Source organism: Sphingomonas sp. PEI4 (assembly GCF_056679955.1).
In genome coordinates, this window is record NZ_JBWXPI010000002.1 from 402312 (window position 1) to 452957 (window position 50646).

The window sequence follows — 50646 nt, forward strand, 5'->3', positions numbered from 1 at the left end:
CGATACCGCCCTTAACGAGCTTTTGCGCCGTCGCAGGGGGGGAGGGCGATCGCAAGCATCCCAAGGATTGCGAGTGTCCGATTTATGTGTCTTCCCCTTGTTCAGTTGAGCGGTTTTGGGTTGGTAAAGTTGATGCTGGTGTGGAGGTTGCCGGCCGGCGACCGATGCAAGTCGATCGTCCGACTGGTTCGCTGTGTGAAGACCATCGGCCGCACCACAGTCTCATAGGTGGTCGATGTACCGAACCACTTCGTCAGACCGTGCCATTTGTCCCCCTCGATGATTTTCATCCGGTAAGTGCCGGGTGGCACCGGTACGGATACATCCTCGTTACGGTTCACATAGACGGAGATGACGTGCACGTCGGTTTTTCGATCAAACAGCTGTACGACAACATTTGCATCTGCCGCTGTCACCCCAATTTTCGACGTCGCCGTCTTTGGATCGACGCTATTATTGACCGTGACGGTTCCGGACGCTGGGAAGGGCAGTTCCGCCACGCGATCGGGAAACCAGCCGGAGCGTTTTGCCTCACGGTAGGCGGGGATCAAGATAGGCATCGCGCATAGCAGGAATATCCATTTCTGCGCTGGGTGCGTCTGAGCATGTCGTTTAGGACGATGTCGGTTCTTCTGATAGTAGAACCCACGACTGGCTGTATCGAACCAGCCAGGGCCAACTCCGCTGCCGTTGCCACCGCCTCCGATCCAACGCGCGCTGCCAAGCGGTACCGCTTTTCCGTGTTTGTCGTGCGGCTGCTCTACCCTCGCTTTGCGATCGTTCCAGATTGTTGTGCCGGAGGCCTTTCTCTGACGGTCCCGATAGCGCTCGCGCATATAGTCTCGGTCATCAAAGCCCATGACCAGCCCCCGCAATTTCCTTTGCCCGCCGGTTGACGGCGCGGCGGTGGAAAACACCGAGTTGCTGAGCGAAATCGACGATGACGAACGAAAACTCGTCAGCGACGTCTTGCTCGGCCGCGCAGGTGGGCGCTATCGAAGCTGCAGCCAGTACCAGATGCGCAGCGGCGATGGGATGCGCTTGCATCAGGTGGAATGACTGAGTCCGGAAGCTGTCCGCCAAGTCCGTGTCGGACAGTGCATCGGGTGTCAGCAACTCGGCCGAGGACGGTTCACTTTCAGCGTGCTGCATGATTACTCCCCCCGGTACGTGAATCGCTTTGCGTCGTGTGCGGCGTGAAGATGGCCCTCTGGCCGTGCCATTGGGCTCCGATCATCGCGCAGGCGATCGCCCACAGGGCCGTGAAGACGGCAGTCCCGCCGACGATCCATAATGTCAGCGCAATCAGCCGGCGATGGCGGTGTCGCGGTGTGGCTTCAGGCGAGGGATCGACCGTCGCCTCCCAGATGACACCGTCGGTCGGCGCGGCATCGAGGCGGGTTGTACGACCACGTTGCCTGGGTGGCGCTCGCATATAGTCGCGTTCAGCCAACCCCATGACTTACCTCCCGCTGTTCCCGATGTGTCGTGATAACGGCGTCTCGGATGATTGGAGCTTTGCTCGCATCGCTCAGCCAGTTGCGATAGCGCGGGTTCCACCGGGCCAGGCCCTCGCAAGCCAGCTTCAGACAAACACCCGCTGCTTCATCCCTACCGGCGAGGAAGGCGACGCTGCCGTCAGGCAGTACGCGCTCGTATATACCAAGCACGATCTCAATCTTGTCCGATGCCTTGCCCTCAGCGGCTATGGTGCTCAGCGCGGTATCGCTCGTGACCACGGTTGCCTTAGGCTCGCTTGAGGCGACGACAGGGGAGGCCTCCTCTGCGCTAGCCACGGCCTGGATGCCGCCCTGCTGCGTGACGTCAGGCTTTGTCTCGTCGTCGGCTCCGTCTTCCTCGTTGTCGACAACCACAGCCGGCTTGATCTTTGACGATCGCAAGCCGATCATTTCTTCGAGGCCGCGGGGATCAGGCTGGTGGTCTCCTGCGAGCTGCCCGCTGATCGCCAAGAGCGTCTTGGCTGACACGCCGGTTGAGAACAGCCGGCCCATAGGAGATATTCCGCCGAATTCCGTCCATGCTGCAATGAAGTTGTCTCCCTTGTAGATCCGCACGTCGGCGCCGACCTTCGAGCGGTCGATCGAGCCTTCCGGAGGGATGATGACGAACGCGCCGATCGTCTCGAACGCGACGTCATGCCGACGCGCTTTCAGCCAGGCCCTGAGAACCTCCCCTTGGCGTCGGGCCTGTTCCAATGGGTTGGGGATGTCGATCGGCCGTCGCCGTCCCTCATACCAGACGTGCCATTCATTATGCTCGTTCTTGGAGATCCGGCCACGATAGTTCTTCACCTCGACTACGGCCGCTGTGCGCGACAGACGTGACAGAATGACATGATCGAACTGGGCGAACCCTCCGATACCGTCGGGAAGCCGTAGATCGTGCAAGAGAGCGTGGTTTGGCGCGTCATGGAAGTGACGATCGAGGATATGCGCGGTCGATCGCTCACCGTTGAGCCCGCGCTGGCGGTTCATCGTCTCCTTGCGCGCCCGCTCTGGAAGGCGGTCGAAGTCTGGGTTTGCCATAAATGCGGCAATCGCCGCGCATTCGTCAGCTTTGGTCGACGGTTTTACAATCATGTACTAATTCCCCCTCTAGAACTTCGATCTTCAGCAACGGCCTTCGGTCCGGGCCTGCCAAGGCACCGACGGCGGTGACACGTCTCGCAACAACGTGCCGGAGGCGCTCGCGGAATGGATTTGCACGATTTGAACCTCCCGCCCGGCGTTCACCTCCAGGCGTGCGACGCAGTCGATGGCAGCCTGGACGGAGCGACAGGCACCATCGTTGACCCCGGCTCCCGCTGTTAGAAACAGCACCGATCGAGGGCTTGTGGTCAGCCAGCGGCGAATGGACGTTGTCGTAGACGACGTCCCAGCCGCAAACCGTCCGGCATCTTCCTGGAGGCGTGCCAATGCCATCCAGCCTGCCCGCGTGTCGGCTGCGAGGTCGATATTTAGGCGCATCGCGTCGGCCATAGATTCATACCCGAAAGCACGAACCCTCTCCGAAACGTCCCGCAGCCTGGCACCGGGTTTCGCCGCTAGTTCCGAAAGCATCTCTGCAAGCACGCAACTGACAGCGTTGTAGATTCCCGGCGCTACTGCGTCTGATCGAAGGATCGCCTCGCCTGCGCATGCGATTTCATGCTGTGTTAGGTGATCGGCAAAGAAGTCCCAGTTGCCGATGGCCGGGTCGAGCAGGAAATCCGTATCCTGGGCGGCGTGAAGACGTGCAAGTTGGCTACCTTCGTCGACGACCATCAAACGTCCGAAACCCCTCCGCGCTTGCGTCAAAAGGAGGTCGAGGATGTCGGATGGAATGGTTTCGTTCGTGCCGCATAGGATCACCGTCGTGGGCGAGTTATTCATTGTCACATATCCAGGCTGAGGTTTTTTTCAGGAAGGCCGCGGATCTGTTCGCCAGACTTGAGCATCGCGGGCAGGGCGCTGAGGTCGTCCATGTCGAGTGGAGGCATGCCAAGCTCGTCGTCCTTGCGATCGGCCTGAACATCGCGCCGATCGGCGTCCTGACCGTCCGTGATCGACGGCATCTCCCCATCGAGGTTTTTGATGTCGGAATAGTCAGTGGTCGACGCGCCCATTGGCGGCAGGTCCGTCATGTCGAGGCTGGCAGGGTCGATCAGGATCTTCTCGCTGCTCACCTCGTCGAGGCTCTCCATTGCTTTGGTGAGCGCATCGTCAGCCGCTTTGGTCTGTACAGCAGCACCATCGATATCGAGGCGGCCGAGGCTTTCCAGCGATGAGGTTTTGTCGCCGGGGTTCTTATCCAGCTGCAGCTCGAGCTTCTGCTGGTTGTCGACGACCATGGTCAGGTCGAGGCGAATACGGGTGACACCGACGTTGAAGAGCCGCTGGTTCGACAGATTACGCTCGAAGCTCTGCATCACCGTAATAGCTTTGTTGACGGTGATGCCCTGCGCCATGTGCATGTTGAGCGCGTAGGCGAGGTTCATCCGCTGCATCATCGGATCGTTCTGCTCGAGCGTGACCTGGTCCTTGTTGGCAAGCTCGACCGTGACCTTACCGTTCTCGATGCCCGCGATCGTGGCCAGCGAGGCATTGTAGATGCCGCGCTCCTTGTCGTTATCAGTCCACCGGATCCGGTCGCCTTCGTGAATCTGGATCGTCTCGATCGTCGCGAGCGACATACGATCCTTGTCGATCATCGGATCGATCTTCTGAGGACTGAACTTAATCGACTTACCGTTTTTTACGATCTCGACCTTGCCGTTGGCAAAGGTTCGCCGGACCTCGGCTACACCGCGTTCGAGTTTAAGCTCCGGCACCGAGCCCTTGATCTCCAGCCGCTGCCCTTTCTCGTAGGTCTTGGCGTAGCGCAGGTCCTCACGCTCGATGTTCACGTTCTGGATGACGGCAATGGACAGCCCGTCACCTTTGAGCGTGCCCTCGTCCTTCAGGCCTTTTTGCACCGCCTGATTGATCGCTGCACGGGTCTCGCGGCCCGACGCGAAAATGGCCGTGTTGGCACGTTCATCCGGCGACAGGGCCAGCCACAGGTCGGACGCGTGCGCCGATGGATCCTCATGCTCGACGACTTTGTCGCCAAGCACCTTCATGGCCTGCCCCGCCTTGCCGATGTTGGCCAGCGCCGCGACCGTGCGCAGCTGGTCAGTCTGCTGGCGAAGGTTGTCATCCATGCGAGCCATGCCGATCTTGTCGGCTTGCATCATGGCAAAGGCCTTGCCGGCATCGATCGGGAGGAGCTGCTGGCGATCGCCGATCAGTGCGACTTTCTCGATGCCGAGCGATTCTGCGATCGTCAGCATCTTGAGCATGTCACGGTTCGACACCATCGACGTCTCGTCGACGACGATGATTGTATTCTTCAGCTCGTCACGACGCGCCTGAGCCTCCGGCGTGTTCTGGTTGGTGACGTGCTTTTCGTTATGCCAGATAAAGTGAGCGATCGTCTCGGCTTTGACCCCAGAATCCTGCATCTGATCGACCGACATCTCGCGAGTGGGAATGGCGTCCGGCCGCGCCATGCCTTCCTTCATGTCCGCGACCATCTTGTTCTGGAATGCCAGGCCCATCACCGATTTGCCCTCGGACTCAACGACGCGGGCAACCGCCTGCAGCATGGTCGACTTACCGGCGCCGGCGATGCCCTGGACCGCGACGATGCGATCCGAGGTCGAGACGATCAGCGTAGCGGCTGCGAGCTGTCCTTCGTTCAGGGGGTGAGGGGAGGCGGCCTGCAGCCGGTCTGGCGCTTCCGAGGGTGCCACGATCGGAGCACCCGCGTCTTTACCCGCCTGGACCCGCGCAAGGATGCTCTCCTCGGTCCGAAGCGCTTCCGGTGTCGTGACAGCCTCGACCTTCTGACCCTGGTGGGTAATCTCCCCGGATAGGAGTTTGCCCTTCTCGGTGAGCTGCTCGACCCTCGCCTCGACATGATCGATGGTGACGCCCTTGAGGCCGAAGTCGAGGGCCTTCTTGGCGACCTTGTCTTTATCGAACGCCGCTTCGCGTTGACTGAGACTGCGGATCGCGGAGGCGACAGCAAGCTGCGCATTAGCCTGGCCGGTGGACGGCGCCAGACGAACCAAACCGCGGTCGACCAGTGGGTCCGGTGACCGGAGCAAGCCCGACACCGTATCCATCGCGACTTTCACGGCGTCCGCGATTACGGTGTAGCTGCGCCCTATCGGGCCAGCGTTCTCTCGTTGCTCCGCCTTGGCGGCGTTCTCTAACGCTCCCTCGAGCAGTTTCTTGCCGTCAAAGCCTTGCTCCGCTGCTTTCGCCATCCAGTCGAGAACGAGCCCGTCGCGGTCTTCGACATTCAGCTTTGGATCGCGCGTGTTGACGGTTACGCCATCACGACCCTTTGGCGAGACGATGCCTAGCTCGGCCGCCTTTTCCATGATCTGTTCGCGTCGTTGGCTGAAGACTTCCAGAACCGCTTTTGGGACGCCGACAATCTCGAACGTGCCATGCTTACCGTCCATCCGGGTCTGATAGCCAAGCTTCTCCAACTCGTTGCGGAGGAAGCTATGGTAGATCGAGCCGATGACGGTGTTGCTGGCCCATAGCTTTTGGGCGTCCAGGGCCTGCCATTTGCCGTCGGGCATCTGCGTCATGTTGGCAACGATCGCGTGGATATGCGCTTGAGGATCGAGCGCCCGGCTCGTGTCGTGCTGAAACAGTGCATAGACCAGATTCCCGGTCTTTACCGTTTCGGTCTTACCGTCCTTGGTGATACGACCGGCCGCGATATTCTTCTCGACCCAGGCCATGGTCTGCTGAACCGCCTTAGTCTGGGCGCCATCGGGGCCGAGGATCCGCTTATCCCCAGCGATATAGGCCATTACCGACACCGACTTCGGTGCGGAAAAGGTCAGGTCGAAACCGGGACGCCGACCGTCCCTGACCTCGACCTTCTCACCAGATGGCAGCTCACCGCTCAGCGCCTTTGCAAATGCCTCCTGCGAAACGGTGCCGGTAAGGCCAGCTGCGGTAGCGCCTTCACCGCCCCACATGCTGACGTCACCGGCCTTCTCGTCGGTGTAATATTCGCCGCTGACGAAGTCGTCCTTGGTGAAATATTTTGCGGCGCCGGATGCCGATTTAACGGATGCGATCGAGTGCATCGTTACATCCCGTATCCGTCATCAGGGAAGGCATCGCGCGCCTCCCGGATCGACAGGTCCTCCGGCCGTTCTCCGGTCGGCGTAGGATCGTCTTTCTGGCGCTGCTGGTCCTCACTGCGCGCCTGGACGGACTTACCCTCCAGAGACCGTTCGCGGTCCTTGCGATCGTCATCGCCGGAACGCTCACGCATGTCTTGGACGAGCACCGGCGGTTCGGTTCTGGCGGTGGCTTCAACCGGTGTAGCGTCGCGCGAATTGTCGACCTCGTTCTCAGTCGGCTGCGACAGGATATTAGTGGCGAAGGTGTTGGCCACGTTTGCCGGCTCAACCTCTTCTTCTGTCAAACCGGGCACATCGCCACGTCCAACATCGTCGTCGCCACTCTGCGGCTTGCCACCACCTCCGCGAACCACCCTTCCAGGCTCGTCCGGCTTAGCCGGTTTCCGCTCGATGAAGCCCTCGGCGACGGTCGAGTAATGTTCCCATTCCAGGCGGATGCGTGCAGCAGGGAAGCCATCGGGAAACTTCACGAAGCCGTGCAGGCTGGGCAAATTCATGATGTCATCGGGGATGACCAGCGGCTCGATCTGTTTACGGGGGGTCAGGGTCGAGGCGTCGCGGGTGTTGTTGTAACCATAGCTGTACCCCTCATCCATCTGCCGGATCTCGCGGTTGCCAATGTAGCGCGCACCCTGTTCAGCAGTGTCGAGGTCGGCTGCGGCGAGGATCAGTTTGGTGCGTGCGAGCGACGACAGGTTGCGGGCATTTTCCTCGCCGTAGACCTGCGTAAGCTTGTCGAACGAGTGCAACCCGAGCACCATCGCACCACCGAAGTTACGGGCGGTCTGGAGGCCGTCCTCGATAGCCGGAAGGCGGTGGAGTGCGCCCAGTTCGTCGAACACGAACCAGGTGCGCAGGTTGCGGGTTTTCTTCATCGTCATCAGCGCGTGGATGGCGAGGTTCGACCAGAGCGTGAGCAGTGCCCGGTTCATCTCGAGGTCGGTGTAGTTGGAGGTTATGAATAGGATCGAGCCAGGCTTCTTCTCGGACGTCATCCAGTCCTTGATCGAGTATTGTGGACCGTCGTCGGGCAGGAAGCGCAGGACCTGCGCATTCGTATTGAAAACCGCGCGGATCGACTCTGCCATCTTGGCCGCTTCGGGGGCCGTAATGGGGTCGGCGATGGTGTTGGCAAGATGCTTGTGAACCAGCTTCAGGTCAGCGGTCATGAGGTTGTCGGCAAGCGCCTGGTTGGACGTCAGTCCCTTCTCGATGAGCTTCATGCACATCTCGATGAAAAGGGTACGTGCAGCGAGTGCCCAGAACGGATCGGCCGCCCCGCCGTCCGAGGGGATCAGGGCTCCAGCGGCTGCGGTAAACTCGCTATAGGTTCGGCAGTCATTGAAGATCGTCCAGGCCGGGCACCGTGCGTCGGCCGGGTTGAGAATGGTGTCACGTGTCGGGTCGTAGAACGCTTCGACATAGGCCCCGGTCAGGTCGAACACGACGGCGGTATCTTCGCGTTCGCGCATCTCACGAAGGAGCTTACGGAACACGGTCGTTTTACCGGAACCGGTGGTGCCGAGCGTCATGAAATGTGACTGTTCGAGACGGTGTGGAAACGGGATGCCGGCAACGGTGTAGGGGTGGTGGATCCCGCCCATCTTGCGGGCCTTGAACTTCAGCTTCAGGACCTGTTCCGGCGTCTTGTCCGGAAAGAGTTTTGCGGCCTCCTTCACGAACTCGATTCTGTTGTGTTGGGCGATCTCGGAATAGAGCAGATCGCGCTCGACCAGCATGGCGCCGCGCTCATGGCGTTCCTGGATCATCGCCTTGCCGCGACGGGCCGAGAAGTCGACGTACCAGATCGACAGCGGGATGGTGATGCACGAGGCAATCGCGACCGAGCCCATGAACCCCTTCACGGCCTTGTGCCATGCAAGGATGACCTCCGGGACGTAAGGCACGTAGCCCATGTAGGTGTGGCGCACGCTGTCGTCGGGCAGACGGAGGTTGATGCGCTTCATCTCGTCGAACGAGATCCAGTCCCACAGCCCGGACAGGATGCGCATCGAAATGAGCTGAATGTTGTTCTCGTCGAGGGTGAGCGAGAGGATCGTGGAGTAGGCGATGACGAAAGTGCCAAGCCACATGTAGATCGGCATTTTGGCACCCTGTAGCCACATCAGGACCTGGGTATTGAGAAGCTGGCTGCCACGGGTGAAGTTGCCCGAATTGCGAGGCGCTTCGCCACGTGCGCTATGGTGCTTTTGGGGGATCGGACGCCGATCGTTGCGGATGTCCTCGCGGGGCGCTTTTGGGTCGTCACGCGCCATGATGAAGCTTCATGCGACGGTCGGCTTCGAGGACGAGCGTCTCGCGCAATTCCGGGTGGTTTTCCCGGATGATCGCATCGAGCGCGACCTGCATATATTCGGTCACGCGCAAGTGGCGTCGCTCGCTGCCTTCAAGCAGCTTTCGGCCATCAAGATGTTGTTCGATCGCCCGACGAATTAGGTCCGACGGCGAGCACTCCAGTTTGGCTGCTTCTGCCTCTATACGGGCACGCAGATCACCGGCTACCCGAAGGGTATAAGGGCGTGAGGTACTCAAGTAACCAGCCTCCTAGCAGAGAGGCTGATGGGTCCTTAGGAGGACGTTCCTTATAGCTGTGGAACGCGGCTACAACAAGCTCGATATCGTGGTTTGGGCATAAGCCGTATTACGGTGTCTTACGCGGGAAACGGCGGAAATCTGCGCTTTTGAGGCGTAATACGTTGTAAGACAAACTGTAAGACATTGTATACACTATCATGGTCCTTTTAAGGTCCTGATATTCAACGGGAAAAGCAAGCAAAGCTTGCAAGGGTGTGCTGTCAATACCCGATCAATCCGTATTAATTCGAGAACCGCAACGAACGGCAAATTTGGCTTTTTTTTCAATCTTCTAACGGCGCCATCCGCGCGTAAGCGCGGGTGGAACAGCTTCCGCAAACGGAGAGTGTTCCTGCTTTGATCTGAATGTGGGACCAAATAGCCATCATGTCCCCACCTGGCGGCGAACTGTTTAACTACGTCTGCGGTTGGGTGGCCGTATGCGACTGAGCATCGTCGTCAAAACGGCAGTTTGGCTACCCCGAATAGAAGAACCAGCGATTGAAAATCGCGTTCGTTAAAGGCGGATCGGCGGCGATGGTTGGCGAGGCTGCGGCGCTCACCGCGTATCCGCTACCCGTGCAACGATCGCATGAAAACGGCGTCGCCAGATTTATAGCGGAGCGCCAAAACTGCCATTTAAAATGGAGCATTGATGGAAGCACGTGGACACACGTGAACGAAGTTTCTGCTCGTCCATGATTGGACAATTAGAATTGCGAACGGCTACCGTTTTCTAGTGGTTTCGCGAACATTGATCGCCGATACAGGGCGCGTTTAGCTTGAGGAGTTGGGAGAAAGATGGCGGACCCGACGCCGGTTGAAGAGGTACTGATGTTCGCGCAGGAGGCGATGCGTCTTGCGCCCGTCATTATCCTTGGGAGCGGCGCGTCGGCAGCGCACGCGATACCCGGTATGTGGCCGCTCGCGGAACACCTTAATACGCTCGTGGGGATTGCAGATCCGGACAGCGAGGAAGAGGCTGAATGGGCGGCGTTCAAGAAGAAGCTTGCCGACGGCGTTGACCTCGAAACGGCCCTTGGCGCTGTACGGTTGACGCAGCGCCAGACGGCTTACGTTGCGGTCGAAACCCGTTCCTTCCTTCTTCCCTCCGATGAAGCCGTTTTCACCAAGATACTATTCGACCGCCATTACCTTCCACTCGCGCGCTTATATCGATATTTGTTTACCAGCACGCAGCGTCAGATCGACGTCATAACGCCAAATTATGATCGCATCGCCGAGTACGCGGCAGATGCTGCTGGGTACTCTCATTTCAGTGGGTTTACGTCGGGCTATCTACAGGTTCGCACACCGGGCCATGCGCCTCGCCCGTCAAACCCTCCGGACGCCACGCGCACCGTTCACGTGTGGAAAGTTCATGGTTCATTGGACTGGTTCGAGGGCAGCAGTCAGATTGTTGGCATACGCGGTATGCGCGAGACGCCGGACGGCTTCACGCCCCTAATGATTACGCCGGGTATCGACAAATACCGCCTTGCACACTTAGAGCCCTTCCGGACGGTATTTACTTGCTCCGACGCTGCGCTGGAACGTGCTCGTGCCTACTTTTGCGTTGGCTACGGCTTTAACGATCAGCATCTACAAACGAGAATGGTCGAGAGGTGCGAAGTCGACTCTATTCCCATCGTTCTTATAACAAAAACGGTATCTGAACCTGCAAGGCAGTTCCTCAGCGGGGGACGATGCCGCAAGTATCTAGCGATCGAAGAGCGGCCCGGTGGCAGCAAGGCCTACACAAACGCTTATCCTGCCGGGGTTGAGCTACCAGGTTTGGCGGCCTGGGGGCTTCGCGATTTTCTTGATTTCACACTCGGAGCAGACGTATGACCATCCTAAATTATGAGGATACGGAGGCTCTTGGCTGCGTCCAATCTGTGGATACCGCTACGGTGGTGGTCCGAGTTGATGATACAGAGGCGCTGAGAACACTTCAGGTCAATCGCTTGGTCGCGCTACAAAGCAGCCGAGCCGGCCAACATCTAATCGGCATCATTCAGAAAATCACTCGCACGGCCCTTCAGGAACGCTCGGGATCAGCTGATATCGATGCCTCCGATCAGGCTTTTCCGGAGGTCAATCTTTGCCGTATCACTTTGATTGGAACTCTACTTACTAGGGTTGGTACACAATCAAACGTTTTCCGCCGAACCCTCGAAACAGTGCCAGAGATCGAAGCGAATTGCTTCGCCTTAGAGGGCGAAAAGCTCACCCGTTTTATGGAAGTCATTTCGGCCGTTACGGCCGACGGGCAACGGCTTTCGCTGGGCCATTATAGCCTTGATCCAAACGCTGAGGCCTTCCTGAACGGCAACAAGCTCTTTCAACGCCATGCGCTTGTGGTCGGTAGCACGGGATCAGGAAAGTCATGGACGACTGCACGCCTACTTGAGCAGGTCGCTGATCTTTCCAGTGCCAACGCAATCGTCTTCGATATGCATGGAGAATATGCCTCCATGGTCGGCGATGGCTTCGATCACTTTCGCATTGCTGGCCCCGCCGATATCGAGGCGGGTAAGGGCCTCGACGACGGCGTGCTTCATCTCCCTTATTGGCTGCTCACTTACGAAGCGTTGGTGTCGATGTTCGTCGACCGATCTGACACAAATGCGCCGAACCAAGCCATGTTGATGTCGCGGGCAATCAACGAAGCGAAGCGCGATTTTCTATCCGCGGGCGGGCATACCGACACGTTAGCTAATTTCACGATCGATAGCCCTGTGCCTTTCCCGATCGAAGAAGTTTTGAACCAGCTGCAGGTCCTTAATTCCGAGATGGTGCAGGGAGCACGAAGTGAAAAGCAGGGCGATTTTTTTGGTAAGCTTAGCAGGCTTATTCAGCGGCTAGAAAACAAGGCAACCGATCGTCGCCTTGGCTTTTTGTTTCCATCGCATCCGGAAGCAATGGCCTATGACTGGTTGAACACATTGGTAACCAAATTATTAGCAGGCAGGACCGCCAAGGGAGACAAGGGCGGCGTCAAAATTATAGATTTTTCGGAAGTCCCGTCAGACGTCCTGCCCCTCATAGTTGGCCTCGTCGCCCGCCTCGCTTTTTCAGTGCAGCAGTGGCTTCCAAGCGGAGCCCGTCACCCCCTGGCATTATTTTGCGACGAGGCGCATCTCTACATTCCGCAAGATGTCGCCACTAGCGCAGCTGAAAACGCCGTCGCCGTGTTCGAGCGGATTGCAAAAGAGGGCCGCAAATATGGTGTTGGTCTCGTGGTGATTAGCCAGAGGCCGTCAGAGGTAAACCGGACCGTCGTGAGCCAGTGCAGCAACCTGGTTGCAATGCGACTTACAAATGGGGATGATCAATCGGTGGTCCGGCGCCTTCTGCCAGATAGCCTTGGCAGCTTTAGTGATCTTCTTCCCGTGCTTGATACGGGGGAGGCGCTCGTCGTTGGGGACGCGATTCTCTTGCCAACCAGAATAAGAGTTGCAAAGCCCCGTAACGAACCGCTGAGCGGAACGATCGATTTTTGGGATAAGTGGGCGGACCCCACCAGCAGAAGTGATCTCACCATGGCAGTGGAAAGCTGGCGACGGCAATCCCTCCAGCGCTAGAATCTAGTCAGCGCATCCTAAGGTGAAATACTGTATTTATATCAATTTGTCCAAGACTGCGAGTTTAACTTAGAATGCCATTGTTCCATCCTCGCATCATAGAAAAGTACACTCTTGAACCAGAGTCGCTACCTGACAGTCATGCAACGATACTGGCCGAGTGGGCTACGAGTTTGGCGTCAGGTGCCTTTAACCGTGAGACGTCCAATGACGGTGAGTTTATCCAACGTATCCTTATCGATGTCTTGGGTTACCGGGGAAGCAGCACGGGCTTAAGTTGGTCCCTAGGAAAGAATCAGCCTGTGGGTACTGGCAATGTCGATGTAGCGCTTGGCCGCTTCGGCCCTAGCGAGACTTACATTCTCGCACCTTTCGAGCTGAAAGGTGCAAAGACAAAGGACCTCGACGCTGTAATGCCCGGCCGTAATAAGTCGCCAGTGCAACAGGCTTGGGAATACGGTATGGATGCGAAGGGCGCGAAGTGGGTTCTTCTGTCAAACTACCGTGAGATAAGACTTTACGCTATAGGTTATGGACGGAAGGACTATGAGTCATTTGACCTAACATCATTAACCGATCCGAAACTCTATAACCGGTTCATGCTTCTCCTTTCTGCTGAAAGTCTTTTAGACGGGCGCACTCAGTCGCTTTTGAAGGAAAGCGAAAATAAAGATAAGGATATAACGAATAAGCTTTATACGGATTATCGTGCGCTGAGAGATGAAATGATATCCACTCTGTCTAAGGACAATCCTGGTGTGGATATCATGGACATTATCCAGTCTACGCAGACGATTCTTGATCGCGTCCTATTTGTCGCATTCGCGGAGGATCGCGGATTACTTCCGGATAACACACTTGAAGACTGCTACGACGATAGAGGCAGATGGAACCCACAACCGGCTTGGGAAAATTTCAAGGGACTCTTTCGATCCATTGATAAAGGCAATCCTACGTTAAAGATACCGGGCTACAACGGGGGCCTATTTTCTGAAAAGACATTGCTCGACAATCTTAATGTTAGCGATCGCCTATGCGAAGGTTTTAAGACGATTGGGGGATATGACTTCGCTAGCGACGTGAGCGTTAATATTCTCGGGCATATATTTGGGTCGTGTCCCCGCTGGTGGTGTAGCTCAGCGGTAGTGAAGCTGACCGGTCGCGCGCTATCATCCAGCGCTGTAGCGGCCGGTCAGGTTCACGGGTGGCCATCGAAGATCTTCGGATAGGTTTGGGTTGCAAGACTCAACCAACGGAGACCTTCGATGACCGACGATACGATGAACCTGCAAGCGCTGGTGGGAAAGAGCGCGGATGCAGATTTCCTACGCGAAATGATTGGCTTTGCCGCGCAGCGGCTGATGGACCTGGAGGTCGGTAGTCTGACCGGCGCGGGTTATGGCGAGAAGAGCAGTGACCGCCTCGCGCAACGTAACGGTTACCGCGAGCGGGACTGGGAAACGCGGGCCGGCACCGTTGAACTGCGTATCCCCAAGCTGAGGACGGGCAGCTACTTTCCCGCCTTTCTGGAGCCCCGGCGCCTTTCCGAGAAAGCGCTAACCGCAGTCGTCCAGGAGGCATACATCCAGGGCATCTCGACCCGTTCGGTCGACGATTTGGTGAAGGCCATGGGTATGAGCGGCATCTCGAAAAGCCAGGTGAGCCGGCTTTGCGAGGAGATCGACGTCCGCGTGAAGGCGTTCCTCGAGCGCCCCATTGAAGGCGACTGGCCATACGTGTGGGTCGACGCGACGTACCTGAAAGTGCGTCAGGCTGGTCGGATCGTCTCGGTCGCGGTCACCATTGCGGTCGGCGTGAACGGTGACGGCAGGCGCGAGGTGCTCGGCATGGCGATCGGTGCGTCGGAGGCCGAGACATTCTGGACAGACTTCCTCCGCGGCCTCGCGCGGCGGGGCCTACGCGGCGTGAAACTCATCATCTCGGATGCCCACGAGGGCATCAAAGCTGCCGTCTCACGCGTGTTCAGCGCCACGTGGCAGCGGTGCCGCGTACATTTCGCGCGCAACGCTACGGCCCATGCCGGCAAGAGCGGGCGGCGCGTCGTCTCGGCCTTCATCGCCACCGCGTACGCACAGGAGACGCCCGAAGCCGCCAAGGGTCAGTGGCGCAAGGTCGCCGATCAACTCAGGCCCAATGTCCCCAAGCTCGCGAAGCTCATGGACACTGCCGAGGAGGACGTGCTCGCGTACATGTCGTTCCCGCCACAGCATCGCACCAAGCTGCACAGCACCAATCCACTCGAACGCCTCAACGGCGAGATCAAGCGGCGCACCAATGTCGTCGGCATCTTCCCCAACGAGGATGCCATCACCCGGCTGGTCGGCGCCTTGCTGCTCGAGCAAAACGATGAGTGGGCGGTTCAGCGGGGCCGTTACATGACACTGGAAAGCGTGACGCAATTGGGCGATGATACCACCGTCACGTTGTCGTCCATGACGGCGTAATCGACCCGGCCCTGCCCGGAGATCAAAGCGGCTACGCCGCTGAAGCTACACCACGCGGTGGGACACGATCTATATTTGAACAGTCGATATCCGACCTTGAGGCGATAAAGTCTTCATTTGTTGGCGCGACGTCCGATAGCGCATCAAGAATAAGCAAGCGAAATCAAGACGGGATTTTTTATACACCCACCTATGTTACTCGATTCATAGTTGAGAAGGCGGTTGGTGGCTGGCTCAATGATCAAAAATCGAAGATTGGTTTTCAGAATCTCCCGGAACTAGATGACACGGATTACAAGTCAATTCAGCCAATTACTCGCGGCGCAAGAAAAGGATCTATCGTAAACAACGCCAAGATAGATAAGCATCTTTCGGCTTGGGAGGCTTACAAGGTTGCGCTGACCGATGTCAAAGTTGTAGATCCAGCGTGCGGATCAGGAGCGTTCCTCAACGAAGTATTCGACCTTCTATACCGGGAGGGGCTTTCAGTAAATAATGAGCTTGCTACCTTATCAGGCGGTCAGCGACAGCTATTTCGATGGGATACGCATATCCTCTCGAACAACCTTTTTGGTGTGGATATAAACCAAGAGTCTGTAGAGATTACAAAGTTGTCGCTCTGGCTAAAAACTGCAAACAGGAATGAAAAGCTAAGCTATCTGGACGATAATATCAAATGTGGTAACTCGTTAGTTGACGATGCCGCTATTTCGCCAGATCGTTCATTTTCATGGGACGAGCAGTTTCCCGGAATCATGTCCAAGGGCGGATTCGACGTTGTCTTAGGAAATCCGCCATGGGGAGCTCAGATCACAGCGACCGAGTTGGCATCGATCAAGAAAAATCATAGCGAAATAATTGTTCGCATGATTGATTCCTACATGTTCTTTATGGCCAAATCTGTAAGCATATCGAACCAAGGTGCTTATAACGGCTGGGTAATTCCAGACTCCGTTTTATACCAGATGGACGCCGGTAAGCTACGTCAGTGGATCGCCGAACGTTCCCAAATCCAAGTGATACTAAATCTCGGAGACGTTTTTGACGATGTGTCTCGACCATGTGCCATAACGGTGTTTAAGATCGGACAGCCGGAGGTATCTAACATTGTAGAGGTTGGGGATGTTAGTACGTTACGGGACAAGGCGGCGATATTTAATAATGAGCATATTACACGAGTAAAGGCTAACATATTATCGAGTTTGCCTAACTCGATATGGCCGACGAAAAATCTTCCCGGGTACGCAATACTTTCAAAACATAAATCAATATTAGGCCAGGTCATTGATCGCGATGGCATACAGCGCGGTATAAGCCCTGATCTTAAGGAAGCCTTTATCGCGCCACGATCACGTTTTAAGGAGTTCATGGTTGAAGAGGCATTGATAAAACCGACTGTTACCGGGGGGGCAGAAGTACGGAGATACACGATTCAAACATCCGATAAGTCAATATTATATATATCTAAGGATAGTCCGACCGAAGACATCACTAATGGCATATCCTACGTCTCTCGGTTCCGAGAAAAGATAACTTGTAAAGAGGTCTCACAGGGGAAGCATCCATTCTTTACGCTGCATCGCGCTCGTAACGAGGAAATATTTCTCAAGCCTAAAAAGGTCCTTGGCGTCATTACGAGTGATCGTATCATCACCGCGGTAGATGAGTCGACTCTTTATCCGACAGATGGCATATATGTAATGAGCCCGATCAGCGGAGTTTCTCCATATTTTCTTTCTGCTGTGCTAAACTCGAAATTTTCAACGTACTGCTACCGGCTTCTTTCGGGCGAGGTCGGCAGAGCAATGGCTCAGGTTAAGCCGAAGATACTAGAGTCCCTGCCATTTCCTATGATTTCGGCCACCGCACAAGTTCCGTTTACCGATCTGTATAAGATAATCCGACAAAAGATTGCTGAATTGGATTCGGCAAATTCTAGATTTCGAGGTTTGGTCGAGTCTGACTTCACGTTTAACGTTTATCCTCCAAAACTAAAGAGATGGTACCTGCTGAGCAGTAAGGAATTCATATCGGAAATTGCACGTTGCAAGGGTGATATGAGCCTTATCAGAAAGTCTGAATGGATTTCGCATTTCGAAGGTGAGAAGGAAAAGTGCGTCGCTATGCTTGAAGTTATCACAGATGCCGAGACTGAGATAAACAACATGGTCTACAAGACCAATCGACTTAGTTTGGACCAGATTAAGATTATTGAGGAATCGGTGCCAGACCCTTATCAGTTATCATCCGGGTAGTCCGAGAAATAAATAAGCGTATTTTGCGACTCAAACACCTTGGAAAGGCCCTCAGGCTCGCCGCCCCAACCTGGATAAGCGCTAGGTCGAAATACCTGATAGCTCGTTCCATTGGGGACCGTAATCCGTATGTAATGCTCCTCGGGCGCTAGGACGCTGTTGGCATACACGAGATTCTCGACCACAGTTTGGCAGAATCCCGACGCCCCGCATCGACGTTTCAGTGTTCGTCGCCTGCTGGCGTAACCAGTCTTGCAATTTGGACGCACGCTGTTGAGGCAACTGCGGTTTGTCATGTTAGCAGCCGCTCAATGAGACCCCCGATCTGCTGCGCAGTGTCCGATACGTGCTCGTCCCCCAAGTGAGCATAGCGAGACGTGGAACTCAGACTGCGATGTCCGAGGAGCCGCCCAATCATCGACAACGTTTCACAGTTCATCGCAGCATGGCTGGCAAACGTATGGCGCAAATCATGAAGTCTGACGTTCGACAGACCACCTCGATTGCGAATGCTCCGCCGATAATTGCTCGGTTTGAGCAATGGCGTACAGCGCACCGGGCCCCAGAACATCGCTCAATTGCGATACGGGATCATCTTGGCGTCTTGGCGCGGCACGTAGGAGAGGACCCGTTCTCACCTGATCGAGCCCGCCGACGGCCGCACGGTCAGGGTTGTCGGCCACGCCGACGACGATATCGCCAAGGGCGATCGCGTGTTAGGCGCAATTTCCTCGTGCTAAGAGGCGACCCGTTGTAAGGCCATCTTAAATACCGGAGGTATCTATTAAGTGACGGCCGCGCAGCTTCCTGTGCACGATTGTGAGGCGGAGATTCCCTATGCGGCTCTCACCTGCACCCTATGTGGACTACCCGTGGGGTTTCCGAACGTGCGGGCCGCTGAAAGCCCTGAAGAGGTTGACGCTCTGGCCGCTAGAGTGGCAAACGCCGTAGCTTCTGCTGACGCGCGTCGATGCCGGACAGAGCTAGAGGATTTCGGCGATGCCGTGCAGTCCTCGGTCGTCGTCGTAGCAATGCAGCTCGCACCACTGCAAACTATCGTCGAGAACGACAACGCCCTTCAAAGCACTTACCATAACATGGTTGCCGCTGGAGCCCGCTTGCCTAACAACGGCTTCGACAACCAACGCCAGATGTTTGATAGCTCGGTCAATCCTCACGATGTATTTAGATATATAAGTTACGGAGCACTATCGATTGATGGAGAAGGTGTTGATGGCTATGGACCATTCTCCTTGACTTTAAAGGAAATATTTGTCGAGAAGAGATCCTCCGTCTTCGAGGAAAATCCGGCTACTTTTTTCGATAACCATGGAATAGCGATGCAAAAAGGTGTGCCACTAGGTTATCGAGCAACCTGGCAGAATCGCTCATCATTGGCCATGGCCAAACTCCAATCCGAGATATCCTCGATAACCAAGCGGGCCGACTATCCGAATATCCTTCTGAAACAGTCTGCCGGCTCTACCACTAGCGACTTCATTGAGGTTCATATGTTCGGCGCGATACCGGGAAAGGCAATTTCTGCAGTGTCGGCAAAGCCTCCTACGGGCCCGGATCGTGTCGTGTGGAAGAGGGTAAAAGCTAAGCTCATCGCTGCAGGCGTTAGCGTAAAGGAGCGTTGAATGCTTGCAATGTATTCAGCTCAAGCCGGACTGATTGCCTTCCCGCGACAGTCTGCATTTACAATTGAGAATATTTATACCGGAGAGAGGTCCGAAGCTACGCGGGCAGCCCTTCGATTTACATTCAATGGCTGCACAGATGTCCAGAGCGGCGAGTTTAAGCGGGAGATTGACGCCAGGAATGCCGCGCGGATCCCGTGGGCAACGAGCCGCGCTTTGTCTCTTCTGTTATACCTCATCGATCCTGAAGATGAGTTTGACGATCATGAGGAAGTTGCTTCGTTTTTGGAGGAAATGCTTCAGATCCACGCCAGTATAGCTAGCCGAGTTGCGAACGTTCTATTCGCTAAGCCATTACCAAAGGTAATTAATCCCACGCGAATGAATGCATATTTTTCCGGCGACAGCGAAATTAGCGTGGCAGTCCACAAGCTGGACGCTTCTCAATCCCAGACAACCAGAGTCCGGGAGGCGTTCGATGCTATACCAGAAGAGCTATTTGGTCAGACCGGGCGGGGAGCTTTTGAGGCCGAGGCTATAGAGCGCGGTTGCTTCAAGACGTTGGTTCTAGCAGCCGCTGACGGTCTACCGATGGGTAAAGCAATATTCGAGGTTCATACATCTCTTAACAAACTGGAAAATGCACGTGGCGTCATTCAGGCATGGACTAAGCACTACCAGGTTTCATTAAAGCTACGCAACACAGAGGACTTGCCTAACACTGATCAATTTCGTCAACCGTTCAATTTCGATGGTGCGGGTGCCAGACGTCGTGCCCTAGAGCGAGTTCAGCGCGAAAAGCGTGCGATTCTGGATCGTGTTGTCGCAGGCGACCTCGAGACCGCCCGGTCGTTCGCTCGTGAACTAGTCTCTCATCAGGAACGCGAAGGTGAGCCGGAGCATGTTGCCAAGAGTCTAACGAGCTTAAGCCGTGATGCACGAGATCTTGGCGCTTGGTCCGTAGCTCTTGAGTGGGCCGAACAGGCAGTAAAGATCAAAGTCGATGATCCGAAAACCCATGCGGAGCTTGCGCAAGGGTATATACATTATGGACGATATTCTGACGCAGTTTCGTCCCTTGATTTGGCTGAAGCTTTTGGCGAGGGCGCTTTCGCGGCTACCCAGCGTGCCCGCATATTGAGATTGCAACGCCTGCCTGATGCTGCACTGACCGCTTACGAAGAGGCACTTGATCGATTTTCGGGAACCGAACAAGAGCCTTACATTATAGCAGGCGTGGCTGAGTCATTAAGAGATATGGGTCGCTTAGAAGAGGCTAAGGCGTTGTACGCCGAAGCGTCGCGTCGTTTTGATCAGCATGCTGGAATATTGAATGGGTTTGCCTCTGTTCTCCGGGAGCTTGGCAGCCATGATGAAGCCCTTGGTGTCTTTAAAAATAGCGTACGTATGTTTGGCGACGCCGTGGCTCGTAACGGAATAGCGCAAATCTACAGAGATAAGGGCGATTTTGACGCAGCTAAGGAGCTTTTCGAGGCAACTATAGCACAGTTTCCGTACGACACATATTCTCGTTGTGGCTTAACTTACACGCTCCTGGATCAAGATGATGCTACGTCAGCGTTGAGCCTGGCTGCGCGAACTGCAACGACGTTTGCTGAAAGCTCAGCAGCGCTTTCAGCTTATGGTGCCACCCTGCAACGAACGGGCAGGGTCAAAGATGCGGCCGAATTGTATAGAGACGGCCTAGACCGTTTCCCGTTCGATCCGCATTTGAGCATTTCACTGTCTAACCTTGAGCGCTATCAGGGCAATTATGATGAGGCACTAATAGTGCTTGATCGTGCGCGTGAACGCTTTCCTTACGATCGGTCAATTGAATCGGCCCGCGCAGGCATGCTCCGCCGGCTTGGTCGTGTAGAGGAAGCAGTAAAGGCTTACCGAGCAATTCTCGATAAGACGCGGCACGCGCGGTTTGCGTCGAACTCACTCGCCAGTCTGTTTGTGTATGTAGGACGCTACGATGAGGCGTTACAGCTTTTGCAAGTAGACAATCCCTACACTGAAGCAGAGTGGCGGACATTCATGCTTCGCGCTCATCTGGATCATCGTACCGGATTTACGAGCGATGCCGTTCGGCGTTTGCAGTACGGAATTCAAAATGTACCGTTCGCTAGGGAGGACCGAATGATGCGGGCGACCCTGGCGTCCCTCGCACTTGAGGCGAACGATGTAACTCACGCCGTGAGCCTAACTGCAACCTTGAAAGGTGACTTCACGGCATTGCTAAAGCTTCATGCGCTTGCGTCTTCAAACAAACTGCCACAAGCAACTGCCATGCTGGTCGATCCTGAGATGGAAGCTCTTCCACCAAAATATCTTTTGATAAAAGACGAAATAGTAAGGCATTTTGGACTAGATTTAGCTCCTCCACGCCATGACCTGTCTTGGCTTTTCAAAGCGGAAAATGATGCATTGCTTCTTGAGGCTGCCTGAGATTCCTCTGAGTTGACACCCCTTTTCCTCACTGCGCCGTTCAGACGGCATTTATCTTTGTGAGCATAGCGGGATTCTAATTTCTTGTGTCGGATACCAGATACCGCCCCATCATCAAAAGTGTCCCCTCGTACGTCGCTGCTGGTCTACAGGAATATTACGTTAGTCGGGAGCTTAACGCTAACCACGTTGCAATATTGAACGAAGCTGACGGAGTTACCTAGAAGTTTGTCATGTCAGGAGCCGCGACATAACGTCCCCGATCTGCTGCGCAGCGTCCGATACGTGCTCATCCCCCAGGTGGGCATAGCGAGACGTGGAACTCAAACTACGATGTCCGAGGAGCCGACCAATCATCGACAACGTTTCCCTGCTCATCGCGGCATGGCTGGCAAACGTATGGCGCAGATCGTGAAGTCTGACATTAGATAAACCAGCTCGGTTGCGAATGCTCGGCCAATAATTGCTCAGTTTGAGCGTATCTGCTCACCCCCTTGCGGCGGTAACACAGGCGGCGTGACACGGGCTGCATAGTCCGAGGTTGGGTGGGGCTGCCGGATTTTGCTTGCGCCGTTGCGCGCTTGCTGATTCAGAATCCTCATGAACGTCGAAGCCGTCCGAGCGCTTTCGCATGATGAGCTGGTCGCGCTGGTGCTGGCGCAGGCGGAAGTTATTTCGCTTCAGGCCGCGCGAATTGCGGAGTTAAGCGCCCTGGTAGAGACTCAGGCGGCATCCATCACGCGCCTTGAGAGGCGTGTGGCCGAGCTGGAGGACAAGCTGGGCAAGCCGCCGAAGACGCCGGACAATTCCTCGATACCGCCGAGCGCCGGACAAAAGCCAAACCTGCCCGAGCGCCAGCGCAAAGACCGCAAGGGTCGCCCCGGTGTCACCCGCGCGCTGGCTGCCGATCCCGACCAGGTGGTCGAGGCCCTTGCCACGCAGTGCCCGAACTGCGCCGCGGCGTTGAGCCAGGACGACCAGCGCAAGGTTCATGCCTATGATCATATCGAGATCCCGCCGATCAAGCCGGTGACGACGCGCGTCCATCTGCATAGCGGAGTATGCCCGTGTTGCGAGGCCACCTTCACTGCACCTGTACCCGAAGGGATGGAGCCGGGCTCACCCTTTGGCCCCGGCATCCAGGCACTGCTGATCCATCTCCACGTCACGCAAGCGATCAGCTTCGAGCGTCTCAAGGAGATCATGAAGACGGTCTTCGGTCTCGACATCAGCGAAGGTGCGGTCGCCAATATCCTCCAGCGCGCGCTCAAGCCGATGCTGGAGGCGGCCGAGGAGATCGGCGAGGAAGTCCGCCGGGCCGAGGTGATCGCTTCCGACGAGACGTCGGCACGGGTCTGCGGGCGCAAGCACTGGCAGTGGGTCATGCACACCACTACCGCGATCTATCACATCATCGCCGACACCCGCGCCGCGCGGATCATCACCGACTTCCTGGGCGGGGCCAGGCCCAAGGTCTGGGTAGCGGACCGCTACGGTGCGCAGAACGGCCATGGCGAGCAGCGCCAGGTCTGCCTGGCGCACCTGCTACGCGACGCACAATATGCCATCGACAGCGGCGACATGATGTTCGCACCGGGCTTCAAGGCTTTGCTCAAGCGGGCCTGCAACATCGGCAAACGACGAGACCGGCTCAAGAATACAACGCTTGCCCAGTATCTCGCCCGGCTGGAGCGACAACTGACCGGCCTGATGAAGCTCGCAGTACCGCACAAGCAGGGGCAAAAGCTCATGCGCGCGATCAAGAGGTGCCGCACCGACCTGTTCGTGTTCATGACCCGGCGCGACGTGCCCTACACCAACAACGGCTCGGAACGCGCGCTGCGCATGTCGGTGATCTTCCGCAAGGTAACCGGTTGCTTCCGCTCGACCTGGGGCTCGCAGTTCTACGCTGCCACAGTCTCCGTGATCGCCACAGCAAAGCTACACGGCAAGACCGCCCTCCAAGCGATCGTAGACGTCATCTCACAGCGTCGTGCGCCGACCCTCGCCGCATAGGGGGTGAGCAGATACGTTTGAGCAGCGGCGTACGGCGCGCCGGGTCCCAAAACAACCAGGGGACATTCCGGTGCCGAGGAAGTGCGTCAATCACTGCCCGTGCGTCGTCCCCCAGCCAAACCGTACGGGGCCCGGTTTTGCTATCGCGCAGTTTTATCCGATTGCCTCTGACGTCCTGCCACTGAAGCCCGGCCACTTCGCTCGCTCTACACCCCGTAAGCAAAAGCAACGTCACCGCCGCTGCCACCGTCGGTCTTAAACTCCCTTCGACAGTCTGATCTTCGGCCAGAAGGTCCCCCAACCGCCGCAATTCCGCAGTGCTCAGAAAGCGCTCGCATTTCCGCGTCTTGTTGCGGCGGACAGACCGGCAGGGGTTCGTGCCATCGCTGCGATAACCCCATTCCTCGGCTTTGTTCAGTATGGCATTGATGATCGCCAGTACGCGGTTGGCTGCACCTGGGCTGGTGTTGTTGTTCAGCGCCGCGAACCACCGGGTGACATGTTCCTCGTTGATCTCGTCGATGGATATGCCTTGAAAGGAACCGTCAAGGTAGAGACGGCGATAACAATCGTGCATTTCGCGAGAGGTCTTTTTCCAGCGCGGCGTTGTGCGCTGCCAGTATTCATTGAGGAAGTCCTGAAACATCGGCGCGGACCGTATCCGAAACCTGTCGTTTGCCGGATCATGTCCGAGCTCGGCATGCGCCATGACCCTGCGCGCGATCATACTTGCCCGATGCTCGGTAACGACCGAGGTCGGCGCGATGGTTATAGTGCGGCACCGTCCGTTCATTCGCGTCTGCACGATATACACGGCGCGCCCGCTCGCGTATCGGCGCACGCCTAACCCGCGCTCGCCAAGCCAGACCGTACTCCGGGGTTGGCTTGTCGGTAACCTGTAGCGAACGTGTTGGCCGACGTCGGCGAGTTCCTCTGCAACAATTGCCCGCAGTGAGGTCGTTGTCATTGGCGCAACCCCAAGGCTTGTGCGAGTGAGCCGGAAATCCGCTGGGCGGCATCCCCGATCACCTCGTCGGCCAGATGCGCGTATTTGGCCGTGGTTTCCGGGAGGATATGGCCCAACAGCTTACCGATGGTCACCAACGGTACGTTGTCCATGATCGCGGTAGACGCGAAACTGTGCCGCAGGTCATGAAGCCTGAGATCCGGCATGGAGCAGGATCGACGGAAGCCGTACCACCACGGATCTATCGTAAGCGGCTTGGTCGCGGCACCGTTCGGGAAGACGAACGCGCATCCTTCGCGACGGGGGATGCTGGCCAGCACCGCCAGCGCTTGGCTGTTCAGCCAGATCGTCCTGGGTCCCGTCTTGCTGTCCGGCAGCGAGAGGTGAGGGGGGCGGACCCATTCCCAACGCAGATCCCGGATTTCGCTGATACGGGCGCCGGTGAACAGAAGCAGCCGCACGATCGCGACTTCCGCCGGAAAGCGTTCGTCCGCTGCCCGCAACGCAGCGCCGAGCCGGCTATATTCAACCGGGGAAAGATAGCGTTCCTTTGCCGCTCGGCGATATCGGGGGAGCCCTCGACAGGGGTTCGATCCCTTGCGACGCAGATTGAGCGCCTCGGCATATTTGAACAGGCTACCAAGAACTGGAATGGCGCGATTGTACTGCGCCTCATTTTCGCCCGCGCAATCGTCGCGCCAGAGCCGCACATCGGCGGACCGCACATCGCTGACGAGCATGGTGCCGAAGGCGGGCACCAATTGGACGCGCCACGCCTGAAAGTTGCGCTTGGCCGTTGATGGCTTCCAGTATCGCGCTACGTCCGCCCAATACATGTCAACGAAGCGCTCCAGCGTGATCGTCGCTACGGCAGTTTTCTGCTTCGGCAAGCCGCCTACAGCCGCTTCGGCGAGCAGTCGGCGCGCCTCAGTCCGGGCCAGACGCGCAGCGACCTCGTCGAGGCGACCAAGCGTGACCCGCACATGCTTCCCTCGCTGACGCGATCTAACCGTCCAGAAGCAGCTTCCGGTGGGCAGGATGCGAAGCCCGAAACCCTTTAGCTCGGTATCCCAGATGGTGTACTCCGACGGTCGGGGCGGATGCCTGCGGCGAGCATAATTGCCATCCAGAAACGCGCAGGAACAGGCGGCGTCCTTTCTGACTGCTGGAGCAGATTCTGTGGTCGAGGTGTATTCAGCGTGAAAGTCGGCCCATTTTTCTGGGACCGAATAGCCATCATCGGTACCCGAGCTCCCTGCCGTTTTCGGGACCAAGCCCACTGATTTGATTAGACTTTCTTTCATGAACGCATGCGTAGCATGCAAGGGTGTGCTCTACTGTAGTCCCGATTCCCATGTGTCGATTTGATCTCCCCCGTCCTTCGTATCGATATGATGGCATCTCGGTTTTCCGCGGGGCAGAGGCCCGCCTTCGCGGCGGAATGACGGTCGAACTGGTTGCTCTGACGTGGTGTCTTGGGACCGTTCTGCGATGATCGTCATCGGGTTTCCCTTGGTGTTAGAAGCTGGTCGTTGGTTGGCGCTTTTCCCTCGCCTGATCGATGGCTATACCGGTCCCGTTCAGAGCCCGATCAGCCTGACCAAAAGGCAAGTATTATGGCGAAGTCACTGGACGCTGAAATGGCCGCGATCGAGGCCGAGGAACGCAAGCTGGCAGATCGCCGAAAGGCGCATCTGAGGAAGCTTCGGGATACGGCTATTGGGACGGTCGAGAAGGTAGGTTTGCTCAAGCTCCCGCTGGATCGACTGGAGCGGTTGATGGAGGCGGTGAAGACGCTGGGCGTGGACGAGGTCGAGAAGCGGCTCACGGCGAAAGCCTGAGACGGTTCGAGACCGAGGCCCACGCTAATGGCCGCACGGGTTTGCTACCTCGTGCGGCCATTCTCTTTTCGGCAGGGGAGGGGCCTCGCCGGCTTGGCGGCATCAGGCAAAAAAAAGGGACGCGCCAGCCGGTAGGCTGGGCGTCCCATGCGGTCGTTTTAGATAACGGGGACGGATCAGATCCACGCCAGCAGGTACTCCCCTTCGATCGGTTTCAGTGCCGCCATCGTCGCCAGCGTTTCAATGCTCTCGGCCATGTCCGGATCGGAATCGAGGCGACGCCTGATGCGGGGATCCGTCAGCCTCCGGCGAAGCTCCGTCATCGGCACCATGCCGGCGACCATGCGGTCGATCCCAAGGCCGTCTAACAGCGCCAGCGCGTGGGGGGTTGCGAGAGCTATTTCCGGGGCCGCATCCGGGTTCAGAGAGAGGCGTATCGTAATGTCGCCAGTGGGTTCAGTCTGCGCCACCCGGACGCGTCGACCGAGGAACTGAGCCTCGTCGAAAATCGCGATGACACAAGGGTCGTGATCGAAGCATTTTGAGACCGTCGCGAGCGACAGATGGCAGACGCGGGCGTCGAACTCAAACCACGGATCGCCGGTGACGCCGTAGCCCGGGAGCAAAATGGCAAAACCCAACCGGAGCGATTGCTCGGCAAGCAGATCGCGTAGCGATGCGAGCTGGTCGGGAGTGATGATTGCCGCCATTGGCGCGAGGATGGCGCGGCCGTCTTCGACGCGGAACGTAATGGTCATAGTGACATCCTTCGTTGAAACCGCAAATCTCTCCCTCCCTCCTCTCCGGAGAGGTTTCGCGACGCCTGTGATCGAGCACCACCGTCGATGCCGCGACGCGTAGTCAGCGCACGGGCGAAAGGCCGCTGCGCGCAGGCGAGCGAGGCGTGCAGGGTATGACTGTCAGACGTTGGAAAACCGCGTCAGCAGCGCCGGGGCGGGCTCGATGCCCGCACCGGCGCTTCCCCGGCCGATGCGTAGCCAGGGGAGGCCCGACGGGGCCGTACCGAAGCGAGCGAGCCGGCGCCGCACGCCCGTCGAAACCAGCAACGGAAAAGGGCCACCCGATCGCCCGGATGGCCCTTTGAGTATTAGACGATGAAGGGAGGAGCCAAAGCCCCTCCCGCGGTCATTTGATGAACTGGGCGTAGGCGGTGAGCGCAGCCCCGATCGCGATTGCTCCCGTCATCAGTGAGCCGAGCCCGATGATGTACCATTTAAGTCCGTCGATTGAGGTCTGCATACCCTTGAGGCCGCTTTCCAGCTTTACCTCCAGACCCGCGATTTGCTGCTTCAACGGCTCAATTGCGCGACCCACGGCCATGTCGATCTGCTCCTCGACGACGACGACTGCCTTTGCCGCTGCCTCATCGTCTATATTAGCCGATCTTAGTGCTCTGAACAACGCGACTTGCATTTCGTCCTCCTTCTTCTTCAAGACGCATTCCGGATTAGGGCGGCGCGGCGAGGGTCAAGGGATCGCTCTTGCGACCGCTTTAGCGGCGGTAGGGGCAACGATTTTTCGCAGAAAAATGGTGGGACCCTGCCGTCCCTTGAGGCTTGTCGCGCCGCCCGGGATAATAGGACGACTTGAGATAGATTTTCCCCGCGGCAGCAGCGCCAGGGCGGGCTCGATGCCCGCACTGGCGCTTCCCCGGCCGAGGCGTAGCGAAGGGCAGGCCGAAGGGCCTGACCGATGCGAGCGAGCCGGGTCCCGCGCCAGCCCCAAACCGGACGGTCGGGCAGCTCGTTCGCGATGCTTCTCAAGCTACGGCAGCGCATTACCGGAGGGGGGAAGGCGACCGGCTGCGCGGCGTCCAGGTGCGGCCCGACGGGGCCGTGCCAAGGACGTCGCGCGGCCGGTCGCCTGGCATGGGGGGAACCGTAGGGTTCCCCCCACAGCAACGCTGACAAAAAGGGGCCAGCGCGGGGATTTCGCCCGCCGCTGGCCTAGTGTTTCCTGCCAAGGAAAGGGGAGGGGCGGCGCGCTCTCGGCTGCGCCGCCCGGATAGGGTTAGCCGATTGCCTGCCGCTTGGTTGCGGTCGGTGCCGGTGCCTGTCCGTCGATACGGAAGGCGTGGGTCGGGACGCGGGCGTCCTTCAAGGTCTGCAACAGGTTCGATTGCAGGCCGGAACCTTGGCAAACGATGGCTTCGACGGGGGCGAGTTTTACAAGCTGCTCGTTGCGAACGAACCCGGCGCGGTTGCCATAGCGGCCCGTCTGCAGTGTGAAGGCAACCACGGTAACGCCACGGCTTGCGGCCCATGCTGCCGCGATCATGTCGCACCCTTTACGCTGCGCGGTGGTGCAAAGCGTCATGTGCGGGATACGGGCTTTGATCTGGTCGAGGCGGTCCCAAAGCTGTTTAAAGTCGTGCCACTCCTGACCGCCCGAAAAGACGACAAGCGGGCCGGTGGGGTTGCGCTTTTCGCGGTGGTCCTGCGCGCGGGCCTTCAGGAAATCGAGGGCGGCAATCTGGCTTGCGGTCCCTCCGCTGGAAACCTTCGATCCGCGCGCGGGGGACCAAGGGTGGCCGGACTGTGCCCGGTAGCAGTCGGCGGCATAGTCGCGCATGCATTCGATGGCGGCGCGCTGTTCGGTCTTGGTCTGCGCGCGGAGTTGCAATTCCTCCATTTCGACGGCGTAAATCTCGGACGGATCATAGCGGCGCGTCATCTCGCCAAGGTCGCGACACAGCGTGTCTTCCTCACGTTCCAGTTTCTGCGCTTCGTAGTGAAACGAGTTTACGAAACCCCAAGCGATCGCCTGTGCGCTGGTCTCTAGGCGGGTGTCGCGGAACAGGTCGAAAAGGGTTGCCATGATCGCCGCGCAATCGTGCTGCGCCTCGATCGGCTCGGGCATGTCGAGTTCGGCGCGCTCGTCGCCCATTTCGACGATCGAAAGCGCGCCAACGTCGCCGAACGCTTCCTGAAAATTGGTTGTCGCGGTGTCTTCGGCCATGCTCTCGGCAATCTCTGCCGTGCGGGGGTCGGTCGCGTCGTCGGACGCGCTGTCGGTCGCGGGCGTGGCGTTGGTGCCGTTCATGGCTTCGCCCAAGTCGGCAAAGCTGGTAAGGCGCGGGGAGGTCGTTTTCTTCGTCATTGGTCTGACTCCGTTGGCAGGGGTAGGCGGCTAGGGTCGGGGGAGGGTTGCACCCCTCTCCCCGCCCGTTTGGGTGGTCTTAGAACGCAGGGATTTCGTCGTTTAGCGGCTCGGAAAGCTGGCCGTTGTCGGTGGCGTTGCCGGTGCCGAAACCGTCATCCGATGCCTTGCGGCGGTTCTGGCGCGTGCCGTCCAGATTTTCGCGGCGCGTGGTCGGGCGGTTCCAGACGACGCGGAAACCTTCCTCGTTATTGCCGAAAAGCATGATCTGGAGGGGTTCACTGATGCTGGGGTCGTCCAGCTTGCCCTGATAGAAAACTTCGCCACTGCTGTTGCTGGTCATTTCCCAGAGCGCGCCGATCTGCACCCAACGCTTCGCGACGTTCAAAACCATGATCTCGAACGCGGGGGCCTTGTCGTTCATGCTCTCGACGGGACGGAGGCCAAGGCGCGCGAGGTCGATGGTTGCCGTTGCGACCGAACCGAGGAGCTGACCGCCGACCGACTTGAAAGAACCAATGTTCATAGTATTCACTCCACGTTGCGGGGGCCTATCCCCCTGTTTGCCGGTGCTTGGGGCCTTTCCCCTCCGGCATCTTCTTTTTACCCCCTCCACTCTATTTGACCAACCTGATTGATTACTTGACGCCTAATCATCGTACACGGTGAGTCCGTGCATAAAGAAGCCCCCGACTAGGGGGCGTAAATAACAAATCAAAGACGCATTGATCGCGGTAGCGAGCAATTCTGTTTCTACCGTGCTTATGGGCAAGGCCCGGCCTTTGTTCTCATCGCACCCGGAGCCGTCCTCGCAGGGGCTCAAGAGGCAGGCACGGCTGGCGGGGTCAACACGAATGACGGAGGCTCCGCCGCTTTAGCGGTGGAAACCGTAGGGCCTTCAGGCCCGGTATTCTTGTTGAGGCGTCTTCAAATCAAATAAAAGCATTGTCCGCTCCAGCGGACAATTCCCCTTTGACGCCGACCCCGTCGGACGGGTCTGCCACGCCGAGACACTGAGAGACGGCGAAGGGTGTGATGAGAACACAGGCCCACAAAGCACACATCATGCGCCTAGCGCATGATTCCACAGCCGAAGGCTGCCTGCGGTGGTCATGGTCCTAGACAAGAGGGCAGGGTAGATCGACACACCCGCCCCAGGCCATCCGCGAACCTGGCGCACGAGCCCTGTCAGCGTGCCCCGGGAGCCCGACAAGTGATTGTACCCGAAGGGCGGAGACCCGCTCTTCGCGGGGCTCCGGGAGGCTCTTGCCGACTATTGAACGGTCCCGCCCTCTTGGGCGGGATGTCCCAACCCTTTCTATTTTTCCTTCAACTCTTCGAAGATTTCAGTCGGCTGTACCCGGCCCATAAGCCACATCCGAGACGGCCCCATCGACAAGAAAGCATCACATTTCCGTAGGGGAAAAGCTTGGCTTGAGCCCATCAATCAAGTCTTTAGAGTGGCCTATCGAAAAGGGCGAACGTCACAGCGACGCTGGCCGAAAACACGAAGCAAATGCCTCGCGATGTATGATCGTCCGGCAGGGGAGGGGTAAAAAAATGAATCGGGAAGCGATGCTCGGCACATTGGAAGGGCATCATCGAGACATCATGGATGGCCTTCGCGAAATCAGACGGCATTGCAACGAGGAAAACCCGAACAGTCGTGATCTGGCGGACGCCCGGGAACAGTTGACTGCGTCCAGCCTGTCGCGGTCCAGGTACGTCAGCGAGGTGATCGTTCCAACTTTGCTAAAAGATGCCGACGATGGCTTAAGGACGGAGCTGTCCGAGTTACTCTTTGCAACCGCAACCAAGCGGATGTTTTCGCGCGCGCATATTGCCGAGTGGACGACGACGTCGATCGAGGCGGACTGGTCAGGTTATTGCGCCGCGGCGCGGGATATTTGGCCAATGATGGAAGAGCAGATCGCGCGCGAGACGAGGGTGTTGGCTACGCGGCTCAAGCATCGATAGCGACATCAAGCTGGGTTGAATCCCTTCAGACCATGGCGGTGCCAAAGATATTGTCAGGCGCACCGGGTGGCGTTCGGCAGACAAAAAAGGGGCCAGCGTGAGCCGGCCCGGATAGTTTTTAGGAGAGGATGCCTGAAAGGCGTAGCCATGCTGCATCTGCGAACATCGTTTTGCAACCGCGAACAGGCTTGAACCGCATAAACTTTGGTCGTTAACCAGCGAAAGCTGACAGCCGCATCTCGCGCGATCGATTGGCTATCCGGGGGGGGACATTGAGCGACACGCGGATCGGTACGGTTGAGCGGGCATTCCAGTTGGCCAGGGAAGGGGCCTGTCGCTCGGTTTCGGACATTCGAGAACGCCTTACCGCCGAGGGTTATGAGGGCGTGTTCAGCCACCTGAACGGCATGAGCATCAGGCGTCAGTTGACTGCCGCGCTCGTAGCACGTGGCGTGACGACGCCGGTCGAGAGCGACGACGTCTGAACCATGCCGTCCTACGCGGCTCAGGCCGCGTTCTTGAGCGGTTCTGGCAACTTGCCATCGGGCAGGGTTTCGCGAAGATGGCCATGGATCATCTGCGCGTTGAACGGCTTCGAAAGAAACGTCGCCTTCTCCGGAAGGTCGCCAGTTTCCGGGCTGACGCGCCCGCTACCGATGACAATCTCGATCCAGGGGTAGTTTTCGGCGACGTGGCGCGCGAGCGCGAACCCGTTGGTGTCACCCGGCATGTCGACGTCCGAAAAAAGAAGGGTGATGGTGTGGGCGTACTCGGGAAGCATAGCGATCGCGGCATCGCCGCTACTGGCTTCGTAAGTGCGGAAACCCGCGTCTTCGAGGATCCCAGTTATATCCATAAGGATGAATGGTTCGTCGTCGACGGCCAGAGCGTAGGGGATTGTTGATAAGGTCATGCGCATCAACCCGCCATTTGCGAAAATGGCTCCGATACAAAGCACATGCAGCACACCTGTTTACCTTGTGGAACGGGCGTCGATCGCTTCCTGGAGAAGGCCTGCCGAGGCCCCGATAAGTACCGCACCAAAAGCGAGGGCCGTTCGTGGGTGCATGGATCTCATGATCGTCTCCTGGCTTTCACTGAGGGTAGGTCCACGGATCCAAAAGGGTAACATCTGTGCCTGCGAAGTCGACGACATTTCGGGTGACGATCGTCAGGTCGTGTACGAGGCCGGTCGCTGCGATCCAGGCGTCGCGTTCGCTTTTGGTGTCCGGAACGTGCAGCCGCGCGCAGCGCAGCGCGATCGTTGTGTCGACGGGGAGTATGCGCCCGGCAAAGGCGGGCATGACCTTGTCGTGTAGCCAGAGCCGCAACACGCCGGCTTGCCGCGTATCGCGCCGTTCGAGCAGTGCGATGCCAAGCTCGATCTCCATGATCGTGATGACCGAAAGGAACATGTCCGCCTGATCGACGCTACCGGCCCATGCTTCGACGGCTGCACTGATCTTTCCGCTGCGCCGCTTGCGCAGCTCGGACAGGGCGTTGGTGTCGAGCAAGTACATCAGTCGAACACCGCCGGACGCGGGAACGATGGTGCCCTGCTGAAGTCGACCTCGATGTCTCCGACCTCGTCCATGTCGAGGGCGTCGAGGATGTTGCCGGGAGGCGCTTTCAGCCGCTCGTATTCGGCAAAAGGCATGACCGCCATGATTGGTCGGCCGCGTTCGGTGATGATGACTGCGCCATCAACCGCGGCCCGCTTGATGCGACCTGGTTCGCGATTGAAGTCGCGACTGGAAAAAGTTTGCATGGCGGCTTGACCTTCTTTGTCGTGACGTACAGACATTGCCGTAGGCAGCGGAATTGTCAATGTTCGTCACGCGACCGGGTATTGCTTCATCGCTTGACGATCCTGCCAAATCCCAAGCCTCACCCGAAGGAGGACATGATGAAAGTGCAGGATATGATGCGGGGGTACGACTATGACCTCCCGCTATATGACGTGCTGAACAACAGCGGCACCAACAATAACGGCGACCCCGAAATATCGACCGATCGGCGGGTGCTGGCGGGCGCCACGATCGGGATCGGCCTCGACGTTGCCTATTTCGCGATCACGGAGATGCAGGAAGCGTTCACCGCACTGGCGAGCGAAACGAGCAACGGCATGGGCCGTGGCGAGGGGCACAAGGATCTCGAAGAGATCTTGCGCGACAAGAGCCCGTTCCAGATGCGGCTTTGGTACCTGCTATACGACACGCCTATCGAGCAGGCGATTACAGAACTCGCCTGGTTGCAGAGCCTGACGTACCGTCGTGGTCGGATGTGCATGGTGATGCGCGAGCAGAAGCTTGCGGTGATTTACGCCACGAACGCCCAGCTGTGCGAGAGCCTGACGGCCGCGCAGATCATGGCCAACGTGACGACCGAGGGCTGACGATAGTCGCCCGGTCAGGCGACCAGGGCGAGAAGACTCTCCGGGTGATGTGGCCGGCACCGGGAGACACGGAAAGGCTGAATGGGATTGTCGGTGCGGACTACGAACTGGTCGACGCCGGTGCTCTCACGAAGCTGAATAGCCACGGCGTAGGCGTTCTCGAGTGAACTCAGTGAACTGCGTCGGGCTGGAAGTGCAATGACGGTCATGGTGATGTCCCTTCGGGGTGAAGTCCTTCGGGTGAAGTGCCGTATGGCGGGTAGAACGGCCGAAAGGCCCGTTCATGGAAAATTGACGACGATCCGTATATCGACGGTGGTGGACCGGATTCGACGCAGATGCGTTAAGCCAGTCTATCCACCGTTTCGACGGAGGAACCTTCGATCGACGGGGTCGGGACCGCTGCTATCGGTTCCGGCCCCGTTTTCGTAAGCGGAGCCGTCGGCGTCAGACGAGCCAATTCTCCACACGAAGACCCCGGATACGTGTGAACTCGCCGACATTAGCGGTGACCAGCGTGGCACCTAGTGCATAGGCATGGGCTGCGATCAGGAGGTCGTTGGGGCCGATCGGTTTGCCAGCGGCTTCAAGCTCGGCACGGATCCCCCCATATTCGGCGTCGGCCGGAACATCGAGCGGAAGGATCTCGAGCCCGCCCAGAATGGCTTCGACTTGCTGGAGCAGGCGAGGGGACCCCTTACGGGCGCAACCATAGCGCAGTTCGGCCGCGGTGATGATGCTGACACACAGATTGTCGCTTCCGATCTCGACGATCTTATCGAACACCGCGCCTTGCGGATTTCGAACGAGGTCGGAGACGATGTTGGTATCGAGCATGTAGCGTGACCCGGTCACAGGTCGACGGCCCTGAGCGGGAGCAGCGTAGCATCGAGATCCTCTGGAAACAGATCCTCAGAGGCGAGGGGGGTTAGCCCTTTCAGGATGTCGAGAAGACGGGCCTTGGGTTCGGGCTCGATGATAAGCTTGTCGCCTTCCTTGTGGATGAGCACACGGCTTCCCGAAAATTCGAACTCGGCGGGAATTCGCACTGCCTGGCTGCGATTGTTGCGAAACAGCTTGGCTTCGCGCACGTCGACATTAGCAGATGTCTGGGTCACGACGCCTCCTTTGCATATGCCATGTATATACCTTGTTGGGCTGACGTTATCAATCGCGATGAGCGATGGCGTCGTAGTTACGTCCGTGTCTTCCATCTCAGGTGGCCTCGGCGTGGGAAGCGCGTAGCTTTATGCGGTCCTGGCCAGGGTTGCTGCTTGAGACGGCTCTCGGCGAAAGCCGGAACCAAGCCATGCAAAATCGATGCCGAATATCCTCTAACTTACTGATTTAACATAAGATATATTATCGATCCGAAGGATCCTCGCCGCTCTGGGTCACCCCAAGGCAGTTCGTAGAGTTACCGCCGTCGTATGCGACGCGCCTTCGATTTTGACCCGGTGAAGCCCAACTCGATCAGGTTGGCAACGCGCGCATCACGCGCCGAAACGCTGGTCTCACCCAACACAACGACCACGATACGCCGACCTCGGCGCATCGCCGACGCTGCGAGATTGTAGCCAGCGTCGGACGTGTACCCGGTCTTGATGCCGTCGACGCCCGCGACCCGACCGAGCAGATGGTTGTGATTGCCGATGCGACGCGATCGCCACTGAATCGTACGTCTGCTGAACCGGGCATATTGCCGCGGAAATCGCCTGACGATGGCGCGCGAAAGCTTCGCCATGTCGCTCGCCGTCGTCACGTTCCCGGTGCTAGTCAGCCCGGATGCGTTTGCAAACCGGGTGTTCCGCATCCCAAGCTGGCGTGCCTTTGCCGTCATCAGTCTGGCAAATTTTGGCTCACTACCAGCAATGCGTTCAGCCACGGCAACGGCCAGGTCGTTCGAAGAGATCGCTGCGATAGCATCCAGCGCCTTGCCGACAGTGATCCTCCCACCTGCGGCTATGCCTAAGCGCGTAGCCGGCTGATGCGCCGCCCGGCGGGATATCGGCAAATGGTCACTTAGCCGTAAGCGACCATCGGTCAGCGCTTCGAATGCGAGATAGAGCGTCATCAGCTTGGTCAGCGACGCCGGCCGTTTCGCCGCATCCGGCGCCTGCGAAAACAGAACGGTACCGGTTGAGGCATCGACAACGATCTCAGAGACGCGTGATCGGGCATATGCAGCCTGCACAGGCAGGCAGAATGCCAAGCTGGCAACGATAAGACCGATCTGCAACCGCCGTAGAGAACTGAAAAACATGCCGAAGTTGGTATCCTCAATGAGCCTAGAAGATGCCAACCCTGACCTGACTGCTGCCTTAAGCGGCGCGCTTCGAAGGGCGCCCCGGAGCGATTGCTACTCGAGGTCACTTTCTGTCACGGTTATCACATTGGCCGTTGGCCGAAGCTCGGCAAGATCGGCGCAGATATCGAGAATTTCATCGCTGAATCGCTCGAACAGTTCCAGGGCGTCATTGTCTGGTTCATCGCCGCTCACTTCACGCAAAACGGCGTATTTCACGGCAAAATCGCGGTCCTCGCTGTCAATTTCGGCGGTAAACTCGACCTGCTTTTCGCGGTCGTTGTCGACCAGGCTGTCTTGATCAATCATGAGACGGTTCGCCATGTATCACTGCTTCCTTGGTTGGCAGGCTCCCCTGCCCGAAGGCTACACAGCGCGCAAACTCAGCATAGGCTGATCCCGCGGTACGTCGCGTCCTCAACGATGATCTTGGCCGTTCCCGGTCCGACAATCGTGTTCACCTTCCCCAGCGTCGTATCGATCGAGTCCCCTGGGAATACGATCTCGACCACGTGGGAATTGGCGACTGGGAGGCCATCAGCGTCGATTACTATTGGCGCCGGTAGCAGTTGAACACGATAGGTAGGAATGTCGGGATTGGTCATGGCGCCTTCTCCGGCCTAATGGATGAGTGTCAATGCCCAGGGGCCGCGGCGTAGAAACCGTTCCAGCATGGGGCAGGAGTAAACACAGTCGCGATAGAAAACTGCGTTTGAAGCCGACAAGTTAATCATGGACTTGGCACATGCCTACGGGGCTTATAGGCATGGCCGTCTTAATCAGCGACGCAATTTCGAAAGTCAGGTTTCATGCAGGTCATCGTCCGCGACAACAACGTCGACCAGGCTCTTCGCGTTCTGAAAAAGAAGCTGCAGCGCGAAGGCGTCTACCGCGAGATGAAGCTGCGCCGCCATTTCGAGAAACCGTCGGAGAAGCGCGCTCGCGAACACGCAGCGGCCGTTAGCCGGGCGCGCAAGGCCGATCGCAAACGCGCCGAAAAGGATCAGTAAGCCTCACGGTTTGGTTAGACCGTCACCGTGTGGGTGCGTGCTGCTTGCTCAGGCGGCGGACAACAGAGACGAGCTTCGCCATTGCGGGGTCACGGATCGGCTCGGCGAGCCGCATCTCCCGGCTTCGTCCATCGATCGTCAGGCCAACTGTATACGTGCGTGCATCCGGCCTCGCGATATCGGTCGATGGCTCGCAACCGAAGAAGTCAGCCTGGTCGGCAAGGCTGGTGAGTTCCTGACGCTCGGGCGTTGCAAGGTCACCGAACGAAATGGTCTGCTCCTTTGCACGACCGGGAAAATGGGCAAGACCACCCTCGATACGTACCCGGGCTTCGCCCGTCACGGTCTCGTCGCAAGCCTTGCCCATCTGCATCAGATCACTCCAACCGTTGTCCATGCTTCGGCGACAGCTGTCGTCTCGGCACTATCCGTACCGTGCAAACGTCCCGCGACGTCGATGGTGACGCAGGCAAAGCCGGCGAAGTCTGTGTTGGCCCGCGTATTGGGGTCCAGCACCGCATTGTACCATATCCGACCGGCACGGTCCCATGCGTTTCCACCGATCGTCGTCGCGGCCAGGTAGAAGGCTCGGTTGGGGATACCGGAATTGATATGAACCCCGCCATTGTCCTGATTGGTGCGGACAAAGTCATCCATGTGGCCCGGCTGCGGGTCCTTGCCGAGGACTGGATCGTCATAGGCCGTGCCGGGTTCCTTCATCGACCGCAGCGCGACGCCTTTGACCGCAGAGGTCAGCAGTCCGGCACCAATGAGCCAGTCCGCCTGGTCGGCCGTCTGGCCAAGAAGCTTCTGCTTCACCAGGCTGCCGAACACGTCGGAGATGCTCTCGTTAAGCGCGCCCGACTGATTGAAGTAGGCGAGCCCAGCTTCCTTCTCGGTGACGCCGTGCGTGAGCTCGTGACCAATGACATCGAGCGCGATCGTGAAGCGGTTGAACAGCTCGCCATCGCCATCGCCGAACACCATCTGGGTGCCGTCCCAGAAGGCGTTGTCGTAGTCCTGATCGTAATGGACCGTGGCATCAAGCGGCAGCCCGGCATCGTCGATCGAGTTGCGCAGATAGGCCTCCCAGAACAACGCAAACGTTGCACCGAGACCGTCATACGCCTCGTCGACCGCGATATCGCCCGTCGGTCCCTCCCCCTCACGCCGCACAACCACAGAACCAGGCGCTTCAGGTTCGCCCCCAGCGTCCCGGATCGTCCGTAATGGACTGTGCACAAGGATGTTGCCCGCAGCCGACCGCCGTCGGGCGATATCTCCGGTGACGGGGCCGGCTGTACTGGCCCGGACGATCCGGATGGTCGGGTCGATCATCAGGCTGTGCATCGCCATGGCGCGCAGCGCAGGTGAGCCGTTCTCGGCGATCTTGGAAAGGATGTATGGCGGCAGGATGCAGTAAAGCGAATGCCGATGCGTGGACATGCACATGATCGTGTCTCCTTATCGATTAGCGGCGGGAGTGGCGAAGCGCGAAGGGTACGAGCGCGACCCACATGATGGTGATGAAGGCGAGAAACTGGCTGGTCTGTGCCGGGCCGCCCGGGAGGTAGCCAAACCCGCCTAGCGAGGCGGCGTAGAGCTCGAACGAAATGACCGACACGCCGATCGCCAGCACATCGGCATCTCCCCCACTCTCCTCCTGCGTTCCAAACCAGCGCAGCGCGATGACGAACAGCGTGATGATGGCGATCAGGATCAAGCGGATGACGATGTCGTTGCCAGCAATCCCAATGGCGAGGGGGTAAAGCGTCACGGCCTCTACCGGGAACAGCTTCACAAGGCTGGTGTAATATGGCTCTGGGGTTGGATCAGGCCGACGCCCGGGTCTTATCAACGGCGTTGATGCGCGTCGAAGCCGCAGCGTGCCGCGCAGGGCTGACCGAGCGGACGCCACCCCATCATTGGCAAATGCCGCAATCGCGCGCTGTACGGCTGCCGCGTACCGCGACACCTCTGCATCGCCTGGTGTAAGTGCCGCGCCGATCGTCGCCGCTTGTTCGCAGCGATCCAGGATCGTGGCGAACGCCGGTCGGTCCACGGCCTCGGCACTGTGGGACGAAGCGAACCGATCGCGTTCGTTACCGAGCGCCGTGCGTAAGCCGAACATCGTATCGAAGAAGCGCGGGAGATAGCGGGGGTTCTCGGTCAATGCCTGCAGCTGATCAATCAGCGCGTCAGCCGCCTCCACGGCCTCGGTAAAGGTGGTCATCGGATCCTCCTCAAACGGGGGTGGCGATCGACGCGATCAGTCCGAGCGCGCGGGTGATGCGATCGATATTCATTCGAGCCGTGGCGCGGCGCTGCTGCGGCGATAAGCGACCTGCCAACGCATCCCGCAGCCCGGCCTGCGCTTTTGCGGCGAGATCAATCGCGTCTGCCACCTCAGCCGCCCGTACAGGTCCCTGCTTCGCGGCCTCGCGGGCGGCGAAAACACGCGTGGCAAGCTGCTCGCGCTGTTCGGCGGTCAGACTGGTGCGATTGCGAAGGTAGGTTCGGAACAGCGCGTTGCCGTAGAGATCGTCGGCGTTGCGTGCCGCCCCCCTGCCCCAGGTCGTGACCTGAACAGACAGCGATGCCAGTGCGCGATCGACGACGGTGCCGCGTTCGACAACCAATGCACGTACATCGCCGGTTTGCCGCGCTTCGCGCGCGAGGTCGTTGGCAAACGCGATCAGCGCGACGACGCTCTGCCCTTGTTCGCTGGCGACAGCCGCGTTGACGTTTGGCAGGTCAGTGCCGGCGACAAAGTTCGTGAACCGGGCCAGCCGGTCGGCTTGATCGGCAAATGCAGTGATCTCGGCCGATACGTCGGCCTTGGGGGCGTCGAGAATGGCCGCCATAGCATCAGCGTATCCACCAATTGCGGCGAGCAGGGCAACACGCGGCTCCAGTACCGCTCGTGGACTGCTCCCGATGTCGATTTCGAACGCCGTATAGCCAGGGGCGGGTGCCTCGTTCGCAAGGCATAGAGGTGCGGGCGGGACGGTCGGTGCCGTAGGCACCTGGATGCGCAGCGGGGTGGCCGGCAGGCAGCTTGGATCGCTCGCGACCAGCGCTGCAGCAGCCTCCCGACGGCGCAGCTCTATCGCGTCGAAATAGGCCGTCGTGGCGAGGACTGCCTCCCGGCCTCGGGCCTGGACCGTCCCAGCAGTTTCGAGCTGAATCGCGTTTGTCGCACATCCCACCAGAAGAGGCAGGCCTGTTAGGACAGGCAGAAGGGAAATGACGCGGCAGCGCATAACGGTCTCCTTCGGGCTTTCGAGCATCATGCGCCTAAACTGCGATTCTCTCTTCTCTTTCTACGCCGCGGGATCGTCCGCACACGCGAACGGTCTGCTGGCCGATCACGCGCGCGGACAGCGGTGATGATGTTGACGACGCTGGTGATGAGCGCTGCGATACCTACGAGCATGGGGCCGTCGATCATGTCGGTCATTGTCCGACTCTCCTTGTTGATCCGACTACCGATGTTCCATATATGTTCTTTGTAGGACAGCGCTATTTGCGGCCGTTACAGCCTAATATCTTCGGCCTCGGTAATCAGCACCCGGACAGCGTCGCCGGTCGCCTTCTCCTCGTTTGAGAATCCGTCAAATTCCCGCAACGACCCAAAGTCGAGGTTCGTCAGGCTTTCTATTGCGAGGACTGATCGCTGATAGGTCTTGAACGCTCCGAACAGGAGCGACTGCGCGTCCAGGTCGACATCATGATCGATCAGATACGCGGAGGCCGATGGACGACCATCGTCATGGATGAAGGCGACGACCTTCCAATAGGCCAGCGGGATTGCGACGCCGCGGTAAACCGGATCATTGGCCCGGAAGACCGGCCCCGTAAAAACGGTCGCACGTTCGCCGACCCGGCGCGTATTGCCGAGAATATAGTCCTCGAGGCTCAGCCAGGATCGCTGATTGAAGACCGAGAGCTGTGGCGCACAGTTGGTGAAATGGAAGGTATCGCGGTTGGCTACGCTGGCGGTCGGCCCCCAGTTGGGATCTTCGCGCCGCACAAGATGGCCGCGATCGAAGTCGTTATCGGCATATAGCTCATCCCCCGCTTGAGCCGCCGGGGGAATGCGCCCGTCGAACGCCCACGGATCTCCGCCGCGTGGTACCGAGAGGCTGGCGCTCCCATCGATATTGACGGCGGTGAAGAGGGCAAGACGCCGGCTTTTCGACATGAGAATCGAGAAATGCTCGTAGTCGAGCCGGTCACTCTCGCTGCCCGTAACCGGCAGCACATCCCCGGCAATGGCACGCGTATCGGGGAGCGGCACGGCAAAGCCGGGGAGAAAATCTGCGTCGTAACCTGCCCGACCCTGGAACGCGCCAGCGTCGGACGCCCTTACTCCTTCGCGTTCGAAGGGCAGTAAACCGAGACTTTGAGGTGAGAGCGTCCGAAGGTCGGCCAACCGGGGTCTATATGACAGGTCGATCATGATGATCAGCTCCTCAGAGTTTCACGGCAGATGCGCTCGATACGTCGTGTTGTGATGACATCCGCGCCGCGGGCAAACGCATAGGTACGCAAGGTGGCAGTCTCGTTGCATCGACGCACTGCTTTTACCTGACACTGTACAATAAAGGCAGCCGAAGCTGTCGGTTACGACCCTTCCCGTGGTTTTTCTCGAACAAATACGAAAAGGCCGGGCGATCGCTCGCCCGGCCTTTCATTCAAGAAAATGGGTAAGATCAGCGCGGCGGGGTGGTGCCGGGCGTTCCCCCTGTCGTGGAACCCATCGTACCGCCGGTCGTGCCACCCATTGTGCCGCCAGGGTTTGTGCCACTCATCGATCCAGCGGTGCCGTCAGTCGTACCGCCCATCGTGTCCGCGCCAGTCGTGCTGCCGGTTGTACCGGACATCGTGCCACTCGTCGTCCCTGACGTTGTGCCACGCGTCTTGCCGCGGGCCTTCGTGCCATGCTGCATGCGTGTCGTTGCGGTCGACCCTGATGTACTCGGCGTAGTCTGGTCCATCGAACCGGTCGACGCTTCCCCGCTCATGGTATCAGTGGTTGATCCGCTCATACCGCCGCTTGTCGTGCCACCGGTGGTGCTGCCGGTCGTCTGTGCCATCGCCACACCTGGAATAATCAGGGCTGCAGCTGCTATCGACATCAAAATCCGCATGTTCTCTCTCTATATTCTTAAAGAAGAAATCGATTGCGGTTAAGTATGTTCCCTACGGCCCGAATATTAAGAGTCTTTCGTCCGACTCTATCCGGGGCGCCTTGTATCTGTTGGCGACTTACACAACCTGATCGGTGGAGGTATTATACTAAGCCGCAGCGGGTGGTGCGCCGGTCCTGATCGTAATATTATTCGCCTTCATCGCATCGAAATTTCGCGAATCAGGTCAATTACAAGCGACCGCGTCCAGCAAGGATCGGGCGGAGGGCGTCGCCGTAGCAAGAGTCCGCAGTGAAGTGGACGGTCTGCAATCCTGTACATCTCGGCCAATCCGTTCCGCCGTTTCAAAGCATCAACCCTACTGGATCCCGACTTCGGGAGGCAGCGTCGTAACCACGTTGCCACGCAGCGCGCAGACGACTGCCACGCCGTCCGCTGGGGTTATCATTGCCCATGACGAAGCAGCGCCAGCCTGCTTTCTCGGCTTCCCAGTTCTCGTAGACCGGTCCAGGCGTCAGCAATGACATTAGGTCCAGGCGGCGATGCTTCAGTGTTGCCGTGACCATGTCAGAGGTCCTCTCGGACCATGATCGTGAGCACACGCCGGGTGATACTGGCATCGGCGGGATCTTCCGAGCCGTACTCGAACGCAGCGTCATAATAGTCGATCTTGAAGTAGACCGTCGTCCCCTCGAACTCGAAGTTGCCCCGGTCCCGTTCGGCCGCACCCGCATCGGCGAACACATGGTGGCGGATGGCGGCGTAAAGTCTTGCTTGAACGACGATCTCCATGGCGCCGTCACCGGAAGCAAAGGTGCCAAGGCAGCTCCTCGTCACCATGATCCGAGCGGTACGGTCGAGGCCATGGCGACAACGGTCATTGAGGTGGGCGATGGACGCCAGACGCGCTTCGGCGCTCGCCGGCGATCCGTTGAGCAGCTGGCCAACCTTGGCGGTGGCTTCGTGCGCGGCGCTGGTGACGATCGTGGCAGGGAGCATGGCGGTGTCCTCAGGCTCGGCGGGGCCATTCCCCGCATCTGCCTGTCACCTCCCCCTCCCTCTTTGTGCTTCGGGCCTACTTGGTCGGCCTGGGTAAACACTTATCACGGCACCTCTACCCGTTGCGCGGACGTTCCAGCTCTCAAGCGTAGCGACACTCATTGGATGCGAAGACTGACCAGAGGTGAGCCTCCGCATCGATCAGGTGGGCGAAGCTCTGGCTGGTGTTCCCGACGTCGACGATCCAGTCGGTCCCATACGCCTGAACGAAGCCAACCGAGTAGACGCGGCCTGCGCTATCCGATGTTGGGATTGTCGCCAGATCGTGACCCGCCGCGGCCAGGCTCGGCACATCGCGCCCCGTTACACGCCAGGTGTCGAACCGGGCCGCCTCGTCTGAGGCCGTCAGGTAATAGCGTGTGGCGACTTCCCATGCGGCGTTGACGTGAGCGAGGTCGATGCCGAGTGCATCGGCATCGCCATTCCCGACTATCGCGGCCGCGCGTGTAGCTTGCCAGGCCGCCAGCATGACCATGTTGGCGTCGAGGAAGTCGTGCGACGCACAAATACCAGCTGCGATCGTCTGGTTCTGTAGGCGCATCTGGCGCCACTCATCCGGATCGAGCTGTTCTGCGAGACCGTGTGCGAATGCGCAGGCGAGTGTCTCGATCGCAATATGCCCAAGGGCTTCGGCATAGTCGTCACCCGCATAGGCGACCGTCAGTTCGCCGACTGCGTCACGCCGGCTAAAGGTGAACCTCGCGCTCTCCGGGAATTCGCGCATCGCCGGCTGTTCGTAGTCGATCCAGATCTGTGCGGCCTCGCCCATCGGACCAACGCAAGGTCCGAAGCTCGGTGCCGTTTCGTGCCGCCAGCTCATCTCGGACCATTCCGGCGGGATCGGCATCATCGTGTCGATCGCATAGTCGGGAAAGAACGACGGCCACGTCGGCATCACCTCGTGGGTGGTGAACCCGTGGGACAGGCAGACCAGACCTTCCGTAGTTCCTAGCCGTCGGTATCCCTCGATCGTCTCGACATCGCCGTCGGCGCCGTCGATCAGCTCGGCCAGCACGTACGGCCATGCCGAGACCGGCACCCTGACGTTGAGAAACCCGTTCCACTTCGTGTCATCGGTGAAGCCGGGGAACGTGGCTCCCTCCCCGAACGACCATGCGATCGGGCGCAGACGATTGTCCTGTCGCGTTGTGTCCACGGCCTCGGGGCGGACGTCGAACTGGGCAAGCGCGCGGGCAAACGCGGTCCGGTGCTGAAAGCGGCCGAGCGCCGAAAGGACGTCGACATAGGCAGAGCGTGCCTCGTCGGTTTGGAACTCGTGTTCGGTTGCATCGCGGGCGGAGAGATATTCCCGGGCAAGTGTCACCGGGTCGGTCCGGATCGTGTCGGCGAAAGTGGCTATGTAGCGAGTGCGCATGGGGGAAGGATCCTGTCCGGCCTATTCCGGTCTCTCTCCCCTCACCCCTCTCCTCTCCTGCGCCGCCCTGGCTGGTTAGCCTGGCGTCTCGCTCTTCAGCACCGCGGCGCGTGCGCGTTCTTCTTCGGCGGTGTCCATCAGCAGCACCAGTATCGAAGGTTTGATGCCTTCAGTGAGAGCGCGCGTATCGACGATATGCCGGCCGCCCTTGGTGATCGCGAACGCATTGAACGTCGGCATGTTGCCGCCATCGGTGCTTGGGATCGTCGTTCCGCGATCGTGAAATTGAATATCGACGAACCTGGCTGTCCCGTCAGGGCTGTGAGGCTGGAAACTGAAGGTGACGCGGCGACCGTCGCTGGTTTTGGCACTAAGCGTGAAGTCGCCGTCCGGTAGGTCTATGACCTTGTACGGCACGTCGTTGAAACCGGCAAAGCCGATGGCCTCGGCATCGGCCTTGGTCATCACGGGCAGCTCGCGGATCTCAGGCATGGTCGTCTCCTCTTGAGAGAAGTTGGAAAAGCGGGGCCTGCGGTGTCAGCCGCAGGCGTCCATCAGGCGGGTGGCGCCGCCAAAGGCGCGCAGGGCTGCTGCCATTTCGCGGCGGATGTTCGTCTTGTTAGAGACGGTGATCTCGGTCGCGAGACGTTCTCCGGTGGAGGTGGCGTAGCCTTCGGCGAGTGTGCCGCCTTCGGCCTCGATCCGGATCAGGTGGCCACGGCGCGGCGCGGGGCCGACATGGCGGACAGTAAATTCACCGAGCTTGCCGGTCAGGCCCTTGATCGCCTTGCCCCAACGGATGTGGCCGGCGCCAAGATTGTCGGTGCCGTCATAGCCTCGGTCGAGCCAGCATCGCAGGTGCGCACGCTGTTGTAAGAGCGAGTTTTGCGATCGCTCCATGTTCGCACACAGCGGCAACGCGCTTGCGAAGGCGTCGACGATGCGGAGGTAGTCGCCCTGAACCGCTATCAGGACGTCATCGATCTCGCGTTGACTGAGGATGGCGCGGAGGGCATCGCCGTGGCTAGGATCGGCGATCATTTCGTCGGCGCGAGAAGCCGCGATCGGCACCTTCGTCTCGACCGGGCAGCCATTCACGACGAAGCCGTCATGGCGGTCGATCGTGACTATCGTCATGGCCTCGGTGCCGGGTCGGGCGCGGATCTCATCAACGAGGCGCAGACTCGAGACGCGCATCAACCCTGGCGTCACCTCTTCGATCGTGGCGTCAGAGACGATCAGCAGACGCCGCGACCACCGCGTTGGGCGGGCGTGATCGTTCGGCTTGGGCCAGCTGCTCGGCGCCGGTCGTGCCCTCGGCGGTAGTGGCGCTACCGGGCGTTGATTATCCCGACGAATGGCGGCGAGGTTGCTGCGGCGGGCGGCGTCAAACAAGTCGGCCTGGTCACCGCCACCATCGGCAAAACCACGGTCATAGGCCTCGCGCTTGGCGTCCTGCCGGCGCGAGCCATCGGCGCAAAAGCGATGCTCCCAACCGGCATCGGCCGCGGTCCAGCCGCTCGCGTAGGCAACGGCCAGATCCCAGTCATAGCCGTAGCGATCCCGGCCACGCAGGATCGCAATCTCGCTATCGACAATCGTCCCTTCACGGGCGCGCGATTCCATGAAGGCGAAGTTCCGGGTCTGCCGTTCGGCCTCCGTCCTGGCGGCTATCGCGTCGTTCAATGGCTTCATCGCCGCGATACGTTCGCGTCCCCTTGCCATCCGGTCCTCCAGTGGCGCCGTGGGTGGCAAATCCGGATAGGATCGCCAGATCAGGGCCAGCTCGGTTGCCTGTTCGACCGACCGGCCACGCGTCAGCCAGCAACGCATATCGGTGGAATCAAAATAGTCCGGCTCTACGGCCTCGGCGTCACGCGGTGACCGGACAAGGGGGAACGCTCCCGCCGGGACGATCCCGGTGGGCTGCGATTGCAGCATCAGCATTGGCTCAATCCTTCAGAGGATGGGCGGGATTACGCTTCGACCAGACGTTGGCGCGCGGCCTCCGCTTGTTGCGGAAAGGCCGCTGCGAGGTGGCCGTGAAGGATACCGAAGTCAGCGATCGGGAACGTCCCGTCGGCGTTCGGCCTTGTCGTCAGCAGCGCACCGATCACCAGCTCGACGTGGTCGAGGCGTTCGATCTTGGCGACCGAACCAGCGTAGATGACCGGGGGCGTAAATCCGGCCTCGAGCCATGACCCCAGACCTTCCTCTACCGCCTCGGCATATGCCTGAACGGCTTCGTCTTCCTCGTCCTCGATGTGGAGGGCGAGCGTACGATAGACGCCAAAGTCATGTCGGTTCGTGTGCGGTCCAAGCTTGCAGCCGGCGGGCGGCATACCGTGCCGCGCTATGACCGCCAGCTTGTAGGCCAAGACCTCGAACGTGTTCACGGCCTCGAAGTCCGGCGTCTGGCCGAGTTGGGCGCAGTCCTCGTTGGCCGGTGCGCCACCAATATCGATAATGTAGGACATGGGGTATCTCCATCGATCCACTTGGATCGACCTAAACACCATCCCCCTTCCCTCTAACGCCTGCGAAGCGGGTTGCTCAGGATCGATAAAGGAACGGGCGCACCGCGCGCTGCGCCGGTCCGTCGACCGATCCGAGCGTCTTGAGGCGGTCGGTCTCAAGCGTAGCGCCGAGCGTTTCCGGCAGGTCGGCATAGCGTGCGGCAATCTCGATCGCCGCTGCTGCGGTCGGTAACTCGTCGGGCTCAGTACCCTGCCATTCGACCATGTCATCTTCGCCTTTCAGGGTCGGATGAGGACGCAGGACCTGAACGAAAAACGTCGCCAAGGGTCGATCCCAACCGATCGCTACAGTGGTGCCGGCGTTGCCGGTGAAAGTATGACGGCTCATCAATTAATCCCCCAGTCGGTCAGGAAGCGAGCGTGATCCACGCAAGCTGCCACGGACGCGGATGCGGCGTAAAGCGGAGTACGCCGGGGACCTGTTCAGCATCACCAGCCAGCCGCTCGACCAGCCAGTCGATATAGAGCATGGCATCGGCCATATCTCCCTCGAGCAGGTCGTCGAGCATCGCCGACTGGCGCGCGTGATCCTCGGTGAGCATCGACCAGTCGAGCGCATCAAGGAAACGCTCCCGTCGCTCGATGAAGTACGCAATGCGCGTGGCGTCGGCTCGTGCAACCGCGAGTGCGTCTTGGATGTGCATGGGCATCACTCCTTCAGGCGGCGATCAGGACCGGGGCGACAGGCGCGACCGGGCGGACTGCGATCGACAGATCACGGCGCAGGCGATCAGCGAAGCGGTCCGGCTTCAGCAGATCGGCCATCGGCGCGTAGTGGTTGGGCTGGCTCGTGCTATCGCAGACAGCCCGGTACGCTACCTCGCGACCCTCGTGACGTGCGCCGATCCTGACGGTGACGGCAAACTCGCCGGCCGCCAGCAGGACATGGCCGGATTGATCGCGTTCGCCCGGAAGCGACACTATATCGAATGTCCCCGGTGCCAGGCCAATGCAGACGGCGAGGGCGTTCATCGCCTCGGTCGCTTCGATATGAAAACGCTCCTTGCCGCCGGCGTCATATTCCACGCCGCGGATTGCGAGCGCCAGCAGCGTCGGGAACCGCTTCAGGTCTTCGAGGCGGCGCCTGCAGGCGTGGCGAAGTACCTCGCGGGGCGCACGATTGGTCGACACGGTTGCCATGTGACGCGCCAGCAGGACGACAGCGGGGTCGCTGCTGGGATCGACGCCGGCATTGCGGCAGTCGTCGACCGCTTTTCCCATTGCGTGCAATGTCGCGACGACGGTGGTGAGGGCGCTCGGGTCCAGCGCTTGTTGGTGGCGGAAAGGCACATCGTAAATCATCGACGCATGCTCCGAATGAGGACCGTGCGCTCTTTCGACGCACACTCTTCACCCCCCTCTCTTCTCCCGCGACACCCGGTTTGCGCTCGTATCGTCAGCCCCTCAGGGCTGGGCGCTTGGGCACGTCTCGGGAAAGATGTTGCCGGATTTTGGCAACATCTTTCCGGCCTTTAGTCGGCCCCCTCCCCCTCCGTTGGCCAGAGGGGGTAGGGCGACGACGCTCCCGATCGTCACGGCACCAGTTCGACATCAAGAGCCGCAAAGGTGTTGATCGAGCGTGAGCTATCGTAGCGTCCTGCATCACACAGGCCTTTGAAGTCCGGGCCTTCATACTGTGCAAAGCCCAGATGATCGCAGCCGGTGATGCGTTGCCCGGTGACGCCGATCTTGCCCTTGGGCACCCAGTCGGCCCAGTCTCCGGACGCTGAGCGCACCCCGATCTCTCCGATCGCGGCCTCGTAGAGCGCTACCTTCTTCAGGACGTAGCTATCGCTTGGGCTGATAACCTCGCCGGTGAAGGCACCGTACTGCATCGGTCGCCAGTGACGTGCGGTCTGATGGGCAAGGTCGCGCTCGATATCGAACAGCGGGTCTTTCAGCGCTGCGAACTCGGTCTCGAACCCGACGATCACCAGCGACCAGTTGACGTCCTCCTCGTAGTAGATGCTGTCGAGGCGCAGCGCGTCCGGCATCGCAGCCTGACGCTCATCCGACAGGACGAAGCCACCATGCGAGGGGGTGGTAACGAACCAGATGCCTGGCAGGCGCTGGATCGCGGTATCGGGGGTGTCCCAGAGCGTATGCACGGGCGCGGGAGTCGAAGTGAAAGCGGGCATGATCGTCTCCTTGATCGATACCCTTCCCCTCCCCCTTCTCTCCCACGCGATTCAGCGCTCTCGGCTGCTTTTGCCCCGGGCTTCGCACGAGAGGCGTTCGCCGCGACGCCATTTTGCCGGATCGATGAAGTAGCCGGCATGCACGCCGGCATGTCTGGCCTCGGCGTTTTCATAAGCTGCGAAATAACGCTGGGCGCGCTCGGGGTCGCTTTTCAGGTAGCTGGTCGCCGGCACGGCAAGCCCCGCGGCGATCATGCTCTCACCAAGGTCCTGGCCCCCGATCTCGACCGTTCCGATCGGACGACCGTAGCTTTGCTTGCCCGTCAGGCGGATCGTGCTGCTTCCTGATTTCAGGAGCTTCGACGCATAGTCCTGCGCTGCCTTGCCGCACGGCCAGCAGCCATCCGTATTTCGACACAATTGCCGCTTCTCGAAGGCATCAGCCCCAAAAATCCGGACGTCGAACGATACGGTGTCACCGTCGATCGCGCGACCGTCAGCTCGGATCATCGACGGGTCTTCGGCCTGGGACGCGGCCCCTCCGCAGGCGGCAAGGGCAAAAGCGAGGACAAGGGTCATGCGCATGCGTGTGCGTCCTGGATCAGGGCGTCGCTCGTCTCGAGGATCAGCCACGGCTGCAGCGGCTCGTCCGTAGCGACGATGTCGGTGTGGATCCCGTCAAGACGCATCCATGCGGCGACCCTGACGGCGTTGGACCTGCTGCACAGCACACGGCGCAGCGGCGAGAGGGGAGTGTCGGCAGACATGGGGCTATCCATCATGCTGGTGTCGCATACGCGGTAGGGGCCGCGAAGACGGTGCGGTGAACTTTGGTTTCGGGGACGACAGACCAGGCCAGGTCGCGGAAGTGCGAGATGCGGTAGTGGCCGTGCCCCTTGTCACTCCGGAAGGTGATCTTCTCGCCGCGTTTCACGACGATGAACTCGGTGCCGGTATGGCCGTCGCTGAACGAAACCGGGCGGGGAAGTCTGATCCGCATCCCGTTATCGATTTTGCGGGCGTGCAGCCTTAGCCGAGC

At 59.1% G+C, this 50646-nt stretch carries 57 protein-coding genes; 14 read left to right on the plus strand and 43 right to left on the minus strand.

The window, feature by feature from the left end:
• Nucleotides 1-101: 101 nt before the first annotated feature.
• Genes AC1MLZ_RS20815 through AC1MLZ_RS20850 form a run of 8 tightly spaced genes read right to left on the minus strand, consistent with a single transcriptional unit; the run spans nucleotide 102 to nucleotide 9268 of the window.
• The gene (locus tag AC1MLZ_RS20815; protein WP_480961875.1) at nucleotides 102-860 is read right to left on the minus strand and encodes a hypothetical protein; all 759 of its coding nucleotides are present in this window, start codon (nucleotides 858-860) and stop codon (nucleotides 102-104) included.
• Complete coding sequence (locus AC1MLZ_RS20820; protein WP_480961876.1) at nucleotides 850-1152, minus strand: hypothetical protein; 303 nt, start codon at nucleotides 1150-1152, stop codon at nucleotides 850-852. The genes AC1MLZ_RS20815 and AC1MLZ_RS20820 overlap by 11 nt, the downstream gene beginning before the upstream one ends.
• On the minus strand, nucleotides 1139-1459 hold the full coding sequence (locus AC1MLZ_RS20825) for a hypothetical protein (RefSeq protein WP_480961877.1): 321 nt from the start codon (nucleotides 1457-1459) through the stop codon (nucleotides 1139-1141). Before AC1MLZ_RS20825 ends, AC1MLZ_RS20820 begins: the two co-directional genes overlap by 14 nt.
• Complete coding sequence (locus AC1MLZ_RS20830; RefSeq protein ID WP_480961878.1) at nucleotides 1446-2600, minus strand: nuclease-related domain-containing protein; 1155 nt, start codon at nucleotides 2598-2600, stop codon at nucleotides 1446-1448. Before AC1MLZ_RS20830 ends, AC1MLZ_RS20825 begins: the two co-directional genes overlap by 14 nt.
• Before the next feature lie 30 nt (nucleotides 2601-2630).
• Nucleotides 2631-3392, minus strand: a complete 762-nt coding sequence (locus tag AC1MLZ_RS20835) for a hypothetical protein (protein ID WP_480961879.1) — start codon at nucleotides 3390-3392, stop codon at nucleotides 2631-2633.
• Nucleotides 3393-3394: 2 nt separating this feature from the next.
• On the minus strand, nucleotides 3395-6655 hold the full coding sequence (gene mobF, locus AC1MLZ_RS20840) for a MobF family relaxase (RefSeq protein WP_480961880.1): 3261 nt from the start codon (nucleotides 6653-6655) through the stop codon (nucleotides 3395-3397).
• Nucleotides 6656-6657: 2 nt separating this feature from the next.
• Nucleotides 6658-8991, minus strand: coding sequence for a type IV secretion system DNA-binding domain-containing protein (locus AC1MLZ_RS20845; protein WP_480961881.1), 2334 nt, complete (start codon nucleotides 8989-8991; stop codon nucleotides 6658-6660).
• Nucleotides 8981-9268, minus strand: a complete 288-nt coding sequence (locus tag AC1MLZ_RS20850) for a hypothetical protein (RefSeq protein ID WP_132741093.1) — start codon at nucleotides 9266-9268, stop codon at nucleotides 8981-8983. Before AC1MLZ_RS20850 ends, AC1MLZ_RS20845 begins: the two co-directional genes overlap by 11 nt.
• A gap of 843 nt (nucleotides 9269-10111) precedes the next feature.
• Here AC1MLZ_RS20850 and AC1MLZ_RS20855 point away from each other — a divergent pair.
• The 5 genes from AC1MLZ_RS20855 (at nucleotide 10112) to AC1MLZ_RS20875 (ending at nucleotide 17617) form a co-directional block, all read left to right on the plus strand.
• The gene (locus AC1MLZ_RS20855) at nucleotides 10112-11161 is read left to right on the plus strand and encodes an SIR2 family protein (protein WP_480961882.1); all 1050 of its coding nucleotides are present in this window, start codon (nucleotides 10112-10114) and stop codon (nucleotides 11159-11161) included.
• Nucleotides 11158-12897, plus strand: a complete 1740-nt coding sequence (locus AC1MLZ_RS20860; RefSeq protein WP_480961883.1) for an ATP-binding protein — start codon at nucleotides 11158-11160, stop codon at nucleotides 12895-12897. The genes AC1MLZ_RS20855 and AC1MLZ_RS20860 overlap by 4 nt, the downstream gene beginning before the upstream one ends.
• A gap of 74 nt (nucleotides 12898-12971) precedes the next feature.
• On the plus strand, nucleotides 12972-14126 hold the full coding sequence (locus tag AC1MLZ_RS20865) for a hypothetical protein (protein WP_480961884.1): 1155 nt from the start codon (nucleotides 12972-12974) through the stop codon (nucleotides 14124-14126).
• 36 nt (nucleotides 14127-14162) lie between these two features.
• Complete coding sequence (locus AC1MLZ_RS20870; RefSeq protein WP_480958258.1) at nucleotides 14163-15362, plus strand: IS256 family transposase; 1200 nt, start codon at nucleotides 14163-14165, stop codon at nucleotides 15360-15362.
• Nucleotides 15363-15718: 356 nt separating this feature from the next.
• Complete coding sequence (locus tag AC1MLZ_RS20875) at nucleotides 15719-17617, plus strand: Eco57I restriction-modification methylase domain-containing protein (RefSeq protein ID WP_480961934.1); 1899 nt, start codon at nucleotides 15719-15721, stop codon at nucleotides 17615-17617.
• Between the two features lie 292 nt (nucleotides 17618-17909).
• On the opposite strand, the gene AC1MLZ_RS20880 is transcribed toward AC1MLZ_RS20875, so the two are convergent.
• Nucleotides 17910-18188 carry a tyrosine-type recombinase/integrase gene (locus AC1MLZ_RS20880; RefSeq protein WP_480961885.1) on the minus strand — a complete coding sequence of 93 codons (279 nt, stop codon included), beginning with the start codon at nucleotides 18186-18188 and terminating at the stop codon, nucleotides 17910-17912.
• A 301-nt stretch (nucleotides 18189-18489) separates the two neighbouring features.
• Between AC1MLZ_RS20880 and AC1MLZ_RS20885 the strand changes: the two genes are divergently transcribed.
• The gene (locus AC1MLZ_RS20885) at nucleotides 18490-19260 is read left to right on the plus strand and encodes a hypothetical protein (protein WP_480961886.1); all 771 of its coding nucleotides are present in this window, start codon (nucleotides 18490-18492) and stop codon (nucleotides 19258-19260) included.
• On the plus strand, nucleotides 19261-21714 hold the full coding sequence (locus tag AC1MLZ_RS20890) for a tetratricopeptide repeat protein (protein ID WP_480961887.1): 2454 nt from the start codon (nucleotides 19261-19263) through the stop codon (nucleotides 21712-21714).
• Nucleotides 21715-21945: 231 nt separating this feature from the next.
• Here AC1MLZ_RS20890 and AC1MLZ_RS20895 read toward each other — a convergent pair whose 3' ends face one another.
• Nucleotides 21946-22185: a tyrosine-type recombinase/integrase gene (locus tag AC1MLZ_RS20895; RefSeq protein ID WP_480961935.1), complete on the minus strand. Its 240-nt coding sequence runs from the start codon at nucleotides 22183-22185 to the stop codon at nucleotides 21946-21948.
• A gap of 129 nt (nucleotides 22186-22314) precedes the next feature.
• Here AC1MLZ_RS20895 and tnpC point away from each other — a divergent pair, with 129 nt between their 5' ends.
• On the plus strand, nucleotides 22315-23730 hold the full coding sequence (gene tnpC / locus AC1MLZ_RS20900; protein WP_480958268.1) for an IS66 family transposase: 1416 nt from the start codon (nucleotides 22315-22317) through the stop codon (nucleotides 23728-23730).
• On the opposite strand, the gene AC1MLZ_RS20905 is transcribed toward tnpC, so the two are convergent.
• Both AC1MLZ_RS20905 and AC1MLZ_RS20910 read right to left on the minus strand, forming a co-directional pair.
• Nucleotides 23693-24439, minus strand: a complete 747-nt coding sequence (locus tag AC1MLZ_RS20905; protein ID WP_480961888.1) for a tyrosine-type recombinase/integrase — start codon at nucleotides 24437-24439, stop codon at nucleotides 23693-23695. The genes tnpC and AC1MLZ_RS20905 overlap by 38 nt on opposite strands.
• A gap of 254 nt (nucleotides 24440-24693) precedes the next feature.
• Nucleotides 24694-26001: a tyrosine-type recombinase/integrase gene (locus AC1MLZ_RS20910; RefSeq protein WP_480961889.1), complete on the minus strand. Its 1308-nt coding sequence runs from the start codon at nucleotides 25999-26001 to the stop codon at nucleotides 24694-24696.
• 312 nt (nucleotides 26002-26313) lie between these two features.
• On the opposite strand from AC1MLZ_RS20910, the gene AC1MLZ_RS20915 reads away from it, so the two are divergent.
• Nucleotides 26314-26538: a hypothetical protein gene (locus AC1MLZ_RS20915; RefSeq protein ID WP_093400787.1), complete on the plus strand. Its 225-nt coding sequence runs from the start codon at nucleotides 26314-26316 to the stop codon at nucleotides 26536-26538.
• A gap of 176 nt (nucleotides 26539-26714) precedes the next feature.
• On the opposite strand, the gene AC1MLZ_RS20920 is transcribed toward AC1MLZ_RS20915, so the two are convergent.
• From AC1MLZ_RS20920 to AC1MLZ_RS20935, 4 genes are all read right to left on the minus strand, one after another.
• Nucleotides 26715-27296: a hypothetical protein gene (locus tag AC1MLZ_RS20920; RefSeq protein ID WP_480961890.1), complete on the minus strand. Its 582-nt coding sequence runs from the start codon at nucleotides 27294-27296 to the stop codon at nucleotides 26715-26717.
• Nucleotides 27297-27684: 388 nt separating this feature from the next.
• The gene (locus AC1MLZ_RS20925) at nucleotides 27685-27993 is read right to left on the minus strand and encodes a hypothetical protein (RefSeq protein WP_480961891.1); all 309 of its coding nucleotides are present in this window, start codon (nucleotides 27991-27993) and stop codon (nucleotides 27685-27687) included.
• A 576-nt stretch (nucleotides 27994-28569) separates the two neighbouring features.
• The gene (locus AC1MLZ_RS20930; RefSeq protein WP_480961892.1) at nucleotides 28570-29658 is read right to left on the minus strand and encodes a DUF2493 domain-containing protein; all 1089 of its coding nucleotides are present in this window, start codon (nucleotides 29656-29658) and stop codon (nucleotides 28570-28572) included.
• Nucleotides 29659-29737: 79 nt separating this feature from the next.
• A complete protein-coding gene (locus tag AC1MLZ_RS20935) occupies nucleotides 29738-30184 on the minus strand; it encodes a DUF736 domain-containing protein (RefSeq protein ID WP_093400791.1) in 447 nt (148 codons plus the stop codon).
• 1004 nt (nucleotides 30185-31188) lie between these two features.
• On the opposite strand from AC1MLZ_RS20935, the gene AC1MLZ_RS20940 reads away from it, so the two are divergent.
• Entirely contained in the window at nucleotides 31189-31635 is a 447-nt protein-coding gene (locus tag AC1MLZ_RS20940) for a hypothetical protein (protein ID WP_056678167.1), read from the plus strand.
• A gap of 272 nt (nucleotides 31636-31907) precedes the next feature.
• Nucleotides 31908-32120, plus strand: a complete 213-nt coding sequence (locus AC1MLZ_RS20945; RefSeq protein ID WP_093400793.1) for a hypothetical protein — start codon at nucleotides 31908-31910, stop codon at nucleotides 32118-32120.
• A gap of 20 nt (nucleotides 32121-32140) precedes the next feature.
• On the opposite strand, the gene AC1MLZ_RS20950 is transcribed toward AC1MLZ_RS20945, so the two are convergent.
• The 3 genes from AC1MLZ_RS20950 to AC1MLZ_RS20960 all read right to left on the minus strand — a co-directional run bounded on the left by AC1MLZ_RS20950 (nucleotide 32141) and on the right by AC1MLZ_RS20960 (nucleotide 33439).
• Nucleotides 32141-32548, minus strand: coding sequence for a response regulator (locus tag AC1MLZ_RS20950; RefSeq protein WP_056678500.1), 408 nt, complete (start codon nucleotides 32546-32548; stop codon nucleotides 32141-32143).
• Nucleotides 32549-32729: 181 nt separating this feature from the next.
• Nucleotides 32730-33155 carry a PIN domain-containing protein gene (locus AC1MLZ_RS20955; protein WP_480961893.1) on the minus strand — a complete coding sequence of 142 codons (426 nt, stop codon included), beginning with the start codon at nucleotides 33153-33155 and terminating at the stop codon, nucleotides 32730-32732.
• A complete protein-coding gene (locus tag AC1MLZ_RS20960) occupies nucleotides 33155-33439 on the minus strand; it encodes a type II toxin-antitoxin system Phd/YefM family antitoxin (protein WP_480961894.1) in 285 nt (94 codons plus the stop codon). The genes AC1MLZ_RS20955 and AC1MLZ_RS20960 overlap by 1 nt, the downstream gene beginning before the upstream one ends.
• A gap of 102 nt (nucleotides 33440-33541) precedes the next feature.
• Between AC1MLZ_RS20960 and AC1MLZ_RS20965 the strand changes: the two genes are divergently transcribed.
• On the plus strand, nucleotides 33542-34030 hold the full coding sequence (locus AC1MLZ_RS20965; protein WP_480961895.1) for a hypothetical protein: 489 nt from the start codon (nucleotides 33542-33544) through the stop codon (nucleotides 34028-34030).
• Nucleotides 34031-34477: 447 nt separating this feature from the next.
• On the opposite strand, the gene AC1MLZ_RS20970 is transcribed toward AC1MLZ_RS20965, so the two are convergent.
• The 5 genes from AC1MLZ_RS20970 to AC1MLZ_RS20990 all read right to left on the minus strand — a co-directional run bounded on the left by AC1MLZ_RS20970 (nucleotide 34478) and on the right by AC1MLZ_RS20990 (nucleotide 36847).
• On the minus strand, nucleotides 34478-34867 hold the full coding sequence (locus AC1MLZ_RS20970; protein WP_056678503.1) for a type II toxin-antitoxin system VapC family toxin: 390 nt from the start codon (nucleotides 34865-34867) through the stop codon (nucleotides 34478-34480).
• Between the two features lie 14 nt (nucleotides 34868-34881).
• The gene (locus tag AC1MLZ_RS20975; RefSeq protein ID WP_056678505.1) at nucleotides 34882-35148 is read right to left on the minus strand and encodes an antitoxin; all 267 of its coding nucleotides are present in this window, start codon (nucleotides 35146-35148) and stop codon (nucleotides 34882-34884) included.
• 299 nt (nucleotides 35149-35447) lie between these two features.
• Entirely contained in the window at nucleotides 35448-36269 is an 822-nt protein-coding gene (locus AC1MLZ_RS20980) for a D-alanyl-D-alanine carboxypeptidase family protein (protein WP_480961896.1), read from the minus strand.
• 120 nt (nucleotides 36270-36389) lie between these two features.
• A complete protein-coding gene (locus AC1MLZ_RS20985; RefSeq protein ID WP_480961897.1) occupies nucleotides 36390-36659 on the minus strand; it encodes a DUF1488 family protein in 270 nt (89 codons plus the stop codon).
• A gap of 59 nt (nucleotides 36660-36718) precedes the next feature.
• Entirely contained in the window at nucleotides 36719-36847 is a 129-nt protein-coding gene (locus AC1MLZ_RS20990; protein WP_480961898.1) for a hypothetical protein, read from the minus strand.
• Nucleotides 36848-37144: 297 nt separating this feature from the next.
• On the opposite strand from AC1MLZ_RS20990, the gene rpsU reads away from it, so the two are divergent.
• Complete coding sequence (gene rpsU / locus AC1MLZ_RS20995) at nucleotides 37145-37345, plus strand: 30S ribosomal protein S21 (RefSeq protein WP_056483632.1); 201 nt, start codon at nucleotides 37145-37147, stop codon at nucleotides 37343-37345.
• A 22-nt stretch (nucleotides 37346-37367) separates the two neighbouring features.
• Here the strand turns inward: rpsU and AC1MLZ_RS21000 are convergent, their stop codons facing one another.
• The 7 genes from AC1MLZ_RS21000 to AC1MLZ_RS21030 form a co-directional block, all read right to left on the minus strand.
• Entirely contained in the window at nucleotides 37368-37718 is a 351-nt protein-coding gene (locus AC1MLZ_RS21000; protein WP_132741123.1) for a protealysin inhibitor emfourin, read from the minus strand.
• Nucleotides 37718-38797, minus strand: coding sequence for a M4 family metallopeptidase (locus AC1MLZ_RS21005; RefSeq protein WP_480961899.1), 1080 nt, complete (start codon nucleotides 38795-38797; stop codon nucleotides 37718-37720). The genes AC1MLZ_RS21000 and AC1MLZ_RS21005 overlap by 1 nt, the downstream gene beginning before the upstream one ends.
• Before the next feature lie 19 nt (nucleotides 38798-38816).
• Nucleotides 38817-39578, minus strand: a complete 762-nt coding sequence (locus tag AC1MLZ_RS21010) for a hypothetical protein (protein ID WP_480961900.1) — start codon at nucleotides 39576-39578, stop codon at nucleotides 38817-38819.
• 10 nt (nucleotides 39579-39588) lie between these two features.
• On the minus strand, nucleotides 39589-40638 hold the full coding sequence (locus AC1MLZ_RS21015; protein ID WP_480961901.1) for a hypothetical protein: 1050 nt from the start codon (nucleotides 40636-40638) through the stop codon (nucleotides 39589-39591).
• Nucleotides 40635-40805: a hypothetical protein gene (locus AC1MLZ_RS21020; protein ID WP_156363470.1), complete on the minus strand. Its 171-nt coding sequence runs from the start codon at nucleotides 40803-40805 to the stop codon at nucleotides 40635-40637. Before AC1MLZ_RS21020 ends, AC1MLZ_RS21015 begins: the two co-directional genes overlap by 4 nt.
• Before the next feature lie 75 nt (nucleotides 40806-40880).
• Nucleotides 40881-41807 carry a DNA/RNA non-specific endonuclease gene (locus AC1MLZ_RS21025; protein ID WP_480961902.1) on the minus strand — a complete coding sequence of 309 codons (927 nt, stop codon included), beginning with the start codon at nucleotides 41805-41807 and terminating at the stop codon, nucleotides 40881-40883.
• A gap of 253 nt (nucleotides 41808-42060) precedes the next feature.
• Nucleotides 42061-42231, minus strand: a complete 171-nt coding sequence (locus AC1MLZ_RS21030) for a hypothetical protein (RefSeq protein WP_332747259.1) — start codon at nucleotides 42229-42231, stop codon at nucleotides 42061-42063.
• 148 nt (nucleotides 42232-42379) lie between these two features.
• Between AC1MLZ_RS21030 and AC1MLZ_RS21035 the strand changes: the two genes are divergently transcribed.
• Nucleotides 42380-42541, plus strand: coding sequence for a hypothetical protein (locus AC1MLZ_RS21035; protein ID WP_480961903.1), 162 nt, complete (start codon nucleotides 42380-42382; stop codon nucleotides 42539-42541).
• Between the two features lie 524 nt (nucleotides 42542-43065).
• Here the strand turns inward: AC1MLZ_RS21035 and AC1MLZ_RS21040 are convergent.
• The 12 genes from AC1MLZ_RS21040 to AC1MLZ_RS21095 all read right to left on the minus strand — a co-directional run.
• Nucleotides 43066-43497: a DUF3768 domain-containing protein gene (locus AC1MLZ_RS21040; protein WP_480961904.1), complete on the minus strand. Its 432-nt coding sequence runs from the start codon at nucleotides 43495-43497 to the stop codon at nucleotides 43066-43068.
• A 142-nt stretch (nucleotides 43498-43639) separates the two neighbouring features.
• A complete protein-coding gene (locus AC1MLZ_RS21045; RefSeq protein WP_480961905.1) occupies nucleotides 43640-44932 on the minus strand; it encodes a hypothetical protein in 1293 nt (430 codons plus the stop codon).
• A gap of 75 nt (nucleotides 44933-45007) precedes the next feature.
• Entirely contained in the window at nucleotides 45008-45397 is a 390-nt protein-coding gene (locus tag AC1MLZ_RS21050; RefSeq protein ID WP_480961906.1) for a hypothetical protein, read from the minus strand.
• A gap of 72 nt (nucleotides 45398-45469) precedes the next feature.
• Entirely contained in the window at nucleotides 45470-46879 is a 1410-nt protein-coding gene (locus AC1MLZ_RS21055; RefSeq protein ID WP_480961907.1) for a hypothetical protein, read from the minus strand.
• Between the two features lie 29 nt (nucleotides 46880-46908).
• The gene (locus AC1MLZ_RS21060; protein ID WP_480961908.1) at nucleotides 46909-47409 is read right to left on the minus strand and encodes a hypothetical protein; all 501 of its coding nucleotides are present in this window, start codon (nucleotides 47407-47409) and stop codon (nucleotides 46909-46911) included.
• 76 nt (nucleotides 47410-47485) lie between these two features.
• On the minus strand, nucleotides 47486-47797 hold the full coding sequence (locus tag AC1MLZ_RS21065; RefSeq protein ID WP_480961909.1) for a hypothetical protein: 312 nt from the start codon (nucleotides 47795-47797) through the stop codon (nucleotides 47486-47488).
• 19 nt (nucleotides 47798-47816) lie between these two features.
• Complete coding sequence (locus tag AC1MLZ_RS21070; protein WP_480961910.1) at nucleotides 47817-48113, minus strand: hypothetical protein; 297 nt, start codon at nucleotides 48111-48113, stop codon at nucleotides 47817-47819.
• A 13-nt stretch (nucleotides 48114-48126) separates the two neighbouring features.
• Complete coding sequence (locus tag AC1MLZ_RS21075; protein WP_480961911.1) at nucleotides 48127-48771, minus strand: hypothetical protein; 645 nt, start codon at nucleotides 48769-48771, stop codon at nucleotides 48127-48129.
• Nucleotides 48772-49001: 230 nt separating this feature from the next.
• The gene (locus tag AC1MLZ_RS21080; protein ID WP_480961912.1) at nucleotides 49002-49607 is read right to left on the minus strand and encodes a DUF7007 domain-containing protein; all 606 of its coding nucleotides are present in this window, start codon (nucleotides 49605-49607) and stop codon (nucleotides 49002-49004) included.
• A 51-nt stretch (nucleotides 49608-49658) separates the two neighbouring features.
• The gene (locus AC1MLZ_RS21085) at nucleotides 49659-50192 is read right to left on the minus strand and encodes a thermonuclease family protein (RefSeq protein WP_480961913.1); all 534 of its coding nucleotides are present in this window, start codon (nucleotides 50190-50192) and stop codon (nucleotides 49659-49661) included.
• Nucleotides 50183-50374, minus strand: coding sequence for a hypothetical protein (locus AC1MLZ_RS21090; RefSeq protein ID WP_480961914.1), 192 nt, complete (start codon nucleotides 50372-50374; stop codon nucleotides 50183-50185). Before AC1MLZ_RS21090 ends, AC1MLZ_RS21085 begins: the two co-directional genes overlap by 10 nt.
• Before the next feature lie 11 nt (nucleotides 50375-50385).
• A partial coding sequence (locus tag AC1MLZ_RS21095; protein ID WP_480961915.1) for a DUF6927 domain-containing protein occupies nucleotides 50386-50646 on the minus strand: 261 nt, incomplete at its 5' end.

Excerpts from the sequence above, each read along its gene's own strand:
- AC1MLZ_RS20835 (WP_480961879.1), bottom strand. The coding sequence starts at position 3,392 with ATGAATAACTCGCCCACGACGGTGATCCTATGCGGCACGAACGAAACC.
- AC1MLZ_RS21090 (WP_480961914.1), bottom strand. The coding sequence starts at position 50,374 with ATGTCTGCCGACACTCCCCTCTCGCCGCTGCGCCGTGTGCTGTGCAGC.
- AC1MLZ_RS20870 (WP_480958258.1), top strand. The coding sequence starts at position 14,163 with ATGACCGACGATACGATGAACCTGCAAGCGCTGGTGGGAAAGAGCGCG.
- AC1MLZ_RS20865 (WP_480961884.1), top strand. The coding sequence starts at position 12,972 with ATGCCATTGTTCCATCCTCGCATCATAGAAAAGTACACTCTTGAACCA.
- AC1MLZ_RS21020 (WP_156363470.1), bottom strand. The coding sequence starts at position 40,805 with ATGACCGACATGATCGACGGCCCCATGCTCGTAGGTATCGCAGCGCTC.
- AC1MLZ_RS20920 (WP_480961890.1), bottom strand. The coding sequence starts at position 27,296 with ATGACCATTACGTTCCGCGTCGAAGACGGCCGCGCCATCCTCGCGCCA.
- AC1MLZ_RS21025 (WP_480961902.1), bottom strand. The coding sequence starts at position 41,807 with ATGATCGACCTGTCATATAGACCCCGGTTGGCCGACCTTCGGACGCTC.
- AC1MLZ_RS20890 (WP_480961887.1), top strand. The coding sequence starts at position 19,261 with ATGCTTGCAATGTATTCAGCTCAAGCCGGACTGATTGCCTTCCCGCGA.
- AC1MLZ_RS20860 (WP_480961883.1), top strand. The coding sequence starts at position 11,158 with ATGACCATCCTAAATTATGAGGATACGGAGGCTCTTGGCTGCGTCCAA.
- AC1MLZ_RS20985 (WP_480961897.1), bottom strand. The coding sequence starts at position 36,659 with ATGGCGAACCGTCTCATGATTGATCAAGACAGCCTGGTCGACAACGAC.
- AC1MLZ_RS21015 (WP_480961901.1), bottom strand. The coding sequence starts at position 40,638 with ATGATGCTCGAAAGCCCGAAGGAGACCGTTATGCGCTGCCGCGTCATT.
- AC1MLZ_RS21050 (WP_480961906.1), bottom strand. The coding sequence starts at position 45,397 with ATGACCAAGGCCGATGCCGAGGCCATCGGCTTTGCCGGTTTCAACGAC.
- AC1MLZ_RS21045 (WP_480961905.1), bottom strand. The coding sequence starts at position 44,932 with ATGCGCACTCGCTACATAGCCACTTTCGCCGACACGATCCGGACCGAC.
- tnpC (WP_480958268.1), top strand. The coding sequence starts at position 22,315 with ATGAACGTCGAAGCCGTCCGAGCGCTTTCGCATGATGAGCTGGTCGCG.
- AC1MLZ_RS21060 (WP_480961908.1), bottom strand. The coding sequence starts at position 47,409 with ATGTCCTACATTATCGATATTGGTGGCGCACCGGCCAACGAGGACTGC.
- AC1MLZ_RS20880 (WP_480961885.1), bottom strand. The coding sequence starts at position 18,188 with ATGTTCTGGGGCCCGGTGCGCTGTACGCCATTGCTCAAACCGAGCAAT.
- AC1MLZ_RS21075 (WP_480961911.1), bottom strand. The coding sequence starts at position 48,771 with ATGATTTACGATGTGCCTTTCCGCCACCAACAAGCGCTGGACCCGAGC.
- AC1MLZ_RS21010 (WP_480961900.1), bottom strand. The coding sequence starts at position 39,578 with ATGACCACCTTTACCGAGGCCGTGGAGGCGGCTGACGCGCTGATTGAT.
- AC1MLZ_RS20855 (WP_480961882.1), top strand. The coding sequence starts at position 10,112 with ATGGCGGACCCGACGCCGGTTGAAGAGGTACTGATGTTCGCGCAGGAG.
- AC1MLZ_RS20825 (WP_480961877.1), bottom strand. The coding sequence starts at position 1,459 with ATGGGGTTGGCTGAACGCGACTATATGCGAGCGCCACCCAGGCAACGT.
- AC1MLZ_RS20915 (WP_093400787.1), top strand. The coding sequence starts at position 26,314 with ATGGCGAAGTCACTGGACGCTGAAATGGCCGCGATCGAGGCCGAGGAA.
- AC1MLZ_RS20845 (WP_480961881.1), bottom strand. The coding sequence starts at position 8,991 with ATGGCGCGTGACGACCCAAAAGCGCCCCGCGAGGACATCCGCAACGAT.
- AC1MLZ_RS21005 (WP_480961899.1), bottom strand. The coding sequence starts at position 38,797 with ATGTGCATGTCCACGCATCGGCATTCGCTTTACTGCATCCTGCCGCCA.
- AC1MLZ_RS20905 (WP_480961888.1), bottom strand. The coding sequence starts at position 24,439 with ATGGCGCATGCCGAGCTCGGACATGATCCGGCAAACGACAGGTTTCGG.
- AC1MLZ_RS20960 (WP_480961894.1), bottom strand. The coding sequence starts at position 33,439 with ATGTCTGTACGTCACGACAAAGAAGGTCAAGCCGCCATGCAAACTTTT.
- AC1MLZ_RS20815 (WP_480961875.1), bottom strand. The coding sequence starts at position 860 with ATGGGCTTTGATGACCGAGACTATATGCGCGAGCGCTATCGGGACCGT.
- AC1MLZ_RS20930 (WP_480961892.1), bottom strand. The coding sequence starts at position 29,658 with ATGACGAAGAAAACGACCTCCCCGCGCCTTACCAGCTTTGCCGACTTG.
- AC1MLZ_RS20950 (WP_056678500.1), bottom strand. The coding sequence starts at position 32,548 with ATGACCTTATCAACAATCCCCTACGCTCTGGCCGTCGACGACGAACCA.
- AC1MLZ_RS20820 (WP_480961876.1), bottom strand. The coding sequence starts at position 1,152 with ATGCAGCACGCTGAAAGTGAACCGTCCTCGGCCGAGTTGCTGACACCC.
- AC1MLZ_RS21065 (WP_480961909.1), bottom strand. The coding sequence starts at position 47,797 with ATGAGCCGTCATACTTTCACCGGCAACGCCGGCACCACTGTAGCGATC.
- AC1MLZ_RS20830 (WP_480961878.1), bottom strand. The coding sequence starts at position 2,600 with ATGATTGTAAAACCGTCGACCAAAGCTGACGAATGCGCGGCGATTGCC.
- AC1MLZ_RS20910 (WP_480961889.1), bottom strand. The coding sequence starts at position 26,001 with ATGAAAGAAAGTCTAATCAAATCAGTGGGCTTGGTCCCGAAAACGGCA.
- AC1MLZ_RS21055 (WP_480961907.1), bottom strand. The coding sequence starts at position 46,879 with ATGCTGATGCTGCAATCGCAGCCCACCGGGATCGTCCCGGCGGGAGCG.
- AC1MLZ_RS21080 (WP_480961912.1), bottom strand. The coding sequence starts at position 49,607 with ATGCCCGCTTTCACTTCGACTCCCGCGCCCGTGCATACGCTCTGGGAC.
- AC1MLZ_RS20940 (WP_056678167.1), top strand. The coding sequence starts at position 31,189 with ATGATCGTCCGGCAGGGGAGGGGTAAAAAAATGAATCGGGAAGCGATG.
- AC1MLZ_RS21085 (WP_480961913.1), bottom strand. The coding sequence starts at position 50,192 with ATGCGCATGACCCTTGTCCTCGCTTTTGCCCTTGCCGCCTGCGGAGGG.
- rpsU (WP_056483632.1), top strand. The coding sequence starts at position 37,145 with ATGCAGGTCATCGTCCGCGACAACAACGTCGACCAGGCTCTTCGCGTT.
- AC1MLZ_RS21000 (WP_132741123.1), bottom strand. The coding sequence starts at position 37,718 with ATGCAGATGGGCAAGGCTTGCGACGAGACCGTGACGGGCGAAGCCCGG.
- AC1MLZ_RS20935 (WP_093400791.1), bottom strand. The coding sequence starts at position 30,184 with ATGAACATTGGTTCTTTCAAGTCGGTCGGCGGTCAGCTCCTCGGTTCG.
- AC1MLZ_RS20970 (WP_056678503.1), bottom strand. The coding sequence starts at position 34,867 with ATGCTCGATACCAACATCGTCTCCGACCTCGTTCGAAATCCGCAAGGC.
- AC1MLZ_RS20965 (WP_480961895.1), top strand. The coding sequence starts at position 33,542 with ATGAAAGTGCAGGATATGATGCGGGGGTACGACTATGACCTCCCGCTA.
- AC1MLZ_RS20955 (WP_480961893.1), bottom strand. The coding sequence starts at position 33,155 with ATGTACTTGCTCGACACCAACGCCCTGTCCGAGCTGCGCAAGCGGCGC.
- AC1MLZ_RS21030 (WP_332747259.1), bottom strand. The coding sequence starts at position 42,231 with ATGTCCGGTACAACCGGCAGCACGACTGGCGCGGACACGATGGGCGGT.
- AC1MLZ_RS21040 (WP_480961904.1), bottom strand. The coding sequence starts at position 43,497 with ATGCTCCCTGCCACGATCGTCACCAGCGCCGCGCACGAAGCCACCGCC.
- AC1MLZ_RS21070 (WP_480961910.1), bottom strand. The coding sequence starts at position 48,113 with ATGCACATCCAAGACGCACTCGCGGTTGCACGAGCCGACGCCACGCGC.
- mobF (WP_480961880.1), bottom strand. The coding sequence starts at position 6,655 with ATGCACTCGATCGCATCCGTTAAATCGGCATCCGGCGCCGCAAAATAT.